The organism is Alteromonas sp. Cnat3-28 (assembly GCF_022348265.1).
GTDB lineage: Bacteria > Pseudomonadota > Gammaproteobacteria > Enterobacterales > Alteromonadaceae > Alteromonas > Alteromonas macleodii.
The window spans coordinates 172695-230365 of sequence record NZ_JAKREY010000005.1 but is presented as its reverse complement, the minus strand read 5'-3'; the positions used below and the strand labels follow the sequence as shown (position 1 = coordinate 230365).

General features: G+C 44.5%; 45 protein-coding genes. 26 read left to right on the top strand and 19 right to left on the bottom strand.

The window, feature by feature from the left end; genetic code table 11:
- Positions 1-130: 130 nt before the first annotated feature.
- Positions 131-982, top strand: coding sequence for a D-hexose-6-phosphate mutarotase (locus MHM87_RS07645; protein WP_239258404.1), 852 nt, complete (start codon positions 131-133; stop codon positions 980-982).
- A gap of 122 nt (positions 983-1104) precedes the next feature.
- Here the strand turns inward: MHM87_RS07645 and MHM87_RS07640 are convergent, their stop codons facing one another.
- Genes MHM87_RS07640 through zwf form a run of 5 tightly spaced genes read right to left on the bottom strand, consistent with a single transcriptional unit; the run spans position 1105 to position 6729 of the window.
- Positions 1105-1749, bottom strand: coding sequence for a bifunctional 4-hydroxy-2-oxoglutarate aldolase/2-dehydro-3-deoxy-phosphogluconate aldolase (locus MHM87_RS07640; protein ID WP_014949849.1), 645 nt, complete (start codon positions 1747-1749; stop codon positions 1105-1107).
- Between the two features lie 3 nt (positions 1750-1752).
- On the bottom strand, positions 1753-2706 hold the full coding sequence (locus MHM87_RS07635; RefSeq protein ID WP_014949850.1) for a glucokinase: 954 nt from the start codon (positions 2704-2706) through the stop codon (positions 1753-1755).
- Positions 2706-4532 carry a phosphogluconate dehydratase gene (gene edd / locus MHM87_RS07630; protein WP_239258402.1) on the bottom strand — a complete coding sequence of 609 codons (1827 nt, stop codon included), beginning with the start codon at positions 4530-4532 and terminating at the stop codon, positions 2706-2708. The genes MHM87_RS07635 and edd overlap by 1 nt, the downstream gene beginning before the upstream one ends.
- 9 nt (positions 4533-4541) lie before the next feature.
- Positions 4542-5234, bottom strand: coding sequence for a 6-phosphogluconolactonase (gene pgl / locus MHM87_RS07625; RefSeq protein WP_239258400.1), 693 nt, complete (start codon positions 5232-5234; stop codon positions 4542-4544).
- 1 nt (position 5235) lies between these two features.
- Positions 5236-6729 (bottom strand): glucose-6-phosphate dehydrogenase, encoded by a 1494-nt coding sequence (zwf, locus tag MHM87_RS07620; RefSeq protein WP_239258398.1) that lies wholly within the window; start codon positions 6727-6729, stop codon positions 5236-5238.
- A 284-nt stretch (positions 6730-7013) separates the two neighbouring features.
- Between zwf and MHM87_RS07615 the strand changes: the two genes are divergently transcribed.
- From MHM87_RS07615 to MHM87_RS07605, 3 genes are all read left to right on the top strand, one after another.
- The gene (locus tag MHM87_RS07615) at positions 7014-7865 is read left to right on the top strand and encodes a MurR/RpiR family transcriptional regulator (protein ID WP_014949854.1); all 852 of its coding nucleotides are present in this window, start codon (positions 7014-7016) and stop codon (positions 7863-7865) included.
- A 238-nt stretch (positions 7866-8103) separates the two neighbouring features.
- A complete protein-coding gene (gene pyk / locus MHM87_RS07610) occupies positions 8104-9540 on the top strand; it encodes a pyruvate kinase (protein WP_239258396.1) in 1437 nt (478 codons plus the stop codon).
- Positions 9541-9735: 195 nt separating this feature from the next.
- Positions 9736-10644 carry a 5'-methylthioadenosine/S-adenosylhomocysteine nucleosidase gene (locus MHM87_RS07605; protein ID WP_239258394.1) on the top strand — a complete coding sequence of 303 codons (909 nt, stop codon included), beginning with the start codon at positions 9736-9738 and terminating at the stop codon, positions 10642-10644.
- 77 nt (positions 10645-10721) lie between these two features.
- Here the strand turns inward: MHM87_RS07605 and MHM87_RS07600 are convergent, their stop codons facing one another.
- Entirely contained in the window at positions 10722-11099 is a 378-nt protein-coding gene (locus MHM87_RS07600) for a hypothetical protein (RefSeq protein WP_014949857.1), read from the bottom strand.
- 466 nt (positions 11100-11565) lie between these two features.
- Between MHM87_RS07600 and MHM87_RS07595 the strand changes: the two genes are divergently transcribed.
- Together MHM87_RS07595 and MHM87_RS07590 are read left to right on the top strand one after the other, a co-directional pair.
- Entirely contained in the window at positions 11566-12807 is a 1242-nt protein-coding gene (locus tag MHM87_RS07595; protein ID WP_014976821.1) for a putative DNA modification/repair radical SAM protein, read from the top strand.
- A 16-nt stretch (positions 12808-12823) separates the two neighbouring features.
- Complete coding sequence (locus MHM87_RS07590; RefSeq protein ID WP_239258392.1) at positions 12824-13639, top strand: TIGR03915 family putative DNA repair protein; 816 nt, start codon at positions 12824-12826, stop codon at positions 13637-13639.
- 110 nt (positions 13640-13749) lie between these two features.
- Here the strand turns inward: MHM87_RS07590 and MHM87_RS07585 are convergent, their stop codons facing one another.
- Complete coding sequence (locus MHM87_RS07585) at positions 13750-14358, bottom strand: BON domain-containing protein (RefSeq protein ID WP_239258390.1); 609 nt, start codon at positions 14356-14358, stop codon at positions 13750-13752.
- A gap of 666 nt (positions 14359-15024) precedes the next feature.
- Here MHM87_RS07585 and MHM87_RS07580 point away from each other — a divergent pair.
- Positions 15025-16008, top strand: coding sequence for an endonuclease/exonuclease/phosphatase family protein (locus tag MHM87_RS07580; RefSeq protein ID WP_239258388.1), 984 nt, complete (start codon positions 15025-15027; stop codon positions 16006-16008).
- A 17-nt stretch (positions 16009-16025) separates the two neighbouring features.
- Here MHM87_RS07580 and MHM87_RS07575 read toward each other — a convergent pair whose 3' ends face one another.
- Positions 16026-16574 carry a hypothetical protein gene (locus MHM87_RS07575; RefSeq protein ID WP_014949862.1) on the bottom strand — a complete coding sequence of 183 codons (549 nt, stop codon included), beginning with the start codon at positions 16572-16574 and terminating at the stop codon, positions 16026-16028.
- Between the two features lie 556 nt (positions 16575-17130).
- Between MHM87_RS07575 and MHM87_RS07570 the strand changes: the two genes are divergently transcribed.
- From MHM87_RS07570 to MHM87_RS07560, 3 genes are read left to right on the top strand one after another with little or no spacing between them, the layout of a single operon-like run.
- Positions 17131-18114 carry a galactosyltransferase-related protein gene (locus MHM87_RS07570; protein WP_239258386.1) on the top strand — a complete coding sequence of 328 codons (984 nt, stop codon included), beginning with the start codon at positions 17131-17133 and terminating at the stop codon, positions 18112-18114.
- Between the two features lie 22 nt (positions 18115-18136).
- Positions 18137-18802 (top strand): guanitoxin biosynthesis heme-dependent pre-guanitoxin N-hydroxylase GntA, encoded by a 666-nt coding sequence (gene gntA, locus MHM87_RS07565; RefSeq protein WP_239258384.1) that lies wholly within the window; start codon positions 18137-18139, stop codon positions 18800-18802.
- Between the two features lie 27 nt (positions 18803-18829).
- Entirely contained in the window at positions 18830-19423 is a 594-nt protein-coding gene (locus tag MHM87_RS07560) for an urea carboxylase-associated family protein (protein WP_239258382.1), read from the top strand.
- A 31-nt stretch (positions 19424-19454) separates the two neighbouring features.
- On the opposite strand, the gene MHM87_RS07555 is transcribed toward MHM87_RS07560, so the two are convergent.
- The 3 genes from MHM87_RS07555 to MHM87_RS07545 all read right to left on the bottom strand — a co-directional run bounded on the left by MHM87_RS07555 (position 19455) and on the right by MHM87_RS07545 (position 24844).
- Positions 19455-21197, bottom strand: coding sequence for a hypothetical protein (locus tag MHM87_RS07555; protein WP_239258380.1), 1743 nt, complete (start codon positions 21195-21197; stop codon positions 19455-19457).
- A 109-nt stretch (positions 21198-21306) separates the two neighbouring features.
- Complete coding sequence (locus MHM87_RS07550) at positions 21307-23163, bottom strand: alkaline phosphatase PhoX (RefSeq protein WP_014949867.1); 1857 nt, start codon at positions 23161-23163, stop codon at positions 21307-21309.
- A 451-nt stretch (positions 23164-23614) separates the two neighbouring features.
- Positions 23615-24844: a DUF4861 family protein gene (locus MHM87_RS07545; RefSeq protein ID WP_239258434.1), complete on the bottom strand. Its 1230-nt coding sequence runs from the start codon at positions 24842-24844 to the stop codon at positions 23615-23617.
- Positions 24845-25022: 178 nt separating this feature from the next.
- Here MHM87_RS07545 and kduD point away from each other — a divergent pair, with 178 nt between their 5' ends.
- From kduD to MHM87_RS07490, 11 genes are all read left to right on the top strand, one after another.
- Positions 25023-25781, top strand: coding sequence for a 2-dehydro-3-deoxy-D-gluconate 5-dehydrogenase KduD (gene kduD, locus MHM87_RS07540; RefSeq protein WP_014976831.1), 759 nt, complete (start codon positions 25023-25025; stop codon positions 25779-25781).
- A 58-nt stretch (positions 25782-25839) separates the two neighbouring features.
- Positions 25840-26685 carry a 5-dehydro-4-deoxy-D-glucuronate isomerase gene (kduI, locus tag MHM87_RS07535; RefSeq protein ID WP_039225580.1) on the top strand — a complete coding sequence of 282 codons (846 nt, stop codon included), beginning with the start codon at positions 25840-25842 and terminating at the stop codon, positions 26683-26685.
- 30 nt (positions 26686-26715) lie between these two features.
- Entirely contained in the window at positions 26716-27699 is a 984-nt protein-coding gene (locus MHM87_RS07530; RefSeq protein ID WP_075177447.1) for a TRAP transporter substrate-binding protein, read from the top strand.
- Positions 27700-27701: 2 nt separating this feature from the next.
- Positions 27702-28187, top strand: coding sequence for a TRAP transporter small permease (locus MHM87_RS07525; protein ID WP_014949872.1), 486 nt, complete (start codon positions 27702-27704; stop codon positions 28185-28187).
- Positions 28187-29482, top strand: a complete 1296-nt coding sequence (locus tag MHM87_RS07520; protein ID WP_014949873.1) for a TRAP transporter large permease — start codon at positions 28187-28189, stop codon at positions 29480-29482. Before MHM87_RS07525 ends, MHM87_RS07520 begins: the two co-directional genes overlap by 1 nt.
- 146 nt (positions 29483-29628) lie before the next feature.
- Positions 29629-30645: a LacI family DNA-binding transcriptional regulator gene (locus MHM87_RS07515; protein ID WP_014949874.1), complete on the top strand. Its 1017-nt coding sequence runs from the start codon at positions 29629-29631 to the stop codon at positions 30643-30645.
- Between the two features lie 209 nt (positions 30646-30854).
- Positions 30855-32345 carry an altronate dehydratase family protein gene (locus tag MHM87_RS07510; RefSeq protein ID WP_239258378.1) on the top strand — a complete coding sequence of 497 codons (1491 nt, stop codon included), beginning with the start codon at positions 30855-30857 and terminating at the stop codon, positions 32343-32345.
- An 11-nt stretch (positions 32346-32356) separates the two neighbouring features.
- Positions 32357-33772: a glucuronate isomerase gene (gene uxaC / locus MHM87_RS07505; RefSeq protein WP_239258376.1), complete on the top strand. Its 1416-nt coding sequence runs from the start codon at positions 32357-32359 to the stop codon at positions 33770-33772.
- Between the two features lie 2 nt (positions 33773-33774).
- A complete protein-coding gene (locus MHM87_RS07500; protein ID WP_239258374.1) occupies positions 33775-35316 on the top strand; it encodes a mannitol dehydrogenase family protein in 1542 nt (513 codons plus the stop codon).
- Positions 35316-35954: a bifunctional 4-hydroxy-2-oxoglutarate aldolase/2-dehydro-3-deoxy-phosphogluconate aldolase gene (eda, locus tag MHM87_RS07495; RefSeq protein ID WP_239258372.1), complete on the top strand. Its 639-nt coding sequence runs from the start codon at positions 35316-35318 to the stop codon at positions 35952-35954. The genes MHM87_RS07500 and eda overlap by 1 nt, the downstream gene beginning before the upstream one ends.
- A complete protein-coding gene (locus MHM87_RS07490; protein WP_014976838.1) occupies positions 35951-36922 on the top strand; it encodes a sugar kinase in 972 nt (323 codons plus the stop codon). The genes eda and MHM87_RS07490 overlap by 4 nt, the downstream gene beginning before the upstream one ends.
- Before the next feature lie 145 nt (positions 36923-37067).
- On the opposite strand, the gene MHM87_RS07485 is transcribed toward MHM87_RS07490, so the two are convergent.
- Positions 37068-38003 carry a rhamnogalacturonan acetylesterase gene (locus tag MHM87_RS07485; protein WP_239258370.1) on the bottom strand — a complete coding sequence of 312 codons (936 nt, stop codon included), beginning with the start codon at positions 38001-38003 and terminating at the stop codon, positions 37068-37070.
- Between the two features lie 203 nt (positions 38004-38206).
- On the bottom strand, positions 38207-40906 hold the full coding sequence (locus MHM87_RS07480) for a TonB-dependent receptor (protein ID WP_039225317.1): 2700 nt from the start codon (positions 40904-40906) through the stop codon (positions 38207-38209).
- A gap of 681 nt (positions 40907-41587) precedes the next feature.
- Between MHM87_RS07480 and MHM87_RS07475 the strand changes: the two genes are divergently transcribed.
- The 4 genes from MHM87_RS07475 to MHM87_RS07460 all read left to right on the top strand — a co-directional run bounded on the left by MHM87_RS07475 (position 41588) and on the right by MHM87_RS07460 (position 47724).
- Complete coding sequence (locus MHM87_RS07475; protein ID WP_239258368.1) at positions 41588-42793, top strand: glycoside hydrolase family 88 protein; 1206 nt, start codon at positions 41588-41590, stop codon at positions 42791-42793.
- A 33-nt stretch (positions 42794-42826) separates the two neighbouring features.
- Complete coding sequence (locus MHM87_RS07470; protein ID WP_239258366.1) at positions 42827-44293, top strand: glycoside hydrolase family 28 protein; 1467 nt, start codon at positions 42827-42829, stop codon at positions 44291-44293.
- 13 nt (positions 44294-44306) lie between these two features.
- Positions 44307-45509, top strand: a complete 1203-nt coding sequence (locus MHM87_RS07465; protein WP_239258364.1) for a pectinesterase family protein — start codon at positions 44307-44309, stop codon at positions 45507-45509.
- 91 nt (positions 45510-45600) lie between these two features.
- On the top strand, positions 45601-47724 hold the full coding sequence (locus MHM87_RS07460; protein ID WP_239258362.1) for a response regulator: 2124 nt from the start codon (positions 45601-45603) through the stop codon (positions 47722-47724).
- 52 nt (positions 47725-47776) lie between these two features.
- Here MHM87_RS07460 and MHM87_RS07455 read toward each other — a convergent pair whose 3' ends face one another.
- The 6 genes from MHM87_RS07455 to MHM87_RS07430 form a co-directional block, all read right to left on the bottom strand.
- Positions 47777-48664: a WYL domain-containing protein gene (locus MHM87_RS07455; RefSeq protein WP_239258360.1), complete on the bottom strand. Its 888-nt coding sequence runs from the start codon at positions 48662-48664 to the stop codon at positions 47777-47779.
- Between the two features lie 115 nt (positions 48665-48779).
- Positions 48780-49415, bottom strand: a complete 636-nt coding sequence (locus MHM87_RS07450; RefSeq protein WP_239258358.1) for a PEP-CTERM sorting domain-containing protein — start codon at positions 49413-49415, stop codon at positions 48780-48782.
- 12 nt (positions 49416-49427) lie between these two features.
- On the bottom strand, positions 49428-53471 hold the full coding sequence (locus MHM87_RS07445) for an ExeM/NucH family extracellular endonuclease (RefSeq protein WP_239258356.1): 4044 nt from the start codon (positions 53469-53471) through the stop codon (positions 49428-49430).
- 337 nt (positions 53472-53808) lie between these two features.
- Positions 53809-56457, bottom strand: coding sequence for a M1 family metallopeptidase (locus MHM87_RS07440; protein ID WP_239258354.1), 2649 nt, complete (start codon positions 56455-56457; stop codon positions 53809-53811).
- Positions 56458-56634: 177 nt separating this feature from the next.
- Entirely contained in the window at positions 56635-56805 is a 171-nt protein-coding gene (locus MHM87_RS07435) for a Cache 3/Cache 2 fusion domain-containing protein (RefSeq protein ID WP_239258352.1), read from the bottom strand.
- Positions 56806-56829: 24 nt separating this feature from the next.
- The gene (locus MHM87_RS07430) at positions 56830-57081 is read right to left on the bottom strand and encodes a hypothetical protein (protein ID WP_014949892.1); all 252 of its coding nucleotides are present in this window, start codon (positions 57079-57081) and stop codon (positions 56830-56832) included.
- 163 nt (positions 57082-57244) lie between these two features.
- Between MHM87_RS07430 and MHM87_RS07425 the strand changes: the two genes are divergently transcribed.
- Positions 57245-57649, top strand: a complete 405-nt coding sequence (locus tag MHM87_RS07425; RefSeq protein WP_239258350.1) for a phosphate ABC transporter substrate-binding protein — start codon at positions 57245-57247, stop codon at positions 57647-57649.
- Positions 57650-57671 lie beyond the last annotated feature (22 nt).

Sequence of the window (57671 nt, the reverse complement as noted above, 5' to 3'; positions counted from 1 at the left end):
GGTGTAAACAGGGCGTTTGCACCTTTTTTGTTTTTCGTGGTCGTAAACACGCGTAATAACGATATTCCAGCGACATACGCTTTCCCGTCGCTTACCCTTTGTTGTTTTCTTATTAGTCCAAGGAGGGCTTATGCCACCTGTGAGTTCAGTTACCGTTAGTGAGTCTAATGGACTTACCTTTTTAGACGTAGATAATGCGTTTGCCTCTGCGCGTATTAGCCTATTTGGCGGTCATATCTTGTCATATGTGCCTAAAAGCGATGGCAGAGAGCGTCTTTGGGTAAGCCCCCATGCTTACTTGAACGGAGAGCGACCTATTCGCGGTGGTATTCCGGTGTGCTGGCCTTGGTTTAGCGATGATCACGGTCGAGAAAAAGGTGCCCTCCCCGCTCACGGCTTTTTGAGAACACAAGTGTGGAAGCTGATTCATTCAGAAGATACAGAAAGCGGAACAACGATTACGCTTTCGCCAAGCTTTACCCGAGCAGAAGGGTTTGAGAATGATTGTAACGTGACCATGGTAATTACCGTTGGTGAGACGATGGACGTTGCGTTAACTACAGAAAATACGGGTGTTGTACCATTCGAATTTAACTGTGCGCTACATACATATTTCCACGTTGACCACATTCAACATACCCAAATAACTGGAATTGAAGGTCAATATAAAGACAAACTTGACGACTGGGGACTTAAGACGACACCGAGTCCTTACACCATCACAGGCGAAACGGATCGCATTCATGTTGCGCCGATTAAAACGGCAGAAATTGAAGTCGAAGGCAAAGCGTTCACGGAAGTGGTATCCGACGGCAATGACTCTTTGGTAGTGTGGAACCCGTGGTTAGGCGCCGCGTCTATTTCAGACATGGACCCATTTGGCTATAAGCATATGTTGTGCGTAGAAACATCGCTAACTCAGGGAAAGACACTGTCACCCGGTGCTAGCCACACACTGAAACAATCTATTGTTCCGAAGTAAATTATTTGAAGTGCAAGCGCAATTTCGCTGACACTTCGGAAGGTAGACAGTCGCAGTTCACGATCAAGAGATATAAAAAAACCTGCCAATGAGCAGGTTTTTTCATTTAAAGGTTCAGCAAATTACTGTTTAGCACCCGCAACAGCTTCTTTTGCTAGCTGCGTAATACGCGCCCAGTCACCTGATTCAATTGCGTCGTCAGGGGCAAGCCACGAACCACCTACACATTTAACGTTGTTAAGCGCTAAATAGTCATTGTAGTTGTTTGGACCAATGCCACCCGTTGGGCAAAACGTCACATCAGGGAAAGGACCACTGATTGACTTAATGGCTTTAACGCCACCTGAAGCCTCTGCTGGGAAGAATTTCATGTGGGTATAACCCGCATCTTTACCCTTCATCAAATCAGAAGTTGAAGAGATACCAGGGATAAGTGGAATTTCTGAATCCATACCCGCTTTTAGCAAATCAGCCGTCATACCTGGGCTAATTGCGAACTTAGCGCCAGCTTCAACTACCGCTTTAAGCTGCTGGGCGTTAGTCACGGTTCCAGCACCAATTAGCGAGTCAGGCACTTCTTGTGCAATTCGCTTAATCACGTCAATAGCAGCAGGGGTACGTAGCGTTACTTCTAGTACTTTAATACCACCTTCCATCAGCGCTTTTGCCAGAGGAACCGCTTTTTCTACGTCATTGATTACCAAAACAGGTACAACTGGACCGGCCGCAAAAATTTCCTCTGGAGAGTATTTCCATTTCGTTGTCATAATTTAGCTCGCTGTATTTTGATTCAGATATGCAGCCGCACCCAATAAACCATGATCAGGTTCTGCAATTAAATAGGTGGGAATGTCTTTCACGTAGTGCTTCATTTGCCCTTTCGCTTCAAAACGCGCTCTAAAATCGCTATTTTGAATAAATTCAGGGAAACGGTTAGCAATGCCACCACCAATGAAAATGCCGCCCGTGGTTGCCATGTTAAGTGCTAAATTACCCGCAAAGCTTCCCATAATTCGGCAGAATTGGGTAAGCGTCGCTTCAGCAATTTTACAGGTACCGTTCAGCGCAGCGTCAGTGATTTGAGCCGGCTCGGTAAATACAACTGGTGCTGATGCGTGGTTTGCTAGCGCGGTGTAAATATTATGCAGACCGCGTCCAGACATTACTTCTTCAGCAGAAGCACGTCCTAAGGTAGATTGAAGGTGACGCCATACGACAACATCGGTTTCATCTACCGGTGCAAAGTCTACATGACCACCTTCACCGTCCAGCGTCTGCCAGCCCGTTGAGGTCATTGTAATATGCTCAACACCCAATCCTGTACCAGGTCCAAAAACAGCGATATTGCCATTTTCTTTCGCAGTGCCTTCGCCAATTTGTACCACTTGCTCTTCGCCCAATACAGGCAAAGAGTGCGCTACGGCAGTGAAGTCATTGATAACGAACAACGCGTCTAGTTTAAGCTGAGAGCGAAGTGCATTTTGAGAAAATGCCCAGCTGTGATTCGTCATCTCGACTTGATCGCCCAATACTGGACATGCAATTGCAATACAACCTTGCGAAAAGCTGTATTCCGGCATGTCGCTAAAGTACTGCGCGATAGCGAGGTCGATGCTGGCGAAATCATTACACATGTATTTTTTGATGTCGGCTACACCTGACTCGGTTACCCTTGCAACACGAATATTCGTACCGCCAACATCAGCCACAAACTTCTGGCTCATTATGCTTGCTCCTGCGTGTAAAACAGTGAACATGCACCCTCTTCTGCACCCGTCAGAATAGCGCGCATACCCGCAAACATTTCACGTCCCATTCCAACGTGATGCTTAGCGAGGTTCGCTGGCGCTGCTTCACGTGCAGCCAGTGTTTCATCGTCCACATGCAGTGTTAGTGCACCAGTTTGCGTGTTTAGCTCAATAATGTCGCCCTCTTGCACTTTAGCAAGTAGACCGCCTTTATAAGCTTCTGGAGTCACGTGGATAGCTGCAGGAACTTTACCTGATGCACCAGACATACGACCGTCAGTAACTAGCGCCACTTTAAAGCCGCGATCTTGAAGCACCCCAAGAGGTGGCGTTAAGCGGTGAAGTTCTGGCATACCAATCGCTGAAGGACCTTGGAAGCGAACAACTACAATGCAGTTTTTGTCTAACTTGCCAGACTTAAACGCGTCATCGAGTTCAAACTGGTCTTCAAACACAACTGCTGGTGCTTTGATATTACAGTGAGGCGTGCGAAGTGCTGAGGTTTTAATAACGCCACGACCAAGATTGCCGTCAAGCACACTCAAACCACCATCTGGCTTAAACGGTGCGTCAACAGTTGCTAGCACTTCTTTATCAAGGGATTCCGTTGGGCCGTCTCGCCATTCTAATTCGCCGTCTTTAAGCACAGGCTCTTTAGTGTAGAAGTCTAAGCCTTCACCACAAATGGTCTTAACATCGTTATGTAGTAGACCCGCATCAAGCAACTGTCTAATTAGCAATGACATACCACCTGCTGCAACAAAGTGGTTAATGTCAGCTGAGCCATTCGGGTAAATGCGAGTAAGAAGAGGCACAGCATTAGAGATATCTGAAAAGTCGTCCCAATTTACGATGTAACCTGCAGCGCGTGCTACCGCAATAAGGTGCATGGTGTGGTTAGTAGAACCACCCGTAGCAAGAAGACCTACAAGGCCGTTCACAATGGCTTTTGCATCTACAATGTGACCAATTGGCGTATAGTTGTCGCCAAGGTCAGTTAAGCGTGTTGCTTGAACCGCAGCCGCTTTTGTTAGCGCGTCGCGCAAAGGTGTTCCCGGATTAACAAACGACGAACCCGGAAGGTGCAAGCCCATCATTTCAACCACTAGCTGATTCGAGTTTGCCGTTCCATAGAACGTACAGGTACCCGCAGAGTGGTAAGATTGAGATTCAGCTTCAAGCAACGCGTCACGCCCTACTTTACCTTCGGCAAATTCTTGACGAACACGGGCTTTTTCTTTGTTTGGAAGACCCGATGGCATTGGACCGGCTGGCACAAAAACGGTTGGCAAATGACCGAACGTTAGTGCGCCCATTAGTAGCCCAGGAACGATTTTGTCGCAGATACCTAGCATCAGTGCGCTATCGAACATGTTGTGAGAAAGCGCAATGGCAGCCCCCTGAGCAATGTTATCACGGCTCATTAGGCTTAAGTCCATGCCAGACTGGCCTTGTGTAACACCATCACACATAGCAGGTACGCCACCTGCGAACTGGGCTACGCTGCCTACTTCTTTCACTGCATCCTTAATGAGCGCAGGATACGTCTCGTAAGGCTGGTGCGCTGAAAGCATATCGTTGTACGCAGACACAATTGCCACGTTGGCTTTGGTCATTGAACGAAGATCTGATTTTTCGCTTGTTCCACATGCTGCAAAGCCGTGAGCAAGGTTACCGCATGACAACACACCACGGTGTGGTCCTTGACGTCGTGCACTCTCAATTTTTTCTAGATACGCCTTACGCGTTTCTTTACTACGCTCGATAATTCGTTGCGTAACTTCAGCAATTTTTGGATTCATGTTTGTCTCCTATGGCGCCCACATCAAAGTAACCGGCGCGCGGTTAACTACGGCGGTGATGGGCTTTTGCGCTTCGGTGGCATTTTCAATAGCGTCAAGTAAGACTTGTTTTTTCTTCTCGCCTGTTAAATGCAAAAAGATATTACGGCTATTGAGTAACGCTGGTAGCGTTAATGAAATACGTTGATGAGGTGCTGTTGTAGGTTGAACAGCGATGCAGGTTCTGCCGCTGCTCATATCTAAGCCGTCAAGTACTTGCTCAGAGCAAGGGAAAAGCGATGCAGTGTGACCATCTTCCCCCATGCCAAGAATCAATGCATCAAAAGGTTGTGACATGCTAGCCAGATTTGACTCTGCGGCATTTATGCCTTCGTTTGCATCATCAGCATCGCTTTTCAATTCGATAAAACGAGCTGCCGCGGCTTTATTTTGAATTAGATTATTTTTGACTAGGCTGGTGTTGCTGGCCTCGTGGCCCTCTTCAACCCAGCGCTCGTCGGCAAGGGTGATATCAACCTTATCCCACTCAAGTTCGGTTTCACTTAGTTGTTTAAAAAGCGCCAGCGGTGTACGACCACCACTAACGACAAGCGAAGCTCGACCGCGAGTTTTAATACCTGTTTTTAAAATGCTGACTAAGTCTTGTGCAAATGCATCAGTCAGCGCATCAGGTGTTTCAAATGATAGAGTTGTTAACGCCATATTACTTTTTCTTCCCTGTTTTGCTCTCGTACCAGCTGCGATTTTCGCGAGCAAGAAGACCTATAGAGTCTACCGGCCCCCACGTACCTGCTTGATACGGTTCTGGCGGCTCGCTCGATTGCTTCCACGCTTCAAGAATTGAGTCTACCCACGTCCAAGCTTGCTCAATTTCGTCACGACGAACGAATAGCGCCTGATTACCCAACATCACTTCAAGAAGGAGTTTTTCGTATGCGTCAGGAATACGCTCATCGGCAAACGCTTCAGAGAAACTTAGGTTTAACTTGGATTTTTGTAGATCCATAGAGCCTGAGCTGGTTAAGCCAGGCACTTTATTCATTACGGTGATTTCTACACCTTCGTCTGGCTGTAGACGAATAACGAGCTTATTGGGTGGGAGATTCTTGAAGCTGTCACCGAACAAGTTGTGTGGCTGACGCTTGAAGTAAATAACAACTTCACTCACCTTAGTTGGCATGCGCTTACCTGTGCGTAGGTAGAACGGCACACCAGCCCAACGCCAGTTGTCAATTTCCGCTTTAATAGCAACAAAGGTTTCGGTTTTACTTTGCGTATTAGCACCTTCTTCTTCAAGGTACCCAGGCACTTCTTCGCCCTTCACGAAACCAGAGGTATACTGACCGCGTACAGTGCTGTCATTAATATTAAACGAGTTAATCGGACGAAGCGCTTTAAGCACTTTCAATTTTTCGTCACGAATGCTGTCAGCGTCGAGCGTTGTCGGAGGCTCCATCGCTACCAAGCTTAGAATTTGTAGCAAGTGGTTTTGCACCATATCTCGCATTTGACCCGCGTCGTCAAAGTAACCCCAACGCCCTTCAATACCCACTGACTCTGCAACTGAGATTTGAACATGGTCAATGCAGTTGTGGTCCCAGTTAGTAGCAAAAATAGAATTGGCAAAACGCAGTGATACTAGATTTAGTACTGTCTCTTTACCAAGGTAATGGTCAATGCGGTAAATTTGCTTTTCGTCGAAGTATTCTGCAACTTGCTCATTGATCACTTTAGACGATGCCAAATCGTGACCAATTGGCTTTTCTAGCACAACGCGAACGCTTGAGTCGATAATTTTGCAGCTATGCAGGCCACGACAGATATCACCGTATATCGCCGGTGGTGTCGCTAAATAACAAACCATGGTGCGGCTTGAGTCAACGTGGTCGTCTAATACGCAATAGCTTTCAACGTCCTTCATGTCTACGCATGCATAGTGCAAACGCGCTTTCATTTTTTCCCAAGTGGCTTCACACAAGTTCTTCTCGCCAAACTTGATTAGGTTGGCATGAACTTCTTCAATATAGGCATCCAGCTCCATTTCTTGACGCGCAACACCCACAATAGTGGTGTCTGGGTGCATCAAGTTTGCTTTTTCAAGCTGATATAAAGAAGGCAACAACTTGCGTCGTGAAAGATCTCCCAGTGTACCGAAAAGTACAAAATCACAGGGTTCGTAGGAATTATCCAATACCATATTCGTCGACCTTTTAAATGTATGTGTCCGCGGCGTATTGTACAGTTATTTACAACACTAACGACTATTTTTACCGTATAGTTAACACCAAATGTAGTAAAATTACAACTTGTACCAACTATAAGATCTGAATCTTTACTGTTTCCCTCAGTTTACCCTCATTTAACCCGATTGAAATAACAAAAATTGTCAAAAAATTACATTTTTCTTGTCACAGACGTCACATTGGGTACTATTACGGGTGTACCTTACAATAAATTGTGCTAACTAATTGCTATATCTGTATGAACATTTTAGAAAAAATCACACAAAACCAAGCGGCATTCAGTAAATCTGAGAAAAAGGTAGCTGAAGTAATTCTAGCTAACCCACAAACGGCCATTCATTCGAGTATAGCAACCCTCGCTAAGATGTCGGATGTTAGTGAGCCTACCGTAAACCGTTTCTGCCGAAGACTTGATACTAAAGGCTTCCCAGACTTTAAACTGCATTTAGCGCAGAGCCTGGCTAACGGCACGCCTTATGTAAACCGCCATGTTGATGAAAACGACAGCCCAGACGAATATACCAATAAGATATTCGAATCTACCATGGCGTCCCTGGAAGTGGCGCGCCAATCTGTGGATGTGAACGTGGTAAATCGCGTTGTTGATTTACTTACACAGGCACAGAAAATTTCATTTTTCGGGTTAGGCGCTTCAGCTTCAGTGGCACACGATGCACTAAATAAGTTTTTCCGCTTCAATGTTCCAGTGGTCTACTTTGAAGATATTCTGATGCAGCGCATGAGCTGCATGAACTGTTCAGATGGCGATGTTGTTGTATTGATTAGCCATACGGGCCGAACTAAAAGCTTAGTAGAAATAGCGCAAATTGCCCGCATGAACGACGCTACTGTAGTAGGCATTACCTCAGCAGATAGCCCGCTGGCACAAGAATGCAGTTACGTGTTATCGCTGGAAGTGCCAGAAGATACTGATATGTATATGCCTATGGCCTCTCGCATCGCGCAGCTCACGCTAATTGATGTACTTGCAACCGGCTTTACACTGCGCCGCGGCAACAAGTTCAGAGAGAATCTGAAGCGAGTAAAGGATACGCTGCGTGGTTCACGTTATGAAAAGCGTGGTGAGTAATTTTCTTCCCACGTGATCAAATAAGAACCACCTACCGTAGCAATATTGGTTCAATAAATCAGCGAAAACGCCTAACTGGTCGAGCCAGTTAGGCGTTTTTGTTTATTTCATTCACATTTTTGTCAAATTCAACTATTATTCTGTAATAAAATTACGTAAAGCGATTACAGGCATACCGTATAAACGCGTAGCCTATCACTCTTTGTCTTTTCTAACTTAGAAACAGCGACGGAATCACATGACCAGAAGAACGAAAATTCTTGCCACCCTAGGACCTGCAACCGACTCACTTGAAAAGATTCAGGCACTTATTGCCGCAGGCGCAAACACTGTGCGCATGAACTTTTCACACGGACAAGCCGAAGACCACATTGAACGTGCAAAGCGCGTTCGTCAGGCAGCAAAGAACCTAGGTAAATACGTAGCGATTTTAGGTGATCTTCAGGGCCCTAAAATCCGTGTTGCTCGTTTTGCCGAAGGTGCAGTTCGTTTAGAGGTTGGCGCAAAATTCATTCTAGACGCTGAATTAGGCCGCGACGAAGGTGATATTAATCAAGTAGGTATTGATTACAAAGCGCTTCCTGATGATGTATCAGCAGGCGATATTCTGCTTCTTGATGACGGTCGTATTCAGCTTCGAGTAACTGGCGTTGAAGGCCGCAAAGTGATTACTGAAGTAACAGTAGGCGGCAAGCTTTCAAACAATAAAGGCATTAACCGTCAAGGCGGAGGTCTTTCTGCAGATGCACTTACCGAAAAAGACAAAGAAGACATTAAAACCGCCGCGAAAATTGGTGTTGATTATCTTGCAGTGTCATTTCCTCGCAGCGGCGCAGACTTGAACTACGCGCGAGAACTTGCCGAAGCAGCTGGCTGCTACGCAAAAATTTGTGCAAAGGTCGAGCGTGCTGAAACGGTGGCGTCTGACGAAGCCATGACGGATATCATCAGCGCTTCAGATGCGGTAATGGTTGCTCGTGGTGACTTGGGTGTAGAAATTGGCGATGCGGAACTTGTTGGTGTTCAAAAGAAACTGATTGCCCGTTCTCGCCAGCTCAACAAGGTTGTGATCACCGCGACGCAAATGATGGAGTCGATGATTGACAGCCCTATGCCTACACGTGCAGAAGTAATGGACGTTGCAAACGCTGTACTAGACGGCACTGACGCGGTAATGCTTTCAGCTGAAACAGCGGCGGGTAATTTCCCTATTGAAACAGTAGCAGCTATGTCTCGTGTTTGTGAAGGCGCGGAAACACATCCAAGCGTTAAAATTTCCAAGCACCGCATGGATCAGCAGTTTTCTTCTACTAGCGAGTCAATTGCTCTGTCAGCGGTTTACGCTGCGAACCACTTGCCAAGTGTTAAAGCGATTGTAGGTTTAACTGAAAGTGGAACTACACCAACGTTAATGTCTCGCATTACTACATCTCTGCCAATTATTGCGATGTCTCGTCACGAATCAACGCTTAACACAATGGCGCTTTGCCGCGGAGTTAAGCCGGTTTTCTTTGACTCTTCAAACAGTGAACCTGGCAAATTGAAGTACGATGTCATTGCATCACTTAAAGAGAAAGGATTAGTGAAAAGCGGCGACAGTATCATCCTGACTTACGGCGATGAAATGGAAAAAGTGGGCGCGACCAATACCCTTAAAATCGTAGAAGTCGAATAGCAACGAATACACTATTAAAGCGAAGCAAATGCTTCGCTTTTTTTTGCCTGTAATTTACTAAAGCAGTGGTAAGCTGACGCTTATAATAAGAACACTCATCTAAGTCAGTATCAAAATTACAAAAAACATATCCAACAAAACAACGAGAATTCGTTAACACTCCTCGGGACAACAACGACAAAAATAAGGATAGACATGCAGCTCGTTTTCAATCGCTACACACGTTTTTCAGCAATTATAACGCTCTTGGCACTTTTCACTCATAGCGTATGGGCAAATACACAGCACGTACACACCATGAAGCGTGTAGAAGTAGCTTCACAGAACGCTCCATTACAGCCAATAATGATTCAAGGCCCCATGCCCATTGAAGCCGAATACTTTGCTGCGCTTTTGGATAACACTACAACAGAGTATTCAGGTAATGCGGTATTCTATAAAGGGACACTAGACGGGTATCCCATTGTGGTAGCTAAAACCGGTAAGGGTTTAGAAAATACAGCGGCCGCCACCGCTATTGGCATAGAGAGATACCACCCTCGCCTTATCATCAATCAGGGAACATCAGGTGGCCACGATCCTTCCTTAAAAGTTGGTGATATTGTTCTTGGCGAACGCAGTATTAATGCATCCAATTTTAAAACGCCTAAGCTGGCTCAAGGAGAAGGTTCTCATCCGTTTAATTGGCTACCGATGGACCTTATGGCGTCAGAAGGCAGCGCGGGAGAAGGAAGTAGCGCTAAGGACGCAGAAAAGTTGCGTTATTATTTAGGAGACAAACAGCTCATCAACCTAGCTCTATCGCTATCCAAGCAGTACAAACGCGGCAACGTCGTTAAAGGAACGATTGGCAGCGGTAACTTTTGGAATAACGAGTTAGATCGAATAGCATGGCTCCATAAGAATATGGGAACGAGTGTGGAAGAAATGGAAACCGCTTCTGCAGCGCAGATTGCACATGCCTACCACGTTCCCTTTTTAGGTATTCGCGTATTGTCGAACAACATTACCAACCATGGTGAATATGACCCAACCACGGCCAAAGATTGTCAGGCCTTTGTTGAAAAAGTGGTAAGAGCTTATATTTCTGCGCTGTCGGAATAAATTTGGAAAACACTCAAACGAAAAACGCGCCCTACATTGTAAGAATGTAGGGCGCGTTTTCATGTATAGCCTTTGTATTAGATTGCTTGAGCGGTATAAGTTTCCGCATCTTGACTAACATCATTCGCGTATTGAGTAAGATGGTGATTTAGAATATTTTCGGCGCGCTCAACAAACTCATCACGCTTAAATTTCCAACCTCTTAAATCGGCTTGCTTAGCCTGTGCAATGTAGTGCTCTAGACGCGTTTTTCTCAATAGATGTGCCTTTTTCGACAAATCAAATTCTACCAATGAGAAGTTGCGCTGTACTTTTTGAATATCCATGTGAACGGGGCGCTGTTCGTCATCAGCTGATGCTTGGCTTACGGATAGCTTTCCTTGCCCAATTACACCGACTATAACAATGATTGCTGATACCACTAAGCCTGAATAAACCCACTTTAAAAAGTTCATGCCCCACTCCTTGAACGATTTTGCACTTGTATCGATAAGCTCGCTACAATCCACTTAATTAAAACTATTTATCACCAATGTATTGAGTCATTCGACTTTCTAAGTTTCTAGCTTTCACGTTGCAGCAGATGTTTTCTGCCTGACAATACAAACTTTCGTCTGTTCAATACATCAAGTAATTCACTCATATCTACTTAACCATATGCACCTTCCGCACCATATAGTTAATCTTTATTTTTCAGTAATTTAGACCAACCCAAAACTTATACTAAAGTTGTATAAGGTACTTTCTACACACAGCAAGATAAAATTTTCCTTTCAAATTTAATAAACTCACTCCCCTCAATACTGTACACTTATACAGTATTAAGATATACCATAACAAGCAAAGTACTGGTATGGAATCTTGTTTTTTTTTCCAGACCGTCTACCACGTACATTTGCCTAGAGAAAGTGACCATTTGCGATGCATGACAAACTCATTCAAAAACTCGAAATTCTTTCAGATGCCGCTAAGTATGACGCTTCTTGCGCAAGTGGCTCCGCCGGTAAACGAAAAGCAGGTAAAACTGACAAAACAGGAATAGGTTCGCTCACAGGAGGGTCAGGGATATGTCACAGCTTTACCCCTGATGGTCGATGCGTATCATTACTTAAGATCCTAATGACCAACTATTGCATATACGATTGCCATTACTGCATCAATAGGGTGTCTAGCAACGTTCAACGAGCGCGTTTTACCGTTAAAGAAACGGTTGATTTAACGCTTAATTTTTATAAGCGTAACTACATTGAGGGATTATTTTTAAGTTCCGGTATTGTCGGCTCTCCTGACCTGACTATGGAGAGCATGGTACGCATCGCGAAGTCTCTTCGCATTGATCACGGATTTAAAGGATACATTCATCTTAAGACCATTCCGAATGCATCTCCTGAACTACAGGCTGAAGCTGGCTTATATGCCGATAGGCTAAGTATAAACATCGAAATGCCGACACAAAATTCGTTGAACAAATACGCCCCGGAAAAAGACCTTGGTGAAATTCACGGTTCAATGAATACATTGAAAGACAAAATAAATGAACACAAAGTAGATAAAACCTACTCGGGTAAACGCCCACCTCGCTTTGCTCCTGGCGGACAGTCCACTCAGATGATCATAGGAGCCGATGACTCAAATGATAAAGTTATCCTTGGCACGAGTGTCAAACTGTATGGTCAACAAAAATTGCGGCGCGTTTACTATTCTGCATTTTCGCCCATCCCAGATGCGTCTGAAGTCTTGCCTCTTAAACCGGCGCCACTTATCCGTGAACACCGACTTTATCAGGCCGATTGGCTCCTGCGCTTTTATGGATTTGGTTTAGATGAAATCGTACACAACGACATGCTAGATATGGAGCACGACCCCAAGCTTGCGTGGGCGCTACGCAATCGCCACATATTTCCCATCGATTTAAACAAAGCTGACAAGCTACTTTTATTGCGAGTTCCTGGACTGGGAGCACGCACAGTACAAAAAATTTTGGCTATTCGACGTTACACAAAGCTTAGCTGGTTCGATCTCACAAAAATGCGTTTACCCTTACAAAAATTAAAACCGTTCATTACTGTTAGTGATTATTCCCCCGCTATACATTTGCTCGATAGCAGTAACTTTGAACAGCAATTTAAACAACCAAAACAGTTTGAATTGTTCAGCGCCTAATCTAATTGGTACCACAATGAAAAAAGTAACCATTTCATCATTGCCCGGATACGACGAATGGCGAAAAGCATCGAGAGAATGTCTAGCCCAACACATACCTCCGGAGAACGTTACATGGCAAACTTCGCAATCTAACCAAGACGACTTGTTTGCCGTGACCGATTCGGCCAACGCTATTGGTGAAAGCCAAACGAATTACAGAATTCCCAGATCAGTTTTAACGCTGTTGAAGTATGCGTTATGCCACCAAGCCCCCGATCGTTTCGCTTTATGTTACCGCGTTTTATGGCGAGTAGTTTTCGAAAACAGAAACCTTATTCACTTAAAAACTGACGAAGATGTGTTGCGTCTCAACGTGCTGGCTAAAGCAGTAAAACGCGATGCATATAAGATAAGTGCTTTTTTGAGATTTCGAGAAGTTGTACTTGACGGACAAGAGCATTTTATTGCGTGGTATGAACCAGAACACTTCAGCTTGGAATTGAAGCTCGATTTTTTTCAGACGCGTTTTAAAAATATGTGTTGGTCAATACTTACCCCTTATCGAGCTGCGCATTGGAATACTAAAACACTTGTTTTGGAAGATAATCCTGACCCAAGTATTATTCCAAATGATGACAGAATTGAAAAATACTGGCTCACGTATTATGCAAATATATTTAATCCTGCCCGCGTAAAAACAAAGGCAATGTTAAGTTCAATGCCCAAAAAATACTGGAAGAATATGCCTGAGACGTCGCTTATTAACGATATGATACGCCAATCGGATGCTAGAGCACGTAAGATGATACTAAATGGGAAAAAGTGGAGAATGGTGAATGAGTTCTCCTGACAAATATTAGCAGCTGTGCTTCCCTTGTTTTTTGCGATTTGGAAAGCTCTGTAAATCGTGACCAGAAAAAAGGGGCCGAGGCCCCTTTTTTGTGTAAAGCAACAATGATATTAGTTCATCGCAGTTTCAGTAACTACACGAAGGTTGCTTTCAACATCTTTTACGTCAGATGCATTCTTGGCAATTTCCACAGCTAGATCACGCTCAGCATCAGAATCAACGTCGCCAGTCAGTGTTACTACACCGTTTTCTACGTCAACATCGATGTCGAAACCTGAAATATCGGTATCCATAAGAAGACGGGTTTTGATTACTGTGGCGATTTTGGCGTCAGTTAACTCGCTTGTGCCTTCGTCAACAGTATCTTCCATGTCATCTGACATGTCGCCTTCCATATCTTTGTCAGAGACAACCGTTAGCTTGTTGTCTACAGACGTTACACCGTCAATATTCGCTACTAGCTCTTCCGCTAGCTTTTTATCAACAGAGTTCTCAACCTTACCAGTAAGAACGACATTACCGTTTTTAACGTCAGTGTTAATGTCGAATGAATCAAGGTTACCATTGAACAACAGCGTTGCTTCTGCTTTGCCATCAATCCATGCGTCTTTGGCACCTTTCTCCCATTTATTACTTGTGTTATCTGTGTCCATGTCACCTGCATATGCAGCTGTAGTCAAAGTTGTAGCAACAATCATAGAAATAAGTGAACGTTTCATAACATTTCTCCTTTGTCGAAACTCGTAGATAGTCATGCCAATTCCTTGCCAACAAAATAAGGCATTGTTTTATATGACAAATATTAATATCCAGGGCTAGTTAAGTAAGTTTTGTTCTGCAAACTTTGCCTTTGTTTGAGAACTTTTTACTTAATTTTGTTAATGCCCAAAACTCGTCAACTTCACTTAAGAAAAGCACCTATCAATTGTACTAGGGGATAACTTTTTGTCGTTGGCCGCCGCTAAGTTGCAGTGATACTTAGGTTAAACTTATTTCACAAAGCTGCCGTAGTTATAACGATTTGTGTCGCTTCACTGGGGCCTGTTGACCTTTGTTGTACATTTTTGCAGCGGTCTGTGTGCCATCTAGACAAGGCGAATGTTTGACGGTTTAGTGGTTCTAAATCGAGAACATTCAACGCAGTATAGATGGCACAAAGGCGCTGCCCGAAGGGGTCTAAATGGAAGCCTTTTACTCTTTGTCACAGTCCTTTAACTTAGCCCGCTAGGCTTGCAGGACTGTTTCGCGATTAAAAGGCTTCCATTTAGACCAAAATTCGTACACCAAAGGTCAACAGGCCCTAGCTATAGTCATCAATTTAGTTTTGCAGACAGAAGCAACAGGTGGAGTGTTTTTCGTTAATTAAACTCAAGGACCAACTAGACATGGATACTGCACTTACTGCTGTTTCAGTCTTATTTATAGCCGTAAGCTGGGCCCCTTTGCTTCCTTCTTCTCATTGGTTAGTAAGAGTGTGGGAATTTCCGCGACTACAAATAACAGCTATCATTTCTTTGTTAATTGCTGGGCATATTTTTGAATCAACCTATTACGCACAGATAGATAGCCTAGCAGTAATTATTGTCGCTGGATTAACAGTTAGCCTTATTTATCAGGTTATCTGGATCATTCCTTATACCCCTCTGTATAAAAGAGAAGTTAGGCACGTCGAGGTTGAGAGTGCGAGCCAAAAGCTAAGTGTTTTATCAAGCAATGTGTATATGCCTAATGACGATTTTCGCAAGCTCATTGAACATGTACGTAATAAGCAACCTGATTTTCTCGTAACGTTGGAATCTAATGAGAAGTGGCAGAAAGGCATCAGTGAAATTGAATCTGAATACCCGTATCGTAAATTTTGCCCACTCGAAAACCTCTACGGTATGCACCTTTATAGTAAGCTTCCCTTTGAAGAGGTCTCATTGCGATTTTTAATAGAAGAAGATGTGCCGTCTATGAAAGTGAAAATCAATCACCACGGACAAGATGTCACGCTATATTTTCTTCATCCAAAACCACCAAGCCCAACAGAAAACACGTATGCAAAGCCCAGAGACGTAGAACTTACTGTTGTGGGGGAAGAAATAGCTGAAACAGAGGGCCCTATTGTCGTCGCTGGCGATCTTAACGATGTAGCTTGGTCACCTACTACCAGAAAGTTCAAGAAAATAAGCGGACTTTTAGACCCACGAGAGGGGCGCGGTTTTTTCAATACATTTCACGCGAAATATCCTTTAGTGAAATGGCCGTTAGACCACGTATTTCACTCGGAACATTTTGCATTGGTCAATATAGAGAAACTTGAAAGCATAGGCTCAGACCACTACCCGCTTTATACCGAACTAGCGCTAATCACGGACAAGGAGTAATACTCAAGACTGTAAATCTAATGAGAGCTACGGTGTTTGACACACCACATGAGGCTATCACACGCCTCTTCACGCTTTTTAAAATGGGCTAGCCCTATTAGCTTGTTATCCCGAGGCCAAACCGCTTGGTTTAGCACCTCTTGATCTTCTGCCGATAGTTGTTCGCTATCTAACACAATCTCAACCGCTTTTTTGTTGGGTTTTATTAATGTGGGGTTAGCTTCTTTGACCAGAGCAGAGTTCACACAAATATACTCTCTCTTAACAGGGTCTCTCACCACGCCGATGTAGTTGTTGTCACAAATTATAGCTGGCCAGCCTTCCGTTATTCTGCTCTGTCCAAACATTACGAGTGTAAAAGCAACAAGAACGAAAAGTGTTAAACCGATAAATTGAGCGCTCAAATCTGGTGCTACGCTTACAATAACGCCGACAACAGCTGCGAAAAATATCCAGCCGCCAAATACTCTGCGCATAGCATTTGGTGAGATACCAGATATAACATCAACCACCTTTAATGATTGTTTGTCATAGTGTCGAATAAATACAGACGATTGTGATTCCACAGCCTTTGTCCACCAGAAAAAATACGAAATTCAGAAATTAATACGTTACAAGTAAGGCTGAAGATTTACCTACACTCTGAGTGAGTAAAAACCAATAATATGAGATTAGTTCTACTCGAAAGAAAACGTGTTAAGCAATATTTGTAGGAATATTTAAACTATTGAATTGTAATGTTTAACCTACTAACCAAGCATATCAAAATATGTGGGAACGGCAAAGCAATTACGCGCTAGATGCACAGTAAAACAAGACTTATGAAAAGAAGCGTCATGTTAATCTGCAAATTAGAACAAACCACCAAAAATTAACATAAAAAACTGCTGTTGGCCTCCATACATTCGTTTGTAAATTTTTCTCTCACTTTGCACCTCTTGCTTGCCTTGGCGCTCAACCATTGCTGAAAATACTCAAAAACAGAACTTGAAATTACACTTTTTATCAAAAAAATCAATGATTTACAAAACAGGAACACTCTTTGCTTCTACGAAAGTATAACGTTCAACGTTTCATGTCGTCGTTATTACAGGTTCAACAAATTAGAAAGGGAGGAAGAGTATGCGTTCACCAATAAGTGCAGTAACTATTGTTAAGAGCAGAACTGAGAAACTGGCCAATTTGATTACTCAGTTAGAGCAATGCTCTCCAACGCCAGATGAGCTAGTCATTGTTTGGATGGCACCTCCTTCTGATTTGTCACTCGTACGCAGTGACAAATTCGACATTGTTCACAAGTTTGTGACTCAAGATGCTCTTCCGATAGCGAAAGCGCGCAACAAGGGTATGTCAGCGGCCAAGCACGCGAATTTAGTTTACCTAAACGTAGACGCAGTTATTGCCCCATCGCTTTTTAGAGATGGCTTGCTTGCGCTTCGTGACAACACCGTAGTGTTCACATCAGTGGTGTTTTTACCCAACGAGCGCTGTTGTAAGCCCTACCGACAAATTTCAAAAGATGAAAAAGAAATCGGTTATTTAGCAAGTAATGACGACACGTTACCCGAAGACGACAATAACGAAATACCTTCAAGAGATCAGGAAATTAATCATGGAAAGTTTAGTGACGATAGTATTTGTTCTACAGTGTTTTTTATTCGTAAGGCAGACTTTCAGAAAACCGGCGGCTTCGATGAAGGCTACGCGGGTTTCGGACTAAACGACGAAGATTTCTTCACTAACTGTAGGGCATTAGGGTTTTCGTTGGAGCAATTGCCCACGCGAACATTTGCACCACACCGCCCTAATTATCAATGCCCGATAAATCACCTTTTAGACTTTGTTCATAATGCACAGCGTTTTCACTCGAAATGGGGATTTTACCCATGTGTCAATGTATTGAACGCGTATGCAGACCAAGGTTTTATTAATGCTGACTTCAAGCAAAACGGCATTAAGATCAAGCACCTCCCCCAGCAGGTAGAGGAAGACAAGGCGGACGCGCCGGTTGAGCAATTAACGGTAACCAACCCCCAAAACAATGTTGAATTTACGTCTTTTCATTCGCCGGAGAAAGGCTCTGACCTTTTAAGCACGACCGCATAAAACGCTTTCAGGGAGATATGGAATGTCTTTAATGAAACCGAATCTAACCGAGCGCTTTTTGGCGTTTGTAGGGGAAGCCGATTTCCCCTGCGTCGGAGCCAAAACAGCCCTCAATAAAAGCCAAATTCATGTGAATCAATACGACGATATTCGCTGTCCTCTCAATGAGACAGATATGTTGGCGTCAATTCACCAATTTGTAGAGTCGTTTGATCTTGAACGGGACATGTACTCCTCTTTGGCCGCAACTTTTGAGCTTCCAGATACGATAAGCGAAACTGAATTTGATCGGGTTTTATGGGAAAAATTGCAGCGTTTACACGAGATTGACGCCTGTTTAAAACCTTGGGATAGTAAAGTATCAAGTGACCCTCATAACGCTCAGTTTAGCTTGAGTTTAGGCGGAAAGGGTTTCTTTGTAGTTGGACTGCATCCAAATGCATCAAGAAAAAGCCGTCGATTTCCCTACCCTGCCATCGTGTTTAATTTACACGAGCAATTTGACATGTTGAGAAAGCAGAAGCGTTTTGAAGCATTCAGAGACCACATTCGTAAACGAGATACCGCGTACTGCGGAAGTAAAAATGAGCTACTCGCAAACCATGGTGATAGCTCAGAGGTATATCAATATAGTGGTGTAAAACATTCCGAAAACTGGGAATGCCCGTTCAAGCGGATTAAGCACTAAACCTAAATAAAAGGGACAAGTCACATAATGTTACAAACTATACAGCCAAGAAGCGGCACTGCATTTACTATGAAAAAAGGGGAAAGACTTAAGGTTATTGACCCAGAAGGTGAACAAGTGGCCGACCTCTATGCGTTCAATGAACACGATAAAAATGAGTTTATCTCTTCAGGACGAAGTTTAGATTACAATGAAAGCATCCAATTCAAAAAAGGCAGCTTGCTATACTCTAATCAAAGTAACGTGATGTTCGAAATTATTGAAGACACTGTAGAAGACCATGACTTTCTTTTGACTCCTTGCAGTGTTGACACGTTTAAGCATTTTTATCCCAATGAAGAGCCTGTACCTGGGTGCCACGGCAATTTAGTCGCGGCTTTTTCAGAGTTTGACATCCCAGAGCATCACGTTTGTACCACATTCAATACCTTTATGAGTGTGGAGGTAGACGCCAAGGGTAAAATATCTGTTCTTCCTCCTAAGTCTAATGCCGGTGATTACACAATATTTGAAGCAAAGATGGATCTAATCGTAGGGTTAACCGCGTGTTCAGCGGGCGAGTCAAATAACTTCCGTTATAAACCGATTCAGTTTGAAATTTTACCCGCGGCTAACATCTAGCCGCGAGCGTTATCTTCTAAATAAACAAGCGCTACCGAGCTTCTGCAATGGCGCTTGGCTTTTCTTGTTGCCAGTTAAGTCGCATATCCCACTTGAAACGATGTTCAGGCTTAAGCGGTGGCTGTTCGGCATCAATAGTGCTTAACACATTAGTCGCCTTAGTCAGCGTTGCGTCGCGACCGAACAAATAGCTTTGCTCTTTCACTATGGTCAAATACGCTTTGTTCAACGCATACGCGCGCTCTGGTGAAGGAGTAATGATGTCGTACACTGACTTGGCACGCTGCACTTCTTCCACCTTGACCATGCCTTTTTCATCAAACCATTTGGCCAGCATTTCTCCGTTTTGACGGAACTCATCGCCACCGCCCACGCGCTCCATATAAGTAAGGAACTCGCCTTTTTCCTCGTTGATATTTGGCACATCTTCAATTTCACGCAGGTCTATATAGCCCCACCCCGCTTGTCCGGGAACTTTCCGTGCAAATGAAAATGTTTGGTCAAAGGTTGACCCTACTGTTTTGTGACAGCCGTTACAAAACGCAAGCTCTTGAGCGTGCTGTGCACGAAGTTCGCCCTGCTCATTTTCAATGAAGCCATTAATTGTCCAGCCAAAGCCGTTGTCTATTCCTTTTTCACCTAAGTAGCGGGTTTGAGGCAGCTTTTCAAAATGCTTATCTTTTGCTTCCGCATAATAGGCAGATGCTAAGCTTTCTCTGCTTCTGAACATATGCTTTTTCATGTAGCGCACTTCCTTCATACGCGGCGCGTTATAAATATTCCCGTTTTCATCCACGCCAATGTAGCGCACGGTATGTAAGAATTCTGTACCTTCGGGGTAAAGCATGTGCGCTAGCGGAACATTGCTTGCGTCGCCAACATAATGCGACAAACGAGCGATTTCAGTCACTGAATTGGTGAGTTTTCCGTCTTGGTTTACGTCAAGGTTCAACGCTAATTCGTTGACCGGCGCCACAGTCAACGTATCCAGCTCTTTAAGTGCCATTTCAACCAAGCTTAGGTTCAATGTATAGATAGTCTTATTATGCTTGCCTTTTAGCGTTTGAAAGCTTTCAGGAAGCCTGATCATAGCATCGCCAGTTGACCCGTTAGTCGGCCAAAAAGTACTTGGGAAAGGCTTGTAATTATACGACACCCATCCACTGCCATCTTTAGCAAACCCGTCGCCATCAAATGCCTTGTCAGCGGCGCTCAAATTTTCAATACGCATGTAGTCTGGCATGGCGTCATTGTTAAGCGAAGCGGTGTAGTTGTCTTGCGCTATATATTTTTTAATCGTGGCATCATCAATGCTCGCAATTAGTGATGTACGGTCAATAAACAGGTTTTTCCAGCTGTTTGTTAACCCTACGTCAGAAAATTCGTAGTTGCCCTGTAACGTGCCATCGCCCATTTGATTAGGACGCTTTTCCATTGAATCGTAACTTTGGTGGCATGCATAACATGGGTTGTTAACACCTTCTGTTTTGGTGTAACACTGGGGAGGAATAACCGATTCAGGGTTATACACTTCATCGTGTTCAATATATGCCAGAGCGGGAATAGCATCGCCTTCTTGATAAGGATAAGCGTGGGTGCTGTCGGTCTTTTCGTGAGTAGAAGTAGGCAGTTGTGTGTCAACTGTAAAGCTTGTTGAGTTTTGCTCATAGTTTGACTGATTGTTCACGTCAGTACCCGTGTTATCAGTGCATCCTGCACCGATAAGTAGTGAAAGCAGAATGCCTACACCTGAAGTTATTTTTAACATTTTCATAATCGTCACAACGGAAAAATCCGGGTACGTAGGGCCTGTTGACCTTTGTTGTACACCAAAGGTTAACAGGCCCTAGGTACCCGGAGTATTTTTAAATTAAAAAGAAAACTTACTTATCTGCTGGCTCATACATCCACAGCGTATTGTTTTCTTGGAAACCGTCTTCACCGATCAGAATACGGCCGTCGTTCATCACCACTACGTTATCTGGTTGAGAAAGCTGTTCAACGTCACAACGCTCGGCGCCAGTTAGGCTTGAACGGTACGTACCGCCCATCACCACAGGTTCAATACGAGAGATGTTATAGCCTTCTTCAAGCTTGGCACGATAAACGCCACCACAGTCTTTAACGCGGGCTGAAAGCTGCATATCGCCTTCACCGTCAATCATTGTGTTGTCGATATCAGCGATGCCGATGTAAAGGTATGCATTCTGTACCACTTCACCTTCGATAGTATCTACACCTTCAACCGCTTCCTTTGCGCGTTTCTGGTTGATTGAGATACCTTCCAGTTTTCTCCACTCTGCGGTAGCCCCTTTAAGACGGGCCGCTGCACGACTCTCTAAGAACGCTACGCGGTTATCCATTGGCTGTCCTGCTGTTACGCTAGAGCCACCTTCCTCTACCGTTGGATAGGTCGCATCGCCATCAGCCCATGCTTGAACGTCGGCCATAGTAATGTAAGAACTTTGTCCATCCACGTAATCGTCGGTACCAATACCATTGTATTCATCAATCCACGCGCGAATAGTCAGGTTATCACCGCTAGCTAATTCCACCCATTCAACCGCAAAACCAGTTGTCGCAGGATCATTCTGACCTGCGTCCTGAGTGAGCTTAGCGCCGTAAAGTGTACCTGCCGATAAGTCTTCAGCTGTGTCTGCGACAAACTTAAACAGTACGCCACCCGTATCATCTTGAGAAAGGTAAACCGTTTTGCCGTCAGGCATGACCGTTGAGTTCTCATGCTCGTAACGGCCCATGGCGAAATGCTTAACAATAACCGGCTCATCAGCCAACGGCTCTGTTACTTCCGCAATGTAGCCATAGTTGTACGGGTTTGGCGCATCTGGCGCCGTCATTTGCCACATACGACCTAAGCGCGCATCTGTAGAAACGGCCTCTGGGTTATTCCAGCTTGGTGATGTTGTCGTATCCACCGCCGAATCAACCACCCACTCTTCTGAAGTAAGCGGTGTACCCCAAGGTGACATTGAACCAAAGCAGTTTGCCGCCGTTCCCCATACTGGTGAGAAATCCAGCATCATGGCTTCAGTTACTTCCCACATACCAAACTCGTCTTTTTCAACTTTCATGCGGCTCATACCGCCAGGAAGTTCTTCCCAGTTCGAGAAAAGGTAACCTTCGCCTTCGGCGGTTGAGATAAAGCCGTTAAAATCAGGCATGTCATTTTCAAGAACCAACTCTTCGCCATCCAACGTGTAGATGTGACCTAAGCCTTCTGGTAGGTCAGTACCGAAAGTGTCGCCCGTTTGTCCGAGTACTTGATATTGACCAATGGCAGAAACCACCAGCTCTTTTTCTTCATCTGAGCTTGGTACAGGTGAATTTGGTAATGTTACTGGCAGATTGTTGAAGTTAGCACCTGCAAGCACGCCCACTGTACCGGTGTTGATAGGCATTGCATTTACACTGGTTGTCGCCGCATTAGTGCCAGACGGGTGCTGAACGTTAAAAAATAAATCGCCTTCGTCCGTTAAGAATATACCGGTCACTTCTGCACCAAGTGGAACCGTAGCGATACGTGTTAGCGTACCTGCACTATCACCTTGAGGACCTTGGTCGCCCACCGGGCCCTGATCTCCTACTGGGCCTTGCTCACCTACAGGGCCTTGTACACCGTCTTCGCCATCGTCACCTTCCAGTGAACAGGCAGTCATCCCTAGTGTTACAGCCAGTGCTATCGCTGAATACTTAATTCCACGAAGAGTTTCGCTTTTCATTATAGTTCCTTGCTTATACTTGTTTTCGATGTTGAGTGGAGGTAAGCAGAAGACTCACCTCAGTAAACGGTCTTAGCGGGCGAAAGTCTGGAGGACATTTGTGACATTCCGGTGACAGTGAATTGACACCAAAATGAAGCTTTATTGACACAAGGGTCTGAAAAAACGAATAAAACAAATGCGAAGATTTACGAAGGCGCTGTAATCATTGGGATTATTGAATGCTCAATCAAGAAAACCTAAACCACTCAGTCAGTTTATGAATTTTTTGTTTCACAATACTGGTCAGAGCTTTGTGCCCGTGAACACAAAAGGACATAACTGCTTGAAAGTTGGATGGGCTAAAATGGAAAAAGAGGGTAGTTGGAGAAGGCAATTAGAGAAAGACATAATATAAGCTAACGGGCTACGCATTTCGCTACGGCCCGCTAGCCTTGTCGCTAAGTATTACTTAGTTTAAGACGGTAAGAGGATGATTATACATCTTTAATTTATTAACCAGATAATCTTCAAACTGCTTTGCAGTTTGTACATCACTACTGCGCTCAGGCCAAACCGCGAGAATTTTATAATCTAAAGCGGTTAAAGGTTTGAACAATACAAGGTGGTCATGTTCACCTTCGAATACCTTTTCGACCTGATCTAATCGATAAACAACGGCCAATCCTAAGTTGTCATTATCTGCCAAGATACTTTGCGTTCCCCAAGTCGCTACAACGCCCCACTCACCACGCTCGGCTTTAATCACCTGCATTCCATCATGCGCCACTAGACCTGCGACAATATTATCCGATGGCTCTGATACAGAAACGCTGATGTGGGTGGTGGGGTCAAACGCATCAATTCGATAGTGCGTGGTAACGTCGATGCTGTCCGCTTTCGCATCAGACGATGACCACCCTTCGTAGCCAACCTCGAACTCAGCCCGCAACTGAGAATTCGAGACTAATTGGTATTGCGTATTCTCTACATGCTGAAAGTGCATAACTGTCTGCGTTGAGGAGTCTTGGGTTTCTTGTTCTGTTAATCGACCTAGCGCACCCACGCCCAACGATTTACCAACTTTAAGCGCGTCTCCACCCCACGAAGATAAATTATGATAGCTATCGTAGCCGTCTTGCCCCACCTCAGGTAATACTACACTGTCGTTCGCTTTAACAAAGACATCAATAGCGTTACGCCAATCAAGATAAAGGCGATAGCCCATTTGATCAGACTCCCAGCCTGGTCCTTCGTAACGCAAAAAGTAAGAATGATCGGTCAATTGCGGAGGCGATGTGAATGAGGTAACTTCTTCAAAAGAAAAACCCTCAGCGCTATATACTGCGTCTTGCCACTCTCCTCCTGTTCTTACGGAAAGTTCAGCGTGCGCCCGGTCTTTAAGGTTAACATTCGTAGCTTGCTCAGGTGGCATAAGTTCCAATGACGCACTACTTCCTGGCGCAATGGATGCTGCACCTAGTAACACCGCTTGCCCTTCGCTATTCTCTATCCATTCTGACGGATATTGCTTTAACTTCCACCCCGAATATTGCGGGGGCAGAGATACTTCGAAAATTTGATCGCCGCTACCTCCGTCTGCCGAATTTTTGACCTTAACAGACAAAGCCGAATTTATATCCCCTTGTGAGCAACTTGCCAATAATGGCACCAAAATTAGACCTATCTTACTAAATTTCATCACTTTTATGCTCTCCATCGGTTGTTAACGCATTTAACTAATTAACGATATTTATAAACAATATATTGACAAATGCCACCGGTGGCAATTATTTTAAATTTTGTTAACGAGATTTTTCAATTTAGTATGTCGATAAAATTCGTCATACCCATGAACCATTTAGTGAAAGGTAAATTACATGGTCAACTTTAGCCTAGAAGGTAAAACCGCATTAGTGACCGGAGCAAGTCGAGGTATAGGCCAAGCGCTTGCTTTAGCACTCGCCACTTCTGGCGCCTTCGTCATCTGCGCCAGTTCTCGACCAGGTGGATGTGACGAGACACTACGTAAAATTCAAAGTGAAGGTGGTCAAGCCATGGCATTAGATGCCGACCTCGCTGATGCCGACGCGGTAGTTAAACTTGCTGAAGATGCGTTAAGCATTAAAGGACACATCGACATCTTGCTGAATAACGGCGGCACTATTTTCAGAGCACCAGCAACCGACTTTCCTTTTGACGAGTGGAAAAACGTGCTTGCTGTCAACATCGATTCAGCTTTCCTACTTAGCCAAACTATTGGCAAGACGATGGTAGAACGGGGACAAGGCAAAATCATCAATATTGCATCAATGTTAAGTTATACAGGTGGCATCACCGTTCCTGCCTACACCGCGAGTAAACACGCCATTGCGGGTCTTACGAAAGCGCTAGCAAACGAATGGGGCCAATATAATGTGCAGGTGAACGCAATTGCGCCAGGTTACATCAAAACCGATAACACCCAAGCACTGCAAGATGATGAAACGCGCAGTGCTGAAATTTGTGCCCGCATTCCAGCTAATCGCTGGGGGGAAAGTGATGATTTAGCAGGTGCGGCGGTATTTCTTGCGAGCGCAGCAAGCAATTACGTAAACGGCCATATCCTTGCTGTCGACGGCGGCTTTCTAGCACGTTAATTAACGAACGGGGGATACAGCCATGAGCGACAAAAAAAGCATGAGCGATAGAAAAGACATGAGCAAGAAAATAGACACCCGATATGCTATCGGTCGTAAAGAGGCCAATGCTTACAACACGCAAGAATTGCGTGACGCGTTTTTAGTCGACACCCTAATGACACAAGGTGAAGTCGTATGGATATACACCCACTACGAACGCTTTATGCTTGGAAGTGCCGTACCGACAACGTCAGCGCTAACGCTAGAAACCATTGAAGATCAGTTAAAGATGCCGTTCTTTACCGCCCGTCGCGAAGTCGGTGTAATTAATATCGGCGGGCCTGGAACCATTACTGTTTCAGGTACCACTTATCACCTAGATAATGAAGAGGCCTTGTACATCGGACAAGGCAATGAAGAAGTCATTTTTGAGTCGGACAATGCGTCCAATCCTGCCAAATATTACTTAAACTCGGCGCCGGCTCACCACGCCTATCCCTGCAAAAAAATAGGCAGCACAGATGCAAACATCCTTCACTTAGGCAGTCAGGAAACCTCCAACAAGCGTGATATCAAACAGTTACTTATCAATACTGTTGTCGATACTTGTCAGCTTCAAATGGGACTAACGCGTCTGCACACAGGCTCCGTCTGGAACACCATGCCAGCTCATCAACATGACCGACGCAATGAAGTGTACTTTTACTTTGATATGGATAGCGAAAGCCGCGTATGTCACTTCATGGGCGAACCTCACGAAACTCGCCATATTTTTGTAGCAAATGAAGAAGCCGTGGTATCGCCACCTTGGTCCATTCATTGTGGTGTAGGTACTGGAAGCTATGCATTTATCTGGGGAATGGCAGGTGAAAACCTGGATTACGATGATATGGATAAGTTTCCGCCTTCACAGTTGCGTTAAGCAGCCCTGCTCTAATTAGGTGTAATGATTATGTTGCGGTATATAAAACTCACACTGTCAGCCACGGCCCTGTTGCTAACCTCGGCGTGTTCGCAAAATGAACTGCAAGGCGAAGTCACCGTATTGCGCTTGGGGCATACGTTGGACACTCAACACTCAGTACATAAAGCAATGGAATATCTTGGAGAGCGCCTAGATTACTATTCTGACGGTACAATGAGTGTGGTTATTTACCCGAGCAGCCAGCTGGGAACCGAGAGGGAGATGGTAGAACTGCTGCAGATTGGCTCACTCGCCATGACTAAGGTGTCGGCAAGTCCTTTGGAAGGGTTTGCTCCCGAAATGAAGATTTTTAGCATTCCTTACATTTTCCGCGATAACGAACACTTCTGGCGTGTATTAAACAGCGATTTAGGCGATGAGTTGCTATCTGGTGTTGAAGACTTCCGACTTAAAGGTCTCGGCTATTACGATGCGGGAAGCCGTAGTTTTTACACCAACGATAAACCAATAGAAACACCAAGCGATCTGAACGGGCTCAAAATTCGCGTATTGAACAGCCCTACTGCAGTAGCAACAGTTCGCGCACTTGGAGGAGCTGCAACCCCCGTTGCCTGGGGAGAACTGTACACTGCGCTTCAGCAAGGCGTTGTAGACGGCGCAGAGAATAACCCGCCCAGCTACTACCTTTCACGTCATTATGAAATTGCCCGTTACTACAGTCTTGACGAGCATACCAGTGTTCCAGACGTCATGCTGGCATCGCTGCCGGTATGGGAAAGTTTGAATGAACAGCAGCGAACGTGGCTAACCAAAGCAATGGAAGACTCTGTTGAATACCAACGCGAACTTTGGAAAACATCTACGCAAGCCTCTTTAGAAAAGGTAAAAGCCGAAGGCGTCACAGTTATTACGCCTGATAAAGCGCCTTTCGTCGAAGCGGTAAAGCCTTTTCATAAGAGCTTTGAAGACACGCCAATTGGCGACTTAATTACGCAAATAAAAGCGATGTAACAATGACAATAATACGCCTCATCGATAAAGCCTTAGCCGGCACCCTTATTATTGCCATGGTAAGTATTTTACTTACCGTAATTTGGCAAGTGGTCTCACGTTACGTACTTAAAGACCCCGCTTCGGTCACCGAAGAGTTGTCTAGGTTCATACTTATTTGGATAGGCATCTTAGGTGCGGCCTACGCCTATCGCCAAAACGCGCATTTGGGATTCAACTTAATTGTTGAGCGTCAGTCTCGTAAAGTGAAACGCCTTCTACTTACCTGCGTTGAAGTCATTGTCATTATCTTCTGTGTTTTGGTGATGGTTTACGGCGGCGCTGAACTAGTGTCTCTTACATTAGAGCTAGAGCAAATCTCAGCAGCGCTAGGTGTGAAAATGGGCTTTATCTATAGCGTGCTTCCCTTATCTGGAGGCCTTATCATTGCCTATGCACTGGTTAACATTACTGCACTTTGGCGAAACAACAATAAGGAGTCAGCGTAATGGAACTGACCGGTATTATCTTAGTCGTCGCCTTTTTTGTACTCCTTCTTTTAAATGTTCCTATTTCAATCAGCATTGGTGTAGCCACGCTGCTTGCTATGGTAATGAGCATGGACATTGCTCCGGCTACCATTACTATTGCCCAGCGTATGGCAGGTGGTCTGAATAGCTTTGCGCTCTTGGCAATCCCATTTTTTGTTTTATCTGGCCTTATCATGGGACGCGGCGGGATAGCCAAGCGATTAATTGAATGTGCAATGGCGCTTATTGGTGCGCTTCCCGGTGGTTTAGCCTTGGTGAACGTCGTTTCCTGCATGCTTTTTGGTGCAATTTCAGGGTCTGCGGTAGCGACTACGTCTGCTATTGGCAGCTTCATGTTGCCCGAAATGAAAAAAGCGGGCTACGAGCCGAATTTTAGCGCAGCGGTCACTGCCGCTGCATCAACTACGGGAATGTTAATTCCACCAAGTAATATCTTAATTGTATACGCAATCGCTAGCGGTGGCGTATCCATCGCCGCCCTTTTTATGGCTGGCTATATTCCAGGAATTATGGTGGGTCTAGCGCTCATGCTGGTGTGCTTTATCTACGCAAAAATGAAGGGATACCCCCTATCGCCGCGACTTCCTATTAAAGTAGTTGTCGAAAAAACTATCGCAGCACTCCCTTCCCTATTCCTCATATTCTTAGTGATTGGCGGCATTGTGGGCGGCGTTTTTACCGCTACCGAAGCTGGTGCCATTGCGGTGGTTTACTCATTGCTGTTAGCTGTGGTGTTTTATAAAGAAGTGGATGCGAAAGCCCTACCTGATATTTTCTTGAAGGCGGCAGAAACGACGGCAATTGTAATGCTGCTTATCGCGGCCTCAACGGCGATGTCTTGGCTATTGTCGTTTGAGAACATTCCGCAAACCTTAAGTAACGCACTGTTGTCGATAAGCGATAACCCATTACTTATTCTTCTCTTAATCAACCTATTGCTTATCGTAGTTGGTGCATTCTTGGATATGACACCTGCCGTACTTATTTTTACGCCCATATTTTTGCCGGTGGCCTTAGAACTTGGAATGAGCGAACTGCAATTCGGCATCATGCTCGTACTCAACCTGTCTATTGGATTGTGCTCACCGCCCGTCGGCGCCGTACTTTTCATTACCTGTGCCATTGCCAAAACCAAACTTGAGAACATCATTCGACCGCTCATACCTTTATATGTGGCTATGTTTGTCGTTCTTATGCTAGTTACGTATGTCGCATGGTTCAGCGAAGCGCTACCACGAGCACTAGGATTTTAGTAAGGTAGAATCATCAAAACTGAAAAGTGTGGTCAGGCGGAGTTTGATCACACGAACTTTCACTTTTAAGTAACAAAAACATATTGCCCGTATTTGTATGGTAATATCGGAAGTAACGACATAATAGCGCGGAAAAACAGAGAATTATGAACAAGCGCCCGACTATCAATGATGTTGCAGCCCTAGCAGGTGTATCAAAACGTACCGTGTCACGCGTCATTAACGGTGCGACCAATGTGGGAAAAGCAACACGTGAGCGCATTGAAGCGGTCATTCAAGAAACGGGGTTTGCCCCTGACAAGCAAGCGCGTGGTTTAAGTACTAGCCGCTCTTACTTGATAGGCTTGATTTATGACAACCCCGATGCCTTGTATATAGACCAAGTACAAAGAGGCGTGTTAAGCATATGTTCTCAAAAGGGTTATGAGTTAGTTGTACACCCTTGTAGTTATAATGCCGAAGGTTTTGTAGAAGACTGTATTAACTTTGTACGTCGTTCAAACATAGATGGTGTCATTATATTGCCACCGGTATCCGAATCGAAGTTATTAGCCGACGCGCTGCAACAAAAGAGCATTAACTATGTGCGAATGGCGTCAGTAGATTTAGATGACCATCAAAATATCGTAGTGAGTGACGACAGAGCTGCTTTAAGTGATTTAGCGCGCTATATGGTTTCACTAGGTCATAAAGACATTGGTATCATCAGCGGTCCGCAACAGTATTATTCCTCAAAAGAGCGTTTGGAAGGCTTTGTTGAAACGCTTAACGGCCTAGGTGTCGATGTACCTAAAAACAGGGTAATTGAGGGTAAAAACAGCTTCGAAAGCGGTATAGAATGCGCACGTCAATTGCTTATTCAGTCACCACGAGTTAAAGCTATTTTTGCAAACAACGATGAAATGGCAGCAGGCGTATTGAAAGTGGCTCATGAAATGGGAATAACCGTACCTGACGAACTATCCGTCGCGGGGTTCGATGACAACCTACTTGCTGCCCGTGTAATCCCTGCCCTTACTACTGTTCAACGTCCCGTTGGCGATATGGCAGCTATTGCAGCGCGTAAAATCATCGCGCACATCGAAGGCAGTGAAGTTAGTGAAACCGAAACGTATCTGGTCAAACCTCACCTAATTATTCGCGATTCAATCAAAAAAGTGTGATTTTTTACAATGAAGTGTTGCTAACACTTCTTTTTCGACCTATTATGCCACCGGTGGCACGACAATAAAAAAGAATGTTAAAAATAAACAATTTGTAAACAGAGCGTAAAAAGCAACGTTTTCTAATCTATCGCTCTTTTTAAATACACAGTGCTTATTAAACAACGCTTAGCAGTTAAATAAGCCGTAAAGATAAAGCAGGACTTGTAATGGACGTTAAAACACAACTAGTTAAAGTGCATAATAACGATAACGTTGCGGTTGCAACCTGCCCTATCGTGGCTGGCACTTACATCGCTGAATATGACATTACAGTTAGCCAAGACATTCCTGCTGGCCATAAAGTTGCCTTAGTTACCCTGTCAGACGGTGGCGACATCGTAAAATATGGTTTCAGCATTGGTGCTGCAACAAGCCAAATTAATGCTGGTGAACATGTTCACAGCCATAACGCAAAGACTAAGTTAAAAGGCACTGAACAATACGTTTACGCGCCGTCAAATACCGCTTCAAAACAAAACCATCTTACTTCTGGGTTACAGTTCATGGGCTACAGAAGAGAAAATGGAAAAGTGGGTATTCGCAATGAAGTATGGATCATCAATACCGTAGGCTGCGTAAATCGAACAGCAGACCGTATTGCCAACGAATGTAATCGCCGTTTCGCTAGCGAGTGCGACGGGTTCCGCGCATTTACCCACCCTTTTGGCTGTTCTCAGCTGGGCGATGATTTAGATGACACGCGCACTATCTTAGCCTCTCTCGCATCTCACCCGAACGCTGGTGCGGTGTTAATTGTAGGCTTGGGTTGCGAAAACAATCAGCTTAAGAGTTTACTGCCTCACGTTGATAAACCGGCAAATCGGGTTCGCTTCTACAACGCACAAGAAGTGGTAGATGAGTTAGAAGAAGGCGTCAATGCGGTTTATGACTTGTTAAAAGTAATGGCTAATGACAAACGTGAGCCTATCGACGCTAGCGAATTAACGTTGGGCATGAAGTGTGGTGGTAGCGACGCTTTTAGCGGTATTACTGCCAACCCAACAGTAGGGCGTGTTACCGATTTAATGTGTAATCTAGGTGGCTCGGTCATTTTAACCGAAACGCCAGAAATGTTTGGTGCCGAACAGCTCTTAATGAATCGCGCTAAAAACAAAGACGTATTTGCGGCGTTTAACTCGCTGATTGATGAGTTTAAGAACTACTTTATCGCCCACAACCAACCTATTTACGAAAACCCGTCTCCAGGCAATAAGGCAGGCGGTTTAACCACGCTAGAGGAAAAGTCTCTCGGCGCGGTTCAAAAAGGTGGAACGTCTACTATTCAGTCCATCTTGCAGTATGGCGAGCCCAAGCAAGATAAAGGCTTAAGTTTATTACAAGCACCTGGTAACGATGCCGTTAGTTCAACGGCGTTGGCAGCATCGGGGGCACATATCGTTTTATTCACCACAGGCCGAGGCACGCCCCTTGGTTTTCCTGTACCCACAGTCAAGATATCGTCAAATTCAGATATCGCTAATAAGAAGCCACATTGGATAGATTTTAACGCTGGACAAGTTCTGGAAGGCGTATCTATCGATAAGTGTGCCGAAGCGCTACTCCAACATTGTTTGGCAGTGGCATCTGGTCAACAAACCTGCAACGAGAAGAATGGCAGCCATGAGATTGCTATTTGGAAACGTGGCGTCACCCTCTAAAAGAGAGCGTTATGGAATCGATATTATTACATGAAGATAGACTTTTTCCTGCCGATGAAGCAACCCGAAGTGTTGCAAAGGCGCTGTATAAGGAAATTCGAGATCTCCCTATCATAAGTCCACATGGCCATACTGACCCACGTTGGTTTGCACAAAACAATAATTTCACCAATGCAACCGAGTTGTTTATCACCCCTGATCACTATGTGTTCAGAATGCTGTATAGCCAAGGTATTAAATTAACCGATATTGGTGTGCCACGTTGGGACGGCGGCGAAACGGAAAAGGATCCACGTAAAATCTGGAAACTTCTGGCAGATAACTATCATCTATTTGCTGCCACACCATCGCGTTTGTGGTTAGACACTGTATTTCACGATGTATTTGGTTTGCGAGAGATGTTGTGTAGCGACAACGCAACGCATTATTACGACCACATCACTGCGCAGCTTCAAGGGGATGACTTTAAACCCCGTGCACTGATGGACCGCTTCAATATTGAAGTGATTGCTACCACCGAAGGCGCGCTTGATGCCCTTCCCCATCACGCAGCGATTAAAGATACACCGTGGGCAAAGCGGGTTATCACCACCTTTAGACCTGATGATGTAGTCGATGCTTCACGCGAAGATATTGTTTCAAACATTGAGAAACTTGGTGAGCTCACCGGTGAAGACACTGCAACCTGGCAGGGCTACCTGAACGCAATTCGTGCACGACGTGCCGTCTTTAGAGAACACGGTGCAACAGCAACAGATCACGGACACCCAACGGCGAACACAGCTGATTTAAGTGAAGCTGAGTGTATTGCTTTATTCGATAAAGTAAGAAGTGGAAACAGTAACCCTGAAGAGCAAGAGCTATTTAGAGCGCAAATGCTTACCGAATTAGCGGGAATGAGTGTAGAAGACGGCATGGTGATGCAAATTCACCCTGGTTCGTTTAGAAACCACAACAGTCAGCTCTTTACACAGTTTGGTCGCGATAAAGGCCACGACATTCCAATGCAAACAGATTTTGTTAAAGCGCTTCGCCCGTTACTCGGTAAATACGGTAACGAGCCTAACCTCGACATTATTCTATTTACATTAGATGAAACCACGTACAGCCGTGAATTAGCACCACTTGCAGGTCACTACCCTTGCCTGAAACTTGGTCCTTCTTGGTGGTTCCACGATAGCCCTGAAGGCATGTTGCGCTTTAGACATCAAGTGACAGAAACCGCAGGTTTCTTCAATACTGTTGGTTTTAATGACGATACGCGCGCGTTCTTGTCTATTCCTGCACGTCACGATGTTGCCAGACGCATTGATTGTCGCTTCCTTGCACAGTTAGTTGTGGAGCACCGCATCAGTGAAACAGAAGCGGCCAGCATTGCAAGAAAACTAACTTATGATTTTGCTAAACAAGCGTACAAACTGGGGTAATCATGACAAAGCCGTTATCAATTGCAACGCTACCTCTTTTAAGTGACAGCGTAAGTAAACCAAATTACGATCTGGAAGCAACCGGTTGTGGCATTGTGCATATTGGTCCAGGCGCCTTTCACCGTGCGCACCAAGCGTATTATACCGAAATGGCGCTGGCTTATGGCGGTGACTGGCGCATTCACGGTGTGTCAATGCGCAGCGCATCTCTTAAAGAAGCGTTGAGTACACAAGATAATCTCTATGCGTTGTGTATTGTTGATAACGAGCCTGAAACCCACATTATCGGCGCAATTAAAACCCTTTCTACACTAGCACATGATCGTGAAGACATTGTTGCTGCGCTGGTAAACAAGCAAACTAAAATTGTGATGCTTACCGTGACAGAAAAGGGCTATTGCCTTAATGCGCAAGGTCATCTAGATACTGATCATCCGGATATTAAAGCTGATTTAGTCACGCCAGAAACACCGGTAAGTGCAGTTGGCCTAATTGTGCAAGCGCTAGCACAACGTAAGCAGGCAGGCTATGCAGATATTACCATTATCAGCTGTGACAACGTGTCAGACAACGGTAAAAAGCTGCAAAAAGCGGTGACCGAGTTCGCCAATAAAACGGACGAATCACTCGGCCAATGGATCAGCGAGAACATCGCCTTCCCCTGCACTATGGTTGACAGTATTACGCCGGCAACTGAAGACAGCTTTAAAGCCAACGTTGCCGCTGAGCTGGGCTTAACTGACAACTGGCCTATTCAGCGTGAGGCTTTTACGCAATGGGTGGTTGAAGATAATTTTTCTGGCCCACGACCTGCTTGGGATAAAGTTGGCGTTACTTTTACTCATGATGTGAGCTTCTTTGAGAAAGCTAAGCTTCGCATTCTAAACGGCACACATTCAACACTGGCCTACATAGGGTTATTGCTTGGCAAGGAAACCGTATTCGACGCAATGCGTACCCCAGCCATAAAGCAACTGATTCAAACCATGTTAAAAGAAGAAATTGTTCCGTCTCTATCCAGTGATAACGAGAATGCCGATAGCGGAACACAAGACTTCGATCTGAACGCTTACGCACAAGACATTGTTAAGCGCTATGAGAATAAGCATATTCGCCACCTGTTGTCGCAAATTGCTTGGGATGGATCACAGAAAATCCCATTTCGAATTCTCGACACAGTACGCGATAACCTAAAAGCAAAACGAAATATTGATTTGCTCTGCAGTGCCGTTGCGGCCTGGTGCCTATTTGTAAACAACAAGGCACGTTTAAACGAAACTATCACCGACCCGCTAGATAGTATGTTAAGGGCCACAGCAAAATCGGTAGACTTTCAGGCAATAGAACTTGCTAAAAAATTGCTATCTCTTGAAACCATGTTCGCTGAACTGTCGGTAAACACTACGTTCAAAGAAAAAGTGCTCGAAAAAGTTAATCAGCTGCTTAGCATTTTATCGCACGAAAACAGCAACGAAGGTCAGCAAGGTTCTGCTCCCACTACGTTAACAGAAAGTTCGCTAGATTCACTAAAAGGAACCGCGTGATGAAAAGTACCTTTTCCATGCTTAAAGGCGCCCCATTACTCCCTATTATTCAGCCTAAATCTGTTGACGAGGGGCTTCACCTAGCAGAAGCAATTGCAAATAGCGGCCTGTGCAACATAGAAGTAGTGAAACGCAGCGACGCAGCATTTGAAGCCCTGTCAGCGATTAGAAAACAGTTTCCTGAACTCGTTGTGGGCATGGGCACATTGTTAAATCGCAACCACGTATTTGAAGCGTTGGATGCAGGCGCGCAATTTTTGATAACGCCCACAAGCTCAGAGACATTGCTCGATACACTGATTGCGTCTAATGCACCCTTTTTGCCGGGCGTCGCTACGCCTGCCGATATTCTTTTGGCGCACCAAAAAGGCATTCGCGAAATGAAGTTCTTTCCTGCGAGTCTTAGCGGCGGAACACCTTTTCTTAAAGCGATTTCAAGCGTATTTAGCGATGTTTCCTTCTGCCCTACCGGCGGCATTAATGGCGACAACGCGAATGAGTATCTCTCGCTTGGCAATGTAAGAGCAGTAGGCGGTACATGGATGATGCCGAAGGCAGCCATTGAAGCAAAAAATTGGCAAGCTATAACTTTGGAATGTCAGCAAAGCCTAACATTGTTTGATGAGGCTGCGGCATGAGCATAGTTGATACCAACCAAAGAATGGTTATTTTTGGCGAGTGCATGGTAGAGCTTAGAAGCACTCAGCGTGAGTCATCAGTTAGTACGCGCGATGAAAACACAGATAATAATCTGATGGCGAAAAGCTTTGCTGGCGACACGTACAACACTGCGGTTTATTTAAAACGCTGCTTGCCTTCATCTTCCATTAGTTACTTAACGGCGATCGGCGCAGACTTTTTAAGCGATGAGCTGCTGTTTAAAATGGGTGAGCACGAAATTAACACTGATTTAGTGTTTCGCTCGTCGTCGCGTAACCTTGGCCTGTATATGATCCGCAACGACAACGAAGGTGAAAGAACCTTTGCATATTGGCGTAACCAATCTGCAGCAACACAGACGCTCAACATTATGAAGGGCGCTGAATTTGCTTGTGACTGGTTTTATTTGAGCGGTATTTCTATTGCCATTTTAGATGATGAACAGCGCGCTACACTTTTCGAACTGATTTCGTCCCTCAAGGCCAAAGGAAGTAAGATTGCCTTTGATCCTAATTATCGAGCTCGCCTTTGGTCATCTCAAGAAGATGCCAAATACTGGACGGGTAAGGCATATGCTGAAGCAGACTTGGCGTTCCCAGGTGCAGACGACCATTTAATGCTGTTTGGCCACACTAATGCTGATGAAATATTTAGCTATTTAGCCGACAAACAGATTGAAGAAATCGTGATGAAAAACGGGGCGGTTGGCGTTCATATACTCCGTCAACAAGAACAATGTATTGTGCCTGTTGAGCGTGTTGAACAGGTGGTTGATACAACGGCTGCTGGCGATGCATTTAATGGCGGTTATATGGCCGCTCGACTTGCAGGTAGAAAGCCTGTCGAGAGCGCGAGCTATGGGGCAAAAGTGGCAGCGACTGTGATTACCTACCCCGGTGCCATTATATCAGGCGATGCCTTCACTAATCACATACCGTCGCTATAGTCGGTATGTGACATTCCTCTTTCTTTTCTCTTCTATTTCCTGCCATTGTAACCATAAGCAAGCACGCTAATTAAAATAAAGGCGATCCCCCAATAAAAAGACGCGGCACGCCCGCAATAACGCGCCACTTCATTTTTATGCGAGCTTACAACGTGTCTCGATATACGTATTTTGCCAGTGGGTGCGCTGTCGCTTTTAGCTGTCGCACGAATATTTGCGCCATTTTCGCCGCGCCCACAACGTTCAAGTGAGTGTCGTCCGTTTTGCCTTCAGGGTAGCGCGCATAAAGGTCGGCGGGCACCTTAATGAAGTAATGGTTGCTGTTAGGCTCGCCTACCTGTGCAAGAAAATCGCAAGTTAAAGCGTTCATAGGAATAAATGGCACGCTATTTTGTGCTGCCACTTTCTTCGCTGCATCGGCATACGCCAGCAACGTCCGTTTTAATACACCTTCCTCAGTGAAATGACGCCTGCAAATACTACTTGCGATAATCACTGATGCCCCTTTTGCTTCAACATCCTGAACAAACTGATTCAAGTAAGCTGGATAAGCATTTTCCGGGTCGGCATAGCGAGCAGGATCCGACTGTTTTTGATCGTTATGACCAAACTGAATAGCCACAAAATCACCTTCAGACAGATCGGATAACAGAAGCTGCCAGCGTCCCTCATCTACAAATCGCTTTGTGCTTCTGCCGTTAGCCGCGTGGTTTTTAATATTAAGATTAGGCAGCATGAATTCAGGAAGCAATTGCCCCCACCCACGTTCTGGATATGACAACATAGGCTTGTCTGACATGGTTGAGTCGCCGACTAGATGTAGGGTAACCGGCTTTTTGTAGGATGGAGCTTTTACAGCCTCTTCACTGCCTTTATTAGTAGCGCTTTGGATTGAAGCACTTTGGGAACCCGAACTGGTAAGTGCATAAGCGCTAGATTGCGCCGCGTAACTAATGTGAAGTGTACTCGTGCCTTGCTGGTCTGCCTCTGCAAAAGTACTCGATACAGCCAAAACGCTTGCAAGACTGAAGCGAAGCGCGTTGAATATTTTCCCTGTGGTGGGTTTACTTGAATTTTTCACACCTTTTCTCCTTTTCAATATTTTTATTGTTGCGATGCAAATTGCTCAAAAAGTGAGATACAGGAGTGCTGAACTCCTCCCGGCCTACACTTTTTGCACATAAAAAAGGCCATCATTACGATGGCCAAACACACCCGTCTTCACGGAACACAACATTTAATTATTATCTCAGGCCGGCCAACATAATTGGTCGGCCTGTTTTTTTACATAGTATAACGAGCGCCCAAGAAGAACTGACGGCCCGTGTGGTTGTACTCACGTACCAAGTTCAAAGAGCCATCACCCGTGGTAAACAAGCGCTCGTACTCATCGGTAAGATTAATGACTTCAAAGGTCAACGTTAGCTCGTCGTTTACGTTATAAAATGACGAGAAATCTACCTGCGTAGGTCCTGTCGTACCGTGCGCAACGTTACCATTGCTGCCAGTAAAGTCTGTCAGGTAATCGTCGCGTTTGTTAACTGACACACGCGCACCGTATTGGTCTGTTTCGTAATACACCGTAAAGTTGTACGATGTTTCACTCATACCTTCGATGTCGTCAGCATTAACGTGCGTATAGTTCGACACGATCCCCATGTTTTCGAACAGTCCTGGTAAGAAACTTAGCGGCTGCTGATAAATTAACTCATAACCGCTCACACTTCTGTCTTCAGCGTTAATTGGACTGCTATGCTCGTATGGAATAGTGCGTGGGTCTAGCGCAATTACAGGGTCGAACTGTGCATCGTTGTCGATAAAGTCGTAGTAAGCACTGTCGACTAAACGCTCTTCTGATGCGCGAACAATCCAGTTATCAATGTCTTTGTAGAACACTGTTGCTGCTAGTAGCGCTTCGTCATCGAAGTACCATTCAACACCAAAGTCAACGTTGTTCGACGTAAACGGATCAAGGAATGGGTTCCCCACGCTCACCGAGCCGTTAATATAATCAAAGCTTGGGTTACCAGGGTTTAATGAGTTCAGGCTTGGACGAGTCATAGACTGTGTTAAGCCAAGGCGAACAACTACGTCATCAGTTGCTTCAAGTGCTAAGTTAACTGCTGGTAAAAAGTTATTGTACTCGTTTTCGATTTGTACCGTTTCGCCTTGAATAAAGCCTTCAGAGGTTGTGGTTGTTTTCACATAACGCACACCGTAATTAGCGCGAAGTAACATGTCGGCAATCTCATAGCTCGTATCAAGCTCAAGATACATTGCTGATGTTTCTTCGCCTACTTGCCAGCTTTGTGCAGAACGCGGTGTCCAAACCACATCTAACAATTGGCTATTAATAGCGTCAAAGTCGGCAACAAGGAACGGGTCAAGAGGGCCATCAAAACCACTTCCGAAATCGTCTACCGGCATAATTTCAGCAAAACCTACTGCCGAGTCTTGATCCGGGAAGCCATTTATTTGCTCTTCACTGTAGGTTACAACACGGTCATTGTAGGCAAAACCAGCCTTAATAGTGACTTCATCACCTAAGTATGTCGCATCAAATTTGACCGTGTCGTTTTCGCGCAATACATCAGTAGCACGTAATCGGCCATCGCTTAGATTATAGTTGCTTGCATCGTTAACATCGTAACCGTAAGTCACTTCTGGCGCGTTGCTGTTATTGCTAAAGTCAAAGCCGTAGCTGGTTTCTTCCAGCAGCGTCATATTGTAACGATATTGCTCTGAACGAGCGTCAGACTCTGCAGTACCTGCCATCATATCAAGTTTAAGGTTTTCACCAATAAACCACTCGCCAGAAATTACAAATTGGCTAAAGTCAGTGGTTGATTCTTGTAAACGGCTTTCAATACGCGATTTGATACCGTCGTACGTACCAGCCAGCACCTGTTGACCATTAGGATGAACAGTAATGGAGGTAGGTGTAATTTCTTCGAATGTACTTCTGAACATGTGGAAGAAGTTATACATGGTACGGGTGTTATCAAGCTTAGACACTAAACCGTCTAGCGTTAGTGTGAAATTATCTGTTGCAGCCCACTGAATTGAACCGGTGAAGCCTACACGCTCTTGATCATTACCAAAGTAGTCAGGTCTAGGTAAACGAGGAGTCCATAAACAATTAATCGGGTCTACCGACTCACCTTCATACTGGCAATCATCTACGTCAGGTGTGCCGTTAACAACCGTGTTTGATGTATCGCCAAAGATGCCACCGCCATCGCGAACTGGAGTAGTCCAACGAACGGTACCAAAACCTTCCTGTCTTACTGTACGCTCTGAGAACGCTGCCGAGAAAAGCACACCGACTTTGTCGTCAGCGAAACGGTTGCTGATCATGAAAGCGGCGCGAGGATCGGTCTCTTCTGTAATGCTGTTATAGCCGCCTTGAAGAGATGAAACGAATTTAAAACCGTCGTAATCAAACGGCTTTGCCGAGTACAGATCAACCGTACCTGCAATGCCGCCTTCTTCCATAGAGGCGGTAGGAGATTTTTGAATATCTACGCGGTTGAACAATTCAGAAGCGAAAATGTTAAAGTCAAAGCCACGTCCACCGTTTACACCGCCACCTGAGTCTGTGCCATCTGTACTTGCTGGCACTTCCATGCCATTAAGTGTTGTGCGGGTAAATGAAGGGCTCAAACCACGCAAAGTAATTTGGCGCCCTTCCCCACCTTCACGAGAAATGGCTACGCCGGGTACACGTTGAATTGACTCAGCAATATTTAAGTCCGGGAATTTACCAATGTCTTGCGCAACAATTGATTCTTTACTGTTAACTGATGTTCGCTTTTCCATCAGTGATTTATTAAGTGATCCACGAAAGCCTGATACTTCAATGACTTCCATATTTTGCGCTTCGGTTTCACTGGCTTGTTCGTCTGTGGCTTCTTGCGCATGAAGATGTGCGCCTGACAACGCTAGCGTAACAAGAACAGCGAGTTGCTTTTTCTTTGGTAACATTGTTGTTTCTCCGGTTTTTATATTTATAAGAGACGCGCATACTGACAAAAGGTGAAGATGCTTTTGAAACGTGTGTGAACTATTCAAATTTACACAAATTCAACATTTATCGTATTTAACCATTTCACTCCCCTTTATGCCACCGGATAACATTTTGGTGATTAATACCGTCAATGCTTTACATTTATCCGATAGCACGTCTTGGCTGTTAAGGAAGCGAAAACGCGTCAATTCTAATTCATTCTCTATAGTGGTCTCGTGAACCACCAAAACCTTGAATGAGAAGAGTTGCAGGGTACAGCTATGTTTTCTAATTAACGCAAAACTTCTCTTCGGCAATAATGTAAACCTCGAAAACAACACTCAAGCTTTACATTTGATTTACATCCTAAACAGTTATGCTACCGGTGGCAACAAATTTGTTGAAAAAATTTACAATAAGTAGAAATTTGATATGCAATGATGAAAAAAGAAGAGACTATAGAAACTTACCAAAGCAGGATGAGAGCTTTAATTAAAACACTTAAATACAGCAACTTATGTCATATTGAACGCTTTTTGAACGCGTAAAATAAAAGTTAAAAAATGTAAATAATTCCGTTGACATATGAGCAAATAAAAACCATTATGCTACCGGTAGCACAGAGTGTATTTACAATGTTATAAAAATAAGGGTTTGTTATGCTAAAAGGTATTCTACGCGCAGCTTCCGTTGTAGCTTGCACGGCGTTTGTTTCTTCCGCTGCTAATGCAAATGATTGGGTACAAATGCCTCTCGACAACACACAATCATGGTCTATGAGAATGATAGAGTCTGAGATGGTGCGTTTCCCAGAAGCTTGGCAAATCGATTGGGATGAGAAGCCACAATGGGATTACGTTCACGGTCTCAACCTCCTTGCCATAACAGAAGTCTATCAAGAGACTAAAGATCCCCGTCTCCTGTCTTATGTAAAAGGTTACTACGACATGTTGGTTCAACAAGACGGAAGTATCAAAACCTATGATATCAATAAGTTTAATATTGATATGGTTAACCCTGGTAAAGTGCTGTTTTTCCTCTATGAAGAAACCGGCAACCCTAAATACAAAAAAGCCGCTGACCTACTTAGAACGCAGCTTACTACTCACCCACGTACCGAGCAAGGTGGCTTTTGGCATAAGAAACGCTATCCAGACCAAATGTGGCTTGATGGCCTATACATGGGGGCCCCCTTCTACGCTGAATACATTGTTAAGTACGGCGATATGAAAGAGCTAGACGACGTATTTTTGCAATTTGAACTCATTGAAGAGCACCTTTACGACGAAAAAACAGGCCTCCCCTTGCATGGCTGGGACGCATCTAAAAAGCAAAAGTGGGCTGATAAAGAAACAGGTCTTTCTCAACATCACTGGTCACGTTCGCTAGGTTGGTATGCTATGGCAATGGTGGATGTGCTAGAAGTTGTTCCTGCCGAACACCCAAAAACACCGTGGCTACAAGGGCGCTTTAAAGCGTTTATCGACGCTGCGCTTGCCTATCAACATAATTCAGGCACCTGGTATCAGGTTACTGACTTGGGAAGCCGTGAAGGAAACTACCTTGAAGCATCAGGTACAGCAATGTTGACCTATGCTATGGCTAAAGGTGCAAGCCTTAAGTTTCTTCCTGAGGAATACAAAGCTCATGCAGAAAAAGGGTTTGCTGGACTTCTTGATCAAATGATTTCGGTTAATCCAGAAACTAACGTTATCAGCCTTGAGCAAGTTTGCGCTGTTGCTGGTCTTGGTGGAAATCCATATAGAGATGGTTCATTCGACTACTACATGAGTGAGCCAATCAGAGCAAACGACGCGAAAGGTGTAGGCCCATTCATTCTGGCTGCACATTATTTGAATAAGTAAAAAGCGCTAAATTGTAAATAAAAGGGGTATATGATGGTCCGACCTAACTCACCGAATGCCAGACGTCACTTCTTAAAGTCTGGTCTCGCCACCACTGTTGCAGCTTCTGGGATGGCTGTAGGTGTTCCTACATTCCTATCCGGATGTGCAAATGTGACCGAAACGGGAAGGACTCAACGCCAGTGGGACGCCGAAGCAAACCTTATTAAAGGGATGATAAAGCGCCCCACCTTTGCAAAGCGCGAAGCTAATGTTACCGACTTTTTAAATGAAAATGGCAGTGACTTTAAGCAAGCGTTACATGCAGCTATCGACCAAGTCGCACGCCAAGGTGGTGGCAAAGTGGTTGTGCCAAAAGGCGACTGGCTATGCAGCGGCCCAATTCACTTACAGTCGAATATAAACTTGCATATTGACGCAGGCGCAACAATTCGATTTTCTACCAACCCTGATGATTACAAACCATACGTTTTTACTCGCTGGGAAGGTATGGAGTTAATGGGTTACTCCCCTCTTATTTATGCTTTTGAGCAAAGTAATATCGCAATTACCGGCAAAGGTACGCTTGACGGTAGCGCGGCGAAAGACAACTGGTGGCCATGGAAAGGTAAGTGGAAGGCTTCAACATGGGGTGACGATCCGGTCGAGAACCAAAAATATACCAGAGACACGCTGCAAGAAATGGTAGAAAACGGGACACCCGTTAGTGACCGCGTTTTTGAAAATAATTACCTGCGCCCTCCGTTTATACAACCTTACCGCTGTGAAAATGTACTTATCGAGGGTGTTACCATCCTGCGCTCTCCATTTTGGTTAGTTAACCCTGTGCTTTGCAAGAACGTCACCGTTAACGACGTGTACTGTAAAAGTTTCGGCCCAAATTCGGACGGGTGCGACCCTGAAAGCTGCACGAACGTTATTATCTCTAACTGTACATTTGATACAGGGGACGATTGCATTGCCATTAAATCTGGACGCAATGCAGACGGCAGAAGGGTCAATGTTCCCTGCAGTAATATCGTCATAGAACATTGCGAGATGAAGGCTGGCCATGGCGGTGTTGTAATCGGCAGTGAAATATCAGGTGGTGTAGAAAATCTCTATGCTCAGTATTGCACCATGAGTAGCCCTGATTTAGACCGCGGCATTAGAATTAAAACCAACAGTATTCGGGGTGGTCACCTAAAAAATCTAAACTATCGCAATATCGATATTGGGACGGTGAAAGACGCTGTTGTCGTGAATTTCTTCTACGAAGAAGGTGATGCCGGTAACTTCCCTCCTCTACTGGAAGATATCACTATAGAGAACTTGAACGTTGCGTCAGCTAACCGGGCCTTTGTGCTTCGCGGGTATGACCATACGCCTATTTCTGGGTTGACGTTGAATAACATAACGATAAAACGTGCGCTTAAAGATGCCGTTATCGAAAACGTAGCGCATCTTTCAATAAACAATGTGTTTATTAATAGCCAACCATTTAACAAGCACGGGCTGTAGAAGAATAAATACTATGGAATTTAATAAAGCACGTGTCAGTCTTAGTTTAGCCTTTGTGTTGCTGGCAGGTATACTTTTTAGTGGATTAAGCGCGGCAATGCCAGCAACGACGGATGTAGTAGTAGCTAAATCACATGACAGTGACGATGACAGTGACGTAAGTAAGGACGCTTTACCTCATTTTAACTCTGTGTCCCAAGCTATTGCTTATATCGCGTCTCACAAGCCACAAAAAGATAAAGTATGGACCGTCTTTATTAACGAAGGCATTTATCGAGAGCGTGTCGTCATAAACGTTGATAATGTTCACTTTGTGGGCCAGTCGCAAGAAACAACGACTATCGTTTTCAATCGGTATGCAGGTCAACAAGTCGCAGAGAATTCTCAAGAAAAATGGGGAACTCGTCGCACTGCCACTGTGGAGATTTTAGGTGATAATATCACTCTGGAAAATATCACTATCACCAATGATTTTGATTATCCCGGTAACGAGGTCAAAGCAAAAGACGACCCTACTCGATTATCAGGTACGCAGGCAGTAGCGCTTAAAACCGATGTAAACTCAGATCGCACTTACCTTAAAAATGTCGCACTCTGGGGTTACCAAGATACCCTCTATTTAAAAGGTGACCGCGCTCTGATTGAAGGCGGAACAATAGCAGGACATATTGACTTTATTTTTGGTGAGGGCACCGCGTTTTTTGAAAGCGTTTCTATTGTTTCCCATACACGTTATTCTGGCGGTGATAGCGAAGGACTAACAGGCTACATTACCGCCCCAAGCACTCATTTACAGCGTCCTTATGGGTTAACGTTCAATAACTGTAGGCTTGAAAGAGAACACGGCGTTCCAGATGAAAGCGTGGCACTGGGAAGGCCTTGGCATCCTACAACCACCTTTTCAGATGGCCGATATGCAAACCCTTACGCTGTAGGTAAAACCACGTTTATCAACACCTATATGGCAGGTCATATCATTCAAAAGCGCTGGACTACTATGGGTGGAACTACGCCATCAGGTACAAAGAGACCATTTAATCCCCACACAGAAGCAAGATTTTCCGAGTACCAATCTCATGGAGAAGGTGCACCTAAAGCAGTCTCCTCACCAGCAATAAACTCTCATTTTCTTAATGATAAAAACGCGGCTTTTTACACTAAAGAGGCGGTATTGCGAGGCTGGGTGCCTAATAACATCCCGAACGATATTAAATAGAGCAACATAAGCGTAAGTAAATTGTTCGGCACATTGCGTAACCACTTGGTATCTATTATCTTTTAGTTATCACTGTGCCACTACTACCCTTATGTCTATACGTGTTCGTTATATCGTTGCGTTATTGCTAACCGCTACACTCGTCACTCTTTCTTTTATTGTTCTGTACGAATTAATCAGTGATCAGAAGAAAGATGCTGAAATTGTCAATATCGCGGGTCAGCAACGCATGCTTTCACAGCGTATTGCGTTGCTCACCTCTACACCAAACATTTGCGAAGACAGTGAAGATCAAAGGTATTTGGCGCAATCGTTAGCACGTTTCAAACAAAATCATCAACAGCTTGTGTCACTCGATAACCTTCCCTCCTCTATCTCTAATACTTACTTTAACGAAGGCCAGCTCGACAACAAAGTAAGCCAATATATAAAAAGCGCCGATCAAATTTTAGATGCAGCACAGTGTCAGCCCACTACGCTTTTAGATATTCAAGCGCTGACATCGCTATTACAACAGCTTGATTATGTCGTCGCGCGGTTCGAGCAAGACGCCACTGCTAGAGTAGATGTGGTTCTTTCGATTGAAGTTTACTTATGGCTAGCCACACTCGCTCTATTATGTATCGAAGCAGCATTCATCTTTTCTCCTATGGAGCGCACCGTTAAACGGTCATTTGCCAAACTAACGAGCTTGAAAGAGCAAGCGGAAAGTTCGGCTGATGAGGCTCGTAGAGCAAGCAAAGCAAAATCAGAGTTTCTTTCAAGCATGAGTCACGAACTTCGCACACCAATGAACGGCCTGTTTGGCATGATCGAGTTGGCCATAGACAACCCTGACAAAAGCAACATCTACCTTAGAAAAGCCAAAACTGCTGGTAGGCAACTCCTTGTGTTAATCAACGATATTCTCGATATATCAAAAATTGAAGCAGGCAAAATCAAAATTGAACAGGCGCCAGTCGACCTATTACAAGTCTTGGACGATGTGGTGTCGTTACAGCGGGTTTACTGCCAAAGAAAAGGTCTTGAATTTCATTACTTAAAAGACCCTGACCTACCTCACGTAATTAAAGGCGATATCACTCGTATTTCGCAAATTCTGCACAACTTGTTAAGTAATGCAATTAAGTTTACTGAACAAGGTTCTGTCACGTTAAAGGTCACCTATACCAAACGCCCGAACGGCAATTATTTAAGCTTCGATGTTATTGATACCGGCATTGGTATCGAGTCATCTAAGCTTGATAATATCTTTAAGAAATTTGAGCAAGCCGACCAATCCACCACCCGCGAGTACGGGGGCACAGGGCTAGGATTAAGTATTGCGAAGCAGTTGGCGAAACTCATGCTCGGCGACATCAATGTAACCTCATTTGTAGGCCAAGGAAGCACCTTCAGTTTTACCATGGCAGCGGAAGAATCTCAGCTGCCCGACATTAACGTTGAACCCAGTGCTAATTTGCGCTGTGCGATAGTTGATGACTTACAAACCAGCCGCGAATATTTTGAGCATGTTGTTACCTCCATGTCGATTGTGCCCCAAAGTTATGATAGTGCAAAAGCCTACCTATCAGACAGCCCACTGGCTTTCGACGTTATTATTCTTGATTTGTCTATGCCAGAGATGAGCGGGGTCGATTTGCTAGAACAGTTGAAGGCGATGAACCCAGATAAATTTCCTAAAATCATTCTTATCTCTGCTGAACTGGAACGACTAGAAGATGAAAATGATGTTTCTGAACTTATCTGGCGTACGCATGCTAAGCCCATTAATCGTCGAGAACTTGAGCATGATTTAGGAAGGTTAATTGAGACAAAACCCGTATCTCATAATGATGTTAAAGAAGGCAATAAGAAGAAACGCATACTGCTAGCTGAAGACAACGAAATCAATGCCGAAATCGTTAAGACTATATTGCAGTCAGAAGGCTATAAGTTCCTACATGTTAAGAACGGAAAAGATGCCGTAGACGTGGGCAAGCGACATCAATTCGACCTTATTTTGATGGACTGCAATATGCCCGTCATGGGAGGAATTGAGGCATCAACAATATTACGCAAAGCATTGGAGGTTGATACACCAATTGTTGCGCTCACTGCAAACGCTTTCGCAGAAGACAAAGAAGAGTGCTTGGCTGCTGGCATGACTGACTTTTTAGCCAAGCCTTTAGACAAAGACACGCTACTGGTTTGTATCAAGAAATATATCGGTTAGCTGCATGTACTAACACTCAACAAGGAGCTGTTTGGCAGGCCACTTCCACATTTTATACGGTATAGGGTTCTTGCTCTGCAATGTACCCTGGCGCGATGGCTAAATTGTCGGTATTCGCAAGGCTCTGCTGATTCCTAAGCCAAAGTTGATACTCTCCGGTACGTAAGCTTGCATGTTTTGTACAATCAACATTCCAACGTCTAAGCAGGTATCCCGCCATGGCAGCCCGTACTTCCAATGTAAGCACGCCTTCTTCCATGGCGTAATCAAGCTCTATTGCGGTGGCATATTTTATATTCTTAGGATGCGGCACAATTTCAAGTGAGATAAGTCGCCCCCACTCTTCATCACAATCTATGCATTCATGGGTTTCAGGTTCTGCTTTAACCGTTACCTTACTAATTCGAGTTAGCACAAAATCTCTAAAACTTTGTGATTTTCTGTCGAATGCGCGAACATGCCAGCGTTGACCGTTGTCAACAATACTGTGAGGCACTAACTCTCTTGCGCCACTGCCGCTTGAAAGCGACGTATAGATTACACTCATCGCCTTTTTGTTCACGATGGCTTGTACCACTTTCGCCACCACAAAAATATCAGGAATATTAAGTGAAGATGCACTTTCAACAGGGAAATGTATGTCACCGATCGCATCAAATCCATCTGATATGTCGTTGGCAAGCTTCACAAGGGTTCGCTTTGCATCGTGTTCAAAAACCGGAATAAAGCTTTCTGTTTGAAAGTAACGTTTTTCCCTTGGATCGTAGACTAAGTTATCAGGGGCGAGCTCTTTGTATAGCGTAAAGTCACGAGAACCAGCCGATAGCCCCACTTCAAAGCGATTTATTAAGTCTTGGCGATGAATAGCCCCTTTAAACAAAAGGCAGAAATCGATATACGCCAGTCGTTGGCGTTGAGAAAAAGAAATGGTTTCTAACATGGTGCGCACTTATTGTATTTTTATTCAGTGTGGTTTATTTAAAGCCGTATGTAAATAGCAATAGAAATAAAAAAGCCCAGCACGTGGCTGGGCTTAAACTTTTAGCCATTAAGGTTTATGACTTCACACGTTTGCGAGCGAAAAACATACCACCTAAAGCCAGAAGCGATAGCGCCAAGGTACCTGGTGCAGGTACTTGGGTAATATCAAAGCTCGCCCCCTTAAATTCGATATCTTGAGGAATGCCCCCACCTAGCGTTCCGCCAAAGCCAACCGAGGCTGAAAGCGGACTAAATGATGCTCTCCCTACTGCATTTGCGATAAACTGCACTGTGTATAGGTCGTTTATCACGTTTTGAAACTGATACCCGATATCGATGCCAGGTCCTTGGAAAGCAAAAGAGCCTACTGTCGCTAAGTTATCCTCAATCAGTGGGAGAAATAACTCTATCACTGGCGATGGCAGAGGTAACCCAAACGGCCCTTCGATTTGCCCAAGTGCACCAAATGGGCCTTGAGACGCTGCACTACCCGCAACATAACTCAGTAACGATGTATCAAAACTAAATACCGTCTCGTATACATCAAACAACGTAGGCAATGCCCCAACATTAGACAAACTAGATAAACTTATGGTAGCCGTAATAGTTTCACCAATATCGTAGCTGCTTTTGTCTGTTGATATTTCAATTATTGCAGCATTGGCATTTAGCGTTACCGCTGCTATAAGCATTAAAAATAACTTTTTCATCTTTTTATCCTATTAACCAACTGCACAAGCGTTGCGTGTACACAATGACATTAGTGCATAGAGATCGAAGATATTTAACACGCCGTCATTGTTGAAATCGTGAGCCTGTAGCGATGCTTGCCTGGTTAGTAAAAGACCATATAAAGCAGTGATGTCGTTGTAATCTACATCTGCATCACCATCCATGTCACCTACTACAGGCTCCGGCTCACTCGTTTCAGGGAAATCCAGCACAACAATTACTGGATCGTGATCTGACGAACGATAAGCATCAGCCCCGTAATAGCTAGAAAGCTGTGTTTCTGACTTATATTCAACGTTGTAGTCGAAGACACGAGGCTCATCAGCATTGATATGCCAAACCGTTGCGTCTGCCACATACTCAGTCAAAGTTGAGCTTGATAGCGCGTGGTCTAAGTAACCCATTTCGCCGCCGAAGCTATAAGAATAAGCACTTTCGCCGTGGAAGAGGTTCACCAAGTTGCTGTAACCGGCGTCTTCGAGAGCAAGAATTGGATCTTCTTTCGCATAAGCATTTAGGTCACCCATTACGATAACTCGGTCAGACAAACCTTCACTGTTTTGCACAAGCGCTGTCAGCCCTAACGCAGCTTGGGTACGTAGCTCGTTCCAGCAGCCTTGTCCATCACCTAAATCAGCATCATTACCTGTTGCACTGCCACAGCTTCCTTTTGATTTGAAATGATTTACCGCGAGCGTAAACGCTTCGCTGTTACTATTTACGCTAAAGGTTTGTAACAGCGGCTGGCGGTTACCGTAGTCAAAAGGAGCTTCAGAGGAAGTAACCGCTGCGCCTTGTGGTGTAACCGTTGCAGGCTTATAAATAATACCTACCGCAATTTCATCACCACCAAGTAATGATTCAAGTGCTACATAGCTATACACGTCACTACCAAGTTCAGCATTTACGCTATTTACTAGAGAAGCAATGGCAGAATCACTCCCGTATCCATCGTTTTCGATTTCTACTAAGCCAAGTACATCTGCGTCCATCGCAACGATGGCCGCTACTGTCTTCGCTTGCTGGCGGGCAAATTCATCTTCTGAGTCTGCACCACGAGAGGTAGGGAAGTTCGGACCATTAAAGTAGTTAAGCACGTTAAAGCTAGCCACTTTGACATCGCCTTGTACGTCTAACTGAGGCACATCTGTTCTTGGGTTTGTGCGTACAGTTTGAAGAGCGCCAACTGGAATTAAGTTGTAAGCACCAAATGCGTAGTGCATTACACCTTCCAGGCCTTCTACACTGTCGCCTAAACGCAGAGGATTCGCATGAGATAAACCTCCAACTGGGAAAGGAATATCGTCAGCATTTTGTGCGCTTGAGCCATCATCAACCAACAATGTGTTGCGTGCATTCGCTTCAGCCAAGGCAATAGCTTCACTTGAACCCGCGGCATATTGGTTTGTAGGGATCATCAGGCGGCCTGATGACACGTTGAATTGCCCATATCGACCAAGATTGTAAACGTCTGTCACGTTCAAAGTTTGCTGGAATTGAACCTGCATACCTTCAAGTGACTCTAGGTTAACGCTCTCGTCAAATGGCATTTCAATGCTTGTCGTTAGTATATCAGCACCTGCACCTAGCGTTTCAGCATTGGCGCTTAGTACAATTTCTGTAATGCCATTGTATTCTGCCACTGCACCGCTAACACGCACAGCATCACCAACAGATGGGTATTCAGTGAAGGTTGTCGAATAGGCAAATACACCTTCAGACGTCGCAGCATTACCATCAGAGTCGGCGGCTTCTTCTTGAATAAAGAATCCGTTCATTTCCGGCACAACTTTAGTCACTACTGCCTCAACAACAACGTCATTGCCTGTAAGTGGCGAGGTATCGCCTTCGCCTTGGATAGCGCTAATTAAGACTACTTCACCAACTGGGTCAGTTGGGTCTGTAGGATCAGTTGGGTCGGTCGGGTCAGTTGGATCCGTAGGCTCGCTAACAGATCCATTGTGCGAACCAAAATTGTTAAGCGTATCTTTTGGTAGGCTATCCCATTCTTCAAGGGTAAACGCTGGGTTGCGGTTAGGGTTGCCTGCCGTTACTGAACTCTTGCGTACCAAAGTAACGTCTTTACCCCAGTTAGTTTTAACGCCGTACGTACCTAGAGCATCAACAACCTGACCGTTGGCGACGAGCTCAATGTAGTCATCGCCATTGAAATTAATCACGAAGCTGCTAATCGTTGAGCCGGCAGTTAACAGTGCATCTGCACTTCCGTGAGCGAATGTTGCTACGCCACCTGCTGGGATTGTGCCTTCAAGTGCTAACACTTTACGGTCAGCATCTGCGGTCTCACCATTGGAGAGTAAAACTAACTCATAACCCGCTAGACTTACCGGTTGTGTCGAGCTATTGAAAAGCTCTATACCTTTATTGAAACCGCCACCTTCGATGTATTCTGAAATGTAAATACTGCTGGTAGAAGGTGTTGTGTCACCGCCGGTATCACCACCTGTGTTGCCGCCGGTATCACCACCCGTGTCACCGCCAGTATCGCCACCCGTGTCACCGCCAGTATCACCACCTGTACCATCACAACTCTCGTTGAAGATAAGTGAAGCAAGTTCAGGTTTGTCAATAAACGGATTTCGGTTTCCTTGGAATTCATAAACGCGCTCGTTACGACGACGTTCGAAATCATCCACTGGATCACTTTCATGCCATTGAAGCAATACGCAAAGCTTACCAAACGCGGCTTCGCTAGTAGAGGTAAGGCGATTTACTAACACTAAGTCGTCTTCGGTATCACCAGCTGTATTGCCATCGTAACGCACGTCCATGTATAGCATTGAGCGTGCTACATCACCTTTTACTGCGTCACGAGGCTCAAAAGAGTCACCATCAACTCGGTTTAACGGAGCTTCAGAAAGCGCGCTATCACTAAAATCAAAATCTAAGTTGCCGCGTGAGCTATTTACAGAAATATCGGTAGGACGCAGGTGCAGAATATCGCTGTATGCCGTTAGGCTTGAGCTAGGAAAACCATGGCTCTTAGCCCAAACGTGTTCGCGATTCCAATTGTCTGGGTTGGTGCTTTGACTACCGCTACCGTTGGTAAACTTGCCTTGTGATATGCCTTTGTAGAACAAGATAACGTTATCGGTGTTCGCAGGATCTTCATCAGTGTAAGTGAGTGCTGTCCACACTTCTGAGTAAGAAAGCGTACGATGACCATTTTCAATGATGTCATGCGCCGTGTCTTTTAACGTTTGCGCACTTTCACCGTTTGCAATAGCTGTGTCGAGAGCTGCGTAATAGTCAGATGCAACAAAGTCGCTGGCTAGGTTAACTGCTTCCAAATCAGGGCAGTTAAAACAAGTACCACTTAAGAAAAGAAGTTCATTTGAAGGTTCACCGCCGTTGTCAGGGTCACCGCCAGTATCCCCACCATCGGTAGTTCCATTTCCACTTACTGAAATACTGTCTAAATTGAGATATTCGGTACCCGAGTTGTTAGCCATGGCTACTTTCAGTTCTAAAGTGCTTCCGCTACCTATCGTTTCGGTCAGCGTTGCAGAACCAAAGTCTTCCTGTACCGTATTCGTTGCCCCTTCTGAAAGCGTAATAAGCTCGAATGCGCCACCATCTAATGAGTAAAATACATCGATGTAGTCTGTCGACTCAAAATTTCCACTTTGCGAAAGCACGGCATTTATGGTGATATCACCGGCACCAGATATATCGATAGACTCGCTCAACCAGACTACTTCACCGTCAGTATCACGTGCTTGCATTGCGCCGCTTTCAACACGGAACCAGTCTGAAGTCGCACTTAGCTCACTCGCTGACACGTCTACGGACCAACGATCAACACCTTCAAGGTCAACAATTGCTCCCGCTGGGTCTGAGCCAGTTGCGCCCTTGCCTTGCAGTTCATTTGCTTCGAAGTCCTCTTGCCATACTGTATCTGCAGAGGCATTAATAGAAACAACGCCTAACGACAATGCGCCCGCCAACAACGCGTTGACTACTTTAACTGATTTCCTCAGCTTATACTTTTGTGTGTTACCCTCATGAATCATTTTGCTTTCCGCTTTTTTGTATAAGGAAGGTATAAATTCTTATACATACGTATATACAGCAAGCACTTAATAAAAATAATAATATAAACGTCACAAACGTTAAAAATCAGAAACTTAGACGTTTAAAATAAACTTACTTATTGATTAACTCTGCTGAACTTTGGTACAGGGAAAGTTGATTTGTCACAATGCGTAAATGTTTCAGCTTTGAAATATTTTAGTGACTCGCCGTGGTGCATGTTACAGTTTTATGCACAAAAAAAGAGCGCCTTGTGGGCGCTCTTCAAATCATAACTTTAGGACAAAAAGCGCTGAGTACACGCCTTTTCGTTGTTGTCTATAACTGCTCGTTTAAGAAGGCGTTAAAGTCTGCCTGAAATGCAGATTTCAGCCGCATACACTGTTGAGACTCGTCCTGCATAATTTCGACACCGCGTGCCATTCCTTGATAGGTCTCGCTAATTGGCGCGTAGAACGCATTGGCCATTTCTAAGTTTTCAGCCGAACAGGTTGTTGAAACAAATTTCGGCATTCTGCTTACATGGTAATCAGGCATTTTTGCTAGTAGCGCGTCTTTATTCTCACTAAGCCACTCATACAATAGCGTATGATCGTCTAAGTTACGTGCTACTCTCACGACCATATACATGGTATTTGCAGGCGTAATATCATCGGTAAGCGCTAAATCTAACATTTTAAAGACGGTCGCTTTGTCTTCAAAGTACATCGAATACACCAGCGTGCTTTTCACATTTGGCAACTGTGCTTTTTTAAATGCCTCTACAATTGTATTAAACCATGTGCCCTGCTCGCCTTGTTCACTATTTCGCGTAGCAATTTCAATTGCTGTACCGGCAATACCGGAAGGAACACTGCTAGTATCTGCAAGGTACTGTTTCGCTATTTTAACGCTTTGTTCAACAAGTTGATCATTGTTCGAATGAGTACCCAGTAAGCTGTATAGCTGGTTACGCAGGCGAATGACATCTGCGTTATCCTGCTCACTTTGAGACAAGGTAAGTTTGTTTAACAAAGGCATATAATTTTGATTTAGAAGCTTCGCATATGCGGCTTTATTGTCTTCATTTACTAAATAACTAAACTCAGCTAACACGCCAACAGCCGCACGAATGACCGCAGGGTCATCATCTTTTGCCAAGCTATTAAGCACCTTCATCACGCTGTCTACACCTACTTGATCTGCGTTTAACAGCGCCTGGTAGTTGTATAGCACATTTTTCTTTTCACGCTTATTTAGCGCATCAATGTTATTCAGCAGTGCGTTTAGCTGAGCTGGTTCAATTGACCAACGGAAGTAACCTGTTGCATTGTCATTAGGGTACACCCAGTCTGCTTCAGCAAGCTGAGGTAAAACTGTGGTTTCTTTATCAATAAAAACCACTTCGTTTAGTATTTTTCCGTTTGATTGATAAGTCAGCTTTAATGGAACTGCCCATGTCTTATCTTCCACGGTCGCGCCTGCAAGGTGAAAACGGGACTGGGTTAATTTGCCATCTTTTGAAATATGAATAAGTGGGTAGCCCGGCTGTTCCAGGTAGGCTTTCATCATGGCGCTTAAGTTGAAATCGGACACTTCATCTAGAGCGCGCCACAAATCGTCTGCTACGGTATTACCCCAAGCATGGGTATTCATGTAGTTTTGAACGCCTTCACGAAACTTTTCTGTACCAATTAGCGATTCAATCATTTGTAAAATTGATTCACCTTTTGAGTAGTTCAAGCCCAACCCATCCATCACATCTGGCTGACTTTTCACTACCTTTTTAACAGGTTTCACCGTGGGACTAGCATCTGCACCAAATGCTCCCTCTTGTACTATGCGATCGGCGTAGTTCAACTCTGGATACAAGGTTTTCATAGTATGACTTGCAGCCCAAGATGCAAACGCTTCGTTCAGCCATAGGTCATCCCACCACGCCATTGTTACCAAGTTGCCAAACCATTGGTGAGCAAGTTCATGCGCAATAACATTTAGCGGTCGTGAACGCTCTGTGACGCTTGGGTTATCTTCTAGCAGTAACAAACTATCGCGATAGGTAATTAAACCTACGTTTTCCATTGCACCGTGGGTAAAGTTGGGTACGGCAACAAAATCCATTTTTTTATAGGGGTACTTGATACCGAAAAAATCTTCCAGCGAGGCTAGTATTTCTGGGGTGTGTTTGATAACAAATTTGGTTTTATCGGCATACCCTTTTGGAACGTATATTTTTCCTGGCACCGACAGCCCAGAAATTTCAGCACTATCAAAAGGCCCTACGGTATAGGCAATAAGATAAGTCGGCATGGGCTTAGTTTTTTCAAACACCACGGTTTTAATCCCGTTTTCCACTGTCACCTTTTCAACAGGTGTATTACCCACAATCTCCTGGTGTTCAGGAGAACTGATGGTCATTTGATAAGGAATTTTGAAGTTTGGCTCATCAAAACTTGGAAACGCTTTCCGCGCATGCATATCTTCAAACTGGGTAAATATATAGTTGGTCTCTTCAAAACGTGACAGATACATGCCATCTGAAGACGTGTTCACTTTCCCTTCAAACGTAATCTCTAACGTATACTTCCCAGGCGCAATCTCATCTTGCGATTCGCCCCAATTGATGTCGTATTCTCCAATCGTAACATTTAAAGGATAGCTGCTGCTTCCAGACACTAAACGCGCAGAAGTCACGGTCAAATCTTGCTGATAAAAGCCCACTTTCTTAGTTGGGGTTTTAACCGTTACATCAATATTCGTTTTTCCAGAATATGTAGGCTTATCAGGGTCGATATTTAAGTGAATGTGTTGAAAAGTGGGAGCGATTGTTGACGGTAAGCGGTATTCAACATCAGCAAGTGTCTTTTTCGCAGGTGATACGACTGCAGATGCAGTTTGCGCTTCTTGCGCCACTACTGCCGTTGTCGATAGCGATGTGAATGCAAAAACACTCGCAACCACACCAGCTAGTGTAGATAGTTGTTTCATTATGGTTTATCCATGTTATGGGAAAATCCCTATATTCATCCATGGGTAAGAATAAATATCAAAAAGAGCCTTAGCAATCTAAAGCCCTTTTGGCATGGGTTCAAATTGTTACTATTCATGTCAACCGCAAGAATTATGCATTTCAGCGTACATTGACTCTGGCGATTTATCTTGTTTCTACTTCGCTTCCTGCTGATTGAGCTTTTTTATTGCCTTGCCATCAGGGGCCAACTTAGTGCCAATCGCCCTCTCGCCATTTTTAATGACATTGGTACTCACGCGAATATAGTCGTCTCCTGTTTTACTGAAAAGCGTGGCGGTGCCTCCCATTTTAAAAAAGTTGTCCAATTAACAACCGATTATCAGTCTGTGCTACTTCATGGTCACCTTTGTGCCAACAATTTTCAGTGCCGGTGCACCTCGAATTAAGGCATTCCTTGCAAACTGTCCGTGACAAGAAGGACATATTCCTTCTTCATGAGTAAAGTCCTCAACTATTCTCTCTTTAAAGCATTTAACCAACGCGCCTTTGCCGCCTTTTCGGTATTTAAATAGCTGGAATTTGCACTTGGAGCAATAAATTTGCACGGTTCTGACCGGCCCTTTTGCATTAGGTTTTGCCATAATTTCTCTTTGTATGTTTTAGGATCCTTCAAATTTCACCTTTTGTCGAAATGCGACAAATTGTAAATCTCGGTTATACTTTCGTGAGGGCGCGTTGCCCTTGGGTACAAACCACTAGCATGCTTGCCTCGATGTTAGCGTGTTAAGAACGAAGGTAATATCAATGAAGATAGTTGCAGCCCTGTGCTTTTTAATGTCTGCGCCGATTTATGCCGGTACAGCCGTGATAATAAATGCCAACAACAATTCTGGGATCGATATCGATACCGTCAAGAAAATATATTTGGGAAAAGTAAAAGCATTTCCCGATGGAAGTCGCGCAATTCCCCTTACCTTCGAACAAGGTAATAATATCAGAGACGCTTTTAATAATAATGTGCTTGGAAAATCTGAATCACAATACTCTGCATTCTGGTCGAAGCTTGTGTTTACTGGCAGAGGCACACCACCTGAAATGATAGCAACTGAGGATGAGATGTTAAATCTTGTCGCGACCAACCCCAATACCATAGGCTTTGTGAATGAAGGTAAAGTTGATGGCACAGTAAAAGTTGTCGGTACATTTTAGGGCCTGCTGTTGTTTAATATTC

Coding starts and splice junctions, on each gene's coding strand:
- MHM87_RS07645 (WP_239258404.1), top strand. CDS start 131: ATGCCACCTGTGAGTTCAGTTACCGTTAGTGAGTCTAATGGACTTACC.
- MHM87_RS07640 (WP_014949849.1), bottom strand. CDS start 1,749: ATGACAACGAAATGGAAATACTCTCCAGAGGAAATTTTTGCGGCCGGT.
- MHM87_RS07635 (WP_014949850.1), bottom strand. CDS start 2,706: ATGAGCCAGAAGTTTGTGGCTGATGTTGGCGGTACGAATATTCGTGTT.
- edd (WP_239258402.1), bottom strand. CDS start 4,532: ATGAATCCAAAAATTGCTGAAGTTACGCAACGAATTATCGAGCGTAGT.
- pgl (WP_239258400.1), bottom strand. CDS start 5,234: ATGGCGTTAACAACTCTATCATTTGAAACACCTGATGCGCTGACTGAT.
- zwf (WP_239258398.1), bottom strand. CDS start 6,729: ATGGTATTGGATAATTCCTACGAACCCTGTGATTTTGTACTTTTCGGT.
- MHM87_RS07615 (WP_014949854.1), top strand. CDS start 7,014: ATGAACATTTTAGAAAAAATCACACAAAACCAAGCGGCATTCAGTAAA.
- pyk (WP_239258396.1), top strand. CDS start 8,104: ATGACCAGAAGAACGAAAATTCTTGCCACCCTAGGACCTGCAACCGAC.
- MHM87_RS07605 (WP_239258394.1), top strand. CDS start 9,736: ATGCAGCTCGTTTTCAATCGCTACACACGTTTTTCAGCAATTATAACG.
- MHM87_RS07600 (WP_014949857.1), bottom strand. CDS start 11,099: ATGAACTTTTTAAAGTGGGTTTATTCAGGCTTAGTGGTATCAGCAATC.
- MHM87_RS07595 (WP_014976821.1), top strand. CDS start 11,566: ATGCATGACAAACTCATTCAAAAACTCGAAATTCTTTCAGATGCCGCT.
- MHM87_RS07590 (WP_239258392.1), top strand. CDS start 12,824: ATGAAAAAAGTAACCATTTCATCATTGCCCGGATACGACGAATGGCGA.
- MHM87_RS07585 (WP_239258390.1), bottom strand. CDS start 14,358: ATGAAACGTTCACTTATTTCTATGATTGTTGCTACAACTTTGACTACA.
- MHM87_RS07580 (WP_239258388.1), top strand. CDS start 15,025: ATGGATACTGCACTTACTGCTGTTTCAGTCTTATTTATAGCCGTAAGC.
- MHM87_RS07570 (WP_239258386.1), top strand. CDS start 17,131: ATGCGTTCACCAATAAGTGCAGTAACTATTGTTAAGAGCAGAACTGAG.
- gntA (WP_239258384.1), top strand. CDS start 18,137: ATGTCTTTAATGAAACCGAATCTAACCGAGCGCTTTTTGGCGTTTGTA.
- MHM87_RS07560 (WP_239258382.1), top strand. CDS start 18,830: ATGTTACAAACTATACAGCCAAGAAGCGGCACTGCATTTACTATGAAA.
- MHM87_RS07555 (WP_239258380.1), bottom strand. CDS start 21,197: ATGAAAATGTTAAAAATAACTTCAGGTGTAGGCATTCTGCTTTCACTA.
- MHM87_RS07550 (WP_014949867.1), bottom strand. CDS start 23,163: ATGAAAAGCGAAACTCTTCGTGGAATTAAGTATTCAGCGATAGCACTG.
- MHM87_RS07545 (WP_239258434.1), bottom strand. CDS start 24,844: ATGAAATTTAGTAAGATAGGTCTAATTTTGGTGCCATTATTGGCAAGT.
- kduD (WP_014976831.1), top strand. CDS start 25,023: ATGGTCAACTTTAGCCTAGAAGGTAAAACCGCATTAGTGACCGGAGCA.
- kduI (WP_039225580.1), top strand. CDS start 25,840: ATGAGCAAGAAAATAGACACCCGATATGCTATCGGTCGTAAAGAGGCC.
- MHM87_RS07530 (WP_075177447.1), top strand. CDS start 26,716: ATGTTGCGGTATATAAAACTCACACTGTCAGCCACGGCCCTGTTGCTA.
- MHM87_RS07525 (WP_014949872.1), top strand. CDS start 27,702: ATGACAATAATACGCCTCATCGATAAAGCCTTAGCCGGCACCCTTATT.
- MHM87_RS07520 (WP_014949873.1), top strand. CDS start 28,187: ATGGAACTGACCGGTATTATCTTAGTCGTCGCCTTTTTTGTACTCCTT.
- MHM87_RS07515 (WP_014949874.1), top strand. CDS start 29,629: ATGAACAAGCGCCCGACTATCAATGATGTTGCAGCCCTAGCAGGTGTA.
- MHM87_RS07510 (WP_239258378.1), top strand. CDS start 30,855: ATGGACGTTAAAACACAACTAGTTAAAGTGCATAATAACGATAACGTT.
- uxaC (WP_239258376.1), top strand. CDS start 32,357: ATGGAATCGATATTATTACATGAAGATAGACTTTTTCCTGCCGATGAA.
- MHM87_RS07500 (WP_239258374.1), top strand. CDS start 33,775: ATGACAAAGCCGTTATCAATTGCAACGCTACCTCTTTTAAGTGACAGC.
- eda (WP_239258372.1), top strand. CDS start 35,316: ATGAAAAGTACCTTTTCCATGCTTAAAGGCGCCCCATTACTCCCTATT.
- MHM87_RS07490 (WP_014976838.1), top strand. CDS start 35,951: ATGAGCATAGTTGATACCAACCAAAGAATGGTTATTTTTGGCGAGTGC.
- MHM87_RS07480 (WP_039225317.1), bottom strand. CDS start 40,906: ATGTTACCAAAGAAAAAGCAACTCGCTGTTCTTGTTACGCTAGCGTTG.
- MHM87_RS07475 (WP_239258368.1), top strand. CDS start 41,588: ATGCTAAAAGGTATTCTACGCGCAGCTTCCGTTGTAGCTTGCACGGCG.
- MHM87_RS07470 (WP_239258366.1), top strand. CDS start 42,827: ATGGTCCGACCTAACTCACCGAATGCCAGACGTCACTTCTTAAAGTCT.
- MHM87_RS07465 (WP_239258364.1), top strand. CDS start 44,307: ATGGAATTTAATAAAGCACGTGTCAGTCTTAGTTTAGCCTTTGTGTTG.
- MHM87_RS07460 (WP_239258362.1), top strand. CDS start 45,601: ATGTCTATACGTGTTCGTTATATCGTTGCGTTATTGCTAACCGCTACA.
- MHM87_RS07455 (WP_239258360.1), bottom strand. CDS start 48,664: ATGTTAGAAACCATTTCTTTTTCTCAACGCCAACGACTGGCGTATATC.
- MHM87_RS07450 (WP_239258358.1), bottom strand. CDS start 49,415: ATGAAAAAGTTATTTTTAATGCTTATAGCAGCGGTAACGCTAAATGCC.
- MHM87_RS07445 (WP_239258356.1), bottom strand. CDS start 53,471: ATGATTCATGAGGGTAACACACAAAAGTATAAGCTGAGGAAATCAGTT.
- MHM87_RS07440 (WP_239258354.1), bottom strand. CDS start 56,457: ATGAAACAACTATCTACACTAGCTGGTGTGGTTGCGAGTGTTTTTGCA.
- MHM87_RS07430 (WP_014949892.1), bottom strand. CDS start 57,081: ATGGCAAAACCTAATGCAAAAGGGCCGGTCAGAACCGTGCAAATTTAT.
- MHM87_RS07425 (WP_239258350.1), top strand. CDS start 57,245: ATGAAGATAGTTGCAGCCCTGTGCTTTTTAATGTCTGCGCCGATTTAT.